This is a genomic window from Myroides phaeus, from assembly GCF_900099675.1.
Taxonomy (GTDB): Bacteria; Bacteroidota; Bacteroidia; order Flavobacteriales; family Flavobacteriaceae; genus Flavobacterium; species Flavobacterium phaeum.
The window spans coordinates 1-57,671 of record NZ_FNDQ01000014.1 but is presented as its reverse complement, the minus strand read 5'-3'; the positions used below and the strand labels follow the sequence as shown (position 1 = coordinate 57,671).

The 57,671-nt window shown below is 33.6% G+C and carries 53 protein-coding genes and 2 tRNA genes (1 of these 55 running past the window's edge); 30 read left to right on the top strand and 25 right to left on the bottom strand.

Annotated features, from left to right (window positions below; genetic code table 11):
* Both BLT46_RS08595 and BLT46_RS08590 read left to right on the top strand, forming a co-directional pair.
* Window positions 1–221 carry the end of a M64 family metallopeptidase gene (locus tag BLT46_RS08595; protein WP_090409213.1) on the top strand. 1,048 nt of this gene lie to the left of the window's left edge, so 221 of the gene's 1,269 nt are visible here — the last part of the coding sequence; the start codon falls outside the window, past its left edge; its stop codon occupies window positions 219–221.
* Between the two features lie 56 nt (window positions 222–277).
* Entirely contained in the window at window positions 278–787 is a 510-nt protein-coding gene (locus BLT46_RS08590) for a metallophosphoesterase family protein (RefSeq protein ID WP_090409210.1), read from the top strand.
* Window positions 788–829: 42 nt separating this feature from the next.
* Here BLT46_RS08590 and BLT46_RS08585 read toward each other — a convergent pair whose 3' ends face one another.
* Window positions 830–1,246, bottom strand: a complete 417-nt coding sequence (locus BLT46_RS08585; RefSeq protein WP_090409207.1) for a DUF4293 domain-containing protein — start codon at window positions 1,244–1,246, stop codon at window positions 830–832.
* Window positions 1,247–1,431: 185 nt separating this feature from the next.
* On the opposite strand from BLT46_RS08585, the gene rho reads away from it, so the two are divergent.
* The 9 genes from rho to secA all read left to right on the top strand — a co-directional run bounded on the left by rho (window position 1,432) and on the right by secA (window position 9,833).
* Window positions 1,432–3,273 carry a transcription termination factor Rho gene (rho, locus tag BLT46_RS08580; RefSeq protein ID WP_090409204.1) on the top strand — a complete coding sequence of 614 codons (1,842 nt, stop codon included), beginning with the start codon at window positions 1,432–1,434 and terminating at the stop codon, window positions 3,271–3,273.
* 214 nt (window positions 3,274–3,487) lie between these two features.
* On the top strand, window positions 3,488–3,817 hold the full coding sequence (locus tag BLT46_RS08575) for a hypothetical protein (protein ID WP_090409200.1): 330 nt from the start codon (window positions 3,488–3,490) through the stop codon (window positions 3,815–3,817).
* A 241-nt stretch (window positions 3,818–4,058) separates the two neighbouring features.
* A tRNA-Arg gene (locus BLT46_RS08570) sits at window positions 4,059–4,132 on the top strand.
* Window positions 4,133–4,165: 33 nt separating this feature from the next.
* A tRNA-Arg gene (locus tag BLT46_RS08565) sits at window positions 4,166–4,239 on the top strand.
* 72 nt (window positions 4,240–4,311) lie between these two features.
* A complete protein-coding gene (locus tag BLT46_RS08560; RefSeq protein WP_090409197.1) occupies window positions 4,312–4,821 on the top strand; it encodes a hypothetical protein in 510 nt (169 codons plus the stop codon).
* Window positions 4,822–4,944: 123 nt separating this feature from the next.
* On the top strand, window positions 4,945–5,634 hold the full coding sequence (locus BLT46_RS08555) for an ABC transporter ATP-binding protein (protein WP_090409260.1): 690 nt from the start codon (window positions 4,945–4,947) through the stop codon (window positions 5,632–5,634).
* 71 nt (window positions 5,635–5,705) lie between these two features.
* A complete protein-coding gene (locus BLT46_RS08550; protein ID WP_090409194.1) occupies window positions 5,706–6,281 on the top strand; it encodes a cob(I)yrinic acid a,c-diamide adenosyltransferase in 576 nt (191 codons plus the stop codon).
* 134 nt (window positions 6,282–6,415) lie between these two features.
* Window positions 6,416–6,637 carry a DUF2795 domain-containing protein gene (locus BLT46_RS08545; RefSeq protein WP_002986941.1) on the top strand — a complete coding sequence of 74 codons (222 nt, stop codon included), beginning with the start codon at window positions 6,416–6,418 and terminating at the stop codon, window positions 6,635–6,637.
* An 88-nt stretch (window positions 6,638–6,725) separates the two neighbouring features.
* Window positions 6,726–9,833: a preprotein translocase subunit SecA gene (gene secA / locus BLT46_RS08540; RefSeq protein WP_090409191.1), complete on the top strand. Its 3,108-nt coding sequence runs from the start codon at window positions 6,726–6,728 to the stop codon at window positions 9,831–9,833.
* A 174-nt stretch (window positions 9,834–10,007) separates the two neighbouring features.
* On the opposite strand, the gene BLT46_RS08535 is transcribed toward secA, so the two are convergent.
* From BLT46_RS08535 to BLT46_RS08515, 5 genes are all read right to left on the bottom strand, one after another.
* Window positions 10,008–10,277, bottom strand: coding sequence for a SemiSWEET family transporter (locus BLT46_RS08535; RefSeq protein WP_090409188.1), 270 nt, complete (start codon window positions 10,275–10,277; stop codon window positions 10,008–10,010).
* A 200-nt stretch (window positions 10,278–10,477) separates the two neighbouring features.
* Window positions 10,478–11,554, bottom strand: coding sequence for a peptidylprolyl isomerase (locus tag BLT46_RS08530; RefSeq protein WP_090409185.1), 1,077 nt, complete (start codon window positions 11,552–11,554; stop codon window positions 10,478–10,480).
* Between the two features lie 5 nt (window positions 11,555–11,559).
* Window positions 11,560–12,111, bottom strand: a complete 552-nt coding sequence (gldI, locus tag BLT46_RS08525; RefSeq protein WP_090409182.1) for a gliding motility-associated peptidyl-prolyl isomerase GldI — start codon at window positions 12,109–12,111, stop codon at window positions 11,560–11,562.
* Window positions 12,104–13,126: a DHH family phosphoesterase gene (locus BLT46_RS08520; protein WP_090409179.1), complete on the bottom strand. Its 1,023-nt coding sequence runs from the start codon at window positions 13,124–13,126 to the stop codon at window positions 12,104–12,106. The genes gldI and BLT46_RS08520 overlap by 8 nt, the downstream gene beginning before the upstream one ends.
* 86 nt (window positions 13,127–13,212) lie before the next feature.
* Window positions 13,213–13,896 carry a Crp/Fnr family transcriptional regulator gene (locus BLT46_RS08515; RefSeq protein WP_090409176.1) on the bottom strand — a complete coding sequence of 228 codons (684 nt, stop codon included), beginning with the start codon at window positions 13,894–13,896 and terminating at the stop codon, window positions 13,213–13,215.
* 115 nt (window positions 13,897–14,011) lie between these two features.
* Here BLT46_RS08515 and BLT46_RS08510 point away from each other — a divergent pair, with 115 nt between their 5' ends.
* The 8 genes from BLT46_RS08510 (at window position 14,012) to BLT46_RS08475 (ending at window position 22,773) form a co-directional block, all read left to right on the top strand.
* Entirely contained in the window at window positions 14,012–16,402 is a 2,391-nt protein-coding gene (locus BLT46_RS08510; RefSeq protein ID WP_090409172.1) for a heavy metal translocating P-type ATPase, read from the top strand.
* A 77-nt stretch (window positions 16,403–16,479) separates the two neighbouring features.
* The gene (ccoS, locus tag BLT46_RS08505) at window positions 16,480–16,689 is read left to right on the top strand and encodes a cbb3-type cytochrome oxidase assembly protein CcoS (protein ID WP_090409169.1); all 210 of its coding nucleotides are present in this window, start codon (window positions 16,480–16,482) and stop codon (window positions 16,687–16,689) included.
* 6 nt (window positions 16,690–16,695) lie between these two features.
* Complete coding sequence (gene ccoN / locus BLT46_RS08500; protein WP_090409166.1) at window positions 16,696–18,879, top strand: cytochrome-c oxidase, cbb3-type subunit I; 2,184 nt, start codon at window positions 16,696–16,698, stop codon at window positions 18,877–18,879.
* A gap of 19 nt (window positions 18,880–18,898) precedes the next feature.
* Complete coding sequence (locus BLT46_RS08495) at window positions 18,899–19,099, top strand: CcoQ/FixQ family Cbb3-type cytochrome c oxidase assembly chaperone (protein WP_090409163.1); 201 nt, start codon at window positions 18,899–18,901, stop codon at window positions 19,097–19,099.
* A gap of 2 nt (window positions 19,100–19,101) precedes the next feature.
* Window positions 19,102–20,076, top strand: a complete 975-nt coding sequence (locus BLT46_RS08490; RefSeq protein ID WP_090409160.1) for a cbb3-type cytochrome c oxidase N-terminal domain-containing protein — start codon at window positions 19,102–19,104, stop codon at window positions 20,074–20,076.
* A 105-nt stretch (window positions 20,077–20,181) separates the two neighbouring features.
* The gene (gene ccoG / locus BLT46_RS08485) at window positions 20,182–21,603 is read left to right on the top strand and encodes a cytochrome c oxidase accessory protein CcoG (protein WP_090409157.1); all 1,422 of its coding nucleotides are present in this window, start codon (window positions 20,182–20,184) and stop codon (window positions 21,601–21,603) included.
* Between the two features lie 17 nt (window positions 21,604–21,620).
* Complete coding sequence (locus BLT46_RS08480) at window positions 21,621–22,070, top strand: FixH family protein (protein WP_090409154.1); 450 nt, start codon at window positions 21,621–21,623, stop codon at window positions 22,068–22,070.
* A 7-nt stretch (window positions 22,071–22,077) separates the two neighbouring features.
* Window positions 22,078–22,773 carry a sulfite exporter TauE/SafE family protein gene (locus tag BLT46_RS08475; protein ID WP_090409151.1) on the top strand — a complete coding sequence of 232 codons (696 nt, stop codon included), beginning with the start codon at window positions 22,078–22,080 and terminating at the stop codon, window positions 22,771–22,773.
* Window positions 22,774–23,023: 250 nt separating this feature from the next.
* Here BLT46_RS08475 and BLT46_RS08470 read toward each other — a convergent pair whose 3' ends face one another.
* The 9 genes from BLT46_RS08470 to bshC form a co-directional block, all read right to left on the bottom strand.
* Window positions 23,024–23,650: a WbqC family protein gene (locus BLT46_RS08470; protein ID WP_090409148.1), complete on the bottom strand. Its 627-nt coding sequence runs from the start codon at window positions 23,648–23,650 to the stop codon at window positions 23,024–23,026.
* An 8-nt stretch (window positions 23,651–23,658) separates the two neighbouring features.
* Window positions 23,659–25,251 carry a signal peptidase I gene (gene lepB, locus BLT46_RS08465; protein ID WP_090409145.1) on the bottom strand — a complete coding sequence of 531 codons (1,593 nt, stop codon included), beginning with the start codon at window positions 25,249–25,251 and terminating at the stop codon, window positions 23,659–23,661.
* A 35-nt stretch (window positions 25,252–25,286) separates the two neighbouring features.
* Window positions 25,287–25,991 (bottom strand): 4-hydroxy-tetrahydrodipicolinate reductase, encoded by a 705-nt coding sequence (gene dapB / locus BLT46_RS08460; RefSeq protein WP_090409142.1) that lies wholly within the window; start codon window positions 25,989–25,991, stop codon window positions 25,287–25,289.
* A gap of 13 nt (window positions 25,992–26,004) precedes the next feature.
* Window positions 26,005–26,586 (bottom strand): DUF5683 domain-containing protein, encoded by a 582-nt coding sequence (locus BLT46_RS08455; RefSeq protein ID WP_090409138.1) that lies wholly within the window; start codon window positions 26,584–26,586, stop codon window positions 26,005–26,007.
* Entirely contained in the window at window positions 26,586–27,491 is a 906-nt protein-coding gene (locus tag BLT46_RS08450; protein ID WP_090409135.1) for a ParB/RepB/Spo0J family partition protein, read from the bottom strand. The genes BLT46_RS08455 and BLT46_RS08450 overlap by 1 nt, the downstream gene beginning before the upstream one ends.
* A gap of 27 nt (window positions 27,492–27,518) precedes the next feature.
* A complete protein-coding gene (locus tag BLT46_RS08445; RefSeq protein WP_090409132.1) occupies window positions 27,519–28,283 on the bottom strand; it encodes a ParA family protein in 765 nt (254 codons plus the stop codon).
* Window positions 28,284–28,455: 172 nt separating this feature from the next.
* Window positions 28,456–29,328 carry an SDR family oxidoreductase gene (locus BLT46_RS08440; RefSeq protein WP_176770742.1) on the bottom strand — a complete coding sequence of 291 codons (873 nt, stop codon included), beginning with the start codon at window positions 29,326–29,328 and terminating at the stop codon, window positions 28,456–28,458.
* A 91-nt stretch (window positions 29,329–29,419) separates the two neighbouring features.
* Window positions 29,420–30,076: a hypothetical protein gene (locus BLT46_RS08435; protein ID WP_090409252.1), complete on the bottom strand. Its 657-nt coding sequence runs from the start codon at window positions 30,074–30,076 to the stop codon at window positions 29,420–29,422.
* A gap of 97 nt (window positions 30,077–30,173) precedes the next feature.
* Window positions 30,174–31,763, bottom strand: coding sequence for a bacillithiol biosynthesis cysteine-adding enzyme BshC (gene bshC, locus BLT46_RS08430; RefSeq protein WP_090409129.1), 1,590 nt, complete (start codon window positions 31,761–31,763; stop codon window positions 30,174–30,176).
* A gap of 121 nt (window positions 31,764–31,884) precedes the next feature.
* Between bshC and BLT46_RS08425 the strand changes: the two genes are divergently transcribed.
* Window positions 31,885–34,083, top strand: a complete 2,199-nt coding sequence (locus tag BLT46_RS08425) for a B12-binding domain-containing radical SAM protein (protein ID WP_090409126.1) — start codon at window positions 31,885–31,887, stop codon at window positions 34,081–34,083.
* Between the two features lie 458 nt (window positions 34,084–34,541).
* Here BLT46_RS08425 and BLT46_RS08420 read toward each other — a convergent pair whose 3' ends face one another.
* The 8 genes from BLT46_RS08420 to htpG form a co-directional block, all read right to left on the bottom strand.
* Window positions 34,542–34,880, bottom strand: coding sequence for an SdpI family protein (locus BLT46_RS08420; RefSeq protein ID WP_090409123.1), 339 nt, complete (start codon window positions 34,878–34,880; stop codon window positions 34,542–34,544).
* Between the two features lie 6 nt (window positions 34,881–34,886).
* Window positions 34,887–35,312 carry a DUF3784 domain-containing protein gene (locus BLT46_RS08415; protein WP_090409120.1) on the bottom strand — a complete coding sequence of 142 codons (426 nt, stop codon included), beginning with the start codon at window positions 35,310–35,312 and terminating at the stop codon, window positions 34,887–34,889.
* A 4-nt stretch (window positions 35,313–35,316) separates the two neighbouring features.
* The gene (locus BLT46_RS08410; protein ID WP_090409117.1) at window positions 35,317–36,231 is read right to left on the bottom strand and encodes an alpha/beta hydrolase; all 915 of its coding nucleotides are present in this window, start codon (window positions 36,229–36,231) and stop codon (window positions 35,317–35,319) included.
* 1,229 nt (window positions 36,232–37,460) lie between these two features.
* Window positions 37,461–40,103 carry a toxin-antitoxin system YwqK family antitoxin gene (locus BLT46_RS08400; protein ID WP_143021881.1) on the bottom strand — a complete coding sequence of 881 codons (2,643 nt, stop codon included), beginning with the start codon at window positions 40,101–40,103 and terminating at the stop codon, window positions 37,461–37,463.
* Between the two features lie 293 nt (window positions 40,104–40,396).
* Window positions 40,397–40,909, bottom strand: coding sequence for an ankyrin repeat domain-containing protein (locus tag BLT46_RS08395; RefSeq protein WP_090409109.1), 513 nt, complete (start codon window positions 40,907–40,909; stop codon window positions 40,397–40,399).
* A 62-nt stretch (window positions 40,910–40,971) separates the two neighbouring features.
* On the bottom strand, window positions 40,972–42,492 hold the full coding sequence (locus BLT46_RS08390; RefSeq protein WP_090409106.1) for a catalase: 1,521 nt from the start codon (window positions 42,490–42,492) through the stop codon (window positions 40,972–40,974).
* 341 nt (window positions 42,493–42,833) lie between these two features.
* On the bottom strand, window positions 42,834–43,805 hold the full coding sequence (locus BLT46_RS08385; RefSeq protein ID WP_090409103.1) for an EamA family transporter: 972 nt from the start codon (window positions 43,803–43,805) through the stop codon (window positions 42,834–42,836).
* 120 nt (window positions 43,806–43,925) lie between these two features.
* Entirely contained in the window at window positions 43,926–45,782 is a 1,857-nt protein-coding gene (gene htpG, locus BLT46_RS08380; RefSeq protein WP_090409100.1) for a molecular chaperone HtpG, read from the bottom strand.
* A 175-nt stretch (window positions 45,783–45,957) separates the two neighbouring features.
* Here htpG and BLT46_RS08375 point away from each other — a divergent pair, with 175 nt between their 5' ends.
* Window positions 45,958–46,416 carry a lipocalin family protein gene (locus BLT46_RS08375; protein ID WP_090409097.1) on the top strand — a complete coding sequence of 153 codons (459 nt, stop codon included), beginning with the start codon at window positions 45,958–45,960 and terminating at the stop codon, window positions 46,414–46,416.
* A gap of 20 nt (window positions 46,417–46,436) precedes the next feature.
* On the top strand, window positions 46,437–47,138 hold the full coding sequence (locus BLT46_RS08370) for a YiaD family glycine zipper/OmpA-like lipoprotein (RefSeq protein ID WP_090409095.1): 702 nt from the start codon (window positions 46,437–46,439) through the stop codon (window positions 47,136–47,138).
* A gap of 130 nt (window positions 47,139–47,268) precedes the next feature.
* On the opposite strand, the gene BLT46_RS08365 is transcribed toward BLT46_RS08370, so the two are convergent.
* On the bottom strand, window positions 47,269–48,786 hold the full coding sequence (locus BLT46_RS08365) for a PspC domain-containing protein (protein WP_090409092.1): 1,518 nt from the start codon (window positions 48,784–48,786) through the stop codon (window positions 47,269–47,271).
* A 4-nt stretch (window positions 48,787–48,790) separates the two neighbouring features.
* Window positions 48,791–49,120: a PadR family transcriptional regulator gene (locus tag BLT46_RS08360; RefSeq protein ID WP_090409090.1), complete on the bottom strand. Its 330-nt coding sequence runs from the start codon at window positions 49,118–49,120 to the stop codon at window positions 48,791–48,793.
* Window positions 49,121–49,502: 382 nt separating this feature from the next.
* On the opposite strand from BLT46_RS08360, the gene BLT46_RS08355 reads away from it, so the two are divergent.
* From BLT46_RS08355 to BLT46_RS08320, 8 genes are all read left to right on the top strand, one after another.
* Entirely contained in the window at window positions 49,503–49,958 is a 456-nt protein-coding gene (locus BLT46_RS08355) for a DUF4442 domain-containing protein (RefSeq protein ID WP_090409087.1), read from the top strand.
* Between the two features lie 6 nt (window positions 49,959–49,964).
* Entirely contained in the window at window positions 49,965–50,870 is a 906-nt protein-coding gene (locus tag BLT46_RS08350) for a TIGR01777 family oxidoreductase (RefSeq protein WP_090409083.1), read from the top strand.
* A 185-nt stretch (window positions 50,871–51,055) separates the two neighbouring features.
* Window positions 51,056–51,607 carry a nucleotide exchange factor GrpE gene (locus BLT46_RS08345; RefSeq protein WP_090409080.1) on the top strand — a complete coding sequence of 184 codons (552 nt, stop codon included), beginning with the start codon at window positions 51,056–51,058 and terminating at the stop codon, window positions 51,605–51,607.
* A 36-nt stretch (window positions 51,608–51,643) separates the two neighbouring features.
* On the top strand, window positions 51,644–52,777 hold the full coding sequence (gene dnaJ / locus BLT46_RS08340) for a molecular chaperone DnaJ (RefSeq protein WP_090409076.1): 1,134 nt from the start codon (window positions 51,644–51,646) through the stop codon (window positions 52,775–52,777).
* 189 nt (window positions 52,778–52,966) lie between these two features.
* Complete coding sequence (locus BLT46_RS08335; protein WP_090409072.1) at window positions 52,967–53,887, top strand: ABC transporter ATP-binding protein; 921 nt, start codon at window positions 52,967–52,969, stop codon at window positions 53,885–53,887.
* A 1-nt stretch (window position 53,888) separates the two neighbouring features.
* On the top strand, window positions 53,889–55,199 hold the full coding sequence (locus BLT46_RS08330; protein WP_090409069.1) for an ABC transporter permease: 1,311 nt from the start codon (window positions 53,889–53,891) through the stop codon (window positions 55,197–55,199).
* A 36-nt stretch (window positions 55,200–55,235) separates the two neighbouring features.
* Window positions 55,236–56,399: a sigma-54-dependent transcriptional regulator gene (locus tag BLT46_RS08325; protein WP_090409066.1), complete on the top strand. Its 1,164-nt coding sequence runs from the start codon at window positions 55,236–55,238 to the stop codon at window positions 56,397–56,399.
* 3 nt (window positions 56,400–56,402) lie between these two features.
* Window positions 56,403–57,041, top strand: a complete 639-nt coding sequence (locus tag BLT46_RS08320; RefSeq protein ID WP_090409063.1) for a DEAD/DEAH box helicase — start codon at window positions 56,403–56,405, stop codon at window positions 57,039–57,041.
* Window positions 57,042–57,671: the final 630 nt, after the last annotated feature.

Genomic DNA, 57,671 nt, shown 5'->3' with positions numbered 1-57,671 from the left:
ATTTTAATAGTAAGTGGAAGAAAATGTTGAAAAAAGGTACGCCAATTCCAACTGACGCTAAAGATGTGAAAAAATATCCAATAGGTGTTTATGAAGGATTAGCAGGAAGAAAGATTTACAAAGGAACATTGGATTGTAGAATGAAAACAAATCAATATCCAGATTTCTGTCCCGTTTGTCAGAATGCGATAGAAGAGTTAATTTTGTTTTATACAGAGTAATCATATTAGAAAGCTTCTCAGTAGAGAAGCTTTCTTGTTTTAAATAGGTAATACAGGTGAAGAATATATTATTATTGTCTGATACGCATAGTTGCATAGACGAGCATATTATGAAGTATGTAGCGCAAGCAGATGAGGTTTGGCACGCTGGAGATATTGGTGACTTAACAGTAACTGATACGATTAAGAAGGTAAAGCCTTTGCGCGCTGTTTACGGAAATATAGACGGGGCAGAGGCAAGGTTAGAGTTTCCGGAAGAACAATTTTTTGAGTGTGAGGGAATGAAGGTGTATATGATACATATTGGAGGATATCCTGGAAAGTATAAAGCAAGTGTGAAACAAAGAATAATGACAGAGCATCCGGGGATTTATATTTGTGGACATTCACATATACTAAAGGTGCAATATGACCAGATGTTAGGTGTGTTACATATGAATCCAGGAGCAGCAGGAATTAGTGGTTTCCACCAAGTACGAACTATGCTGCGCTTTAAGATAGACCAGGGAAAGATTAGTGACTTAGAAATTATTGAATGGTCCAAAAACAAAAAAGCCGAACTTTAAAGTTCGGCTTTTTTAACGCACTAATAAACTAAGATATTAGGTTTATCTTAAACGATCTACTGATTTTACAAGATCTTCATCCTTCTTAATGGCTCTGTTTGCTAACACGATAAACAGGATAGAAATAAGAGGGAGGAACATCCCAATACCCTTCTCAGAAACAGTATCAACTGCTTCTCCAGATATGTTTAGTGATCTGTATATAAATAATCCTACTAGTATAAAATTTAATATTATATTCAAACGATTGATGACAAACTGTCTTTTTCGATTGTTATAACCTAAGATAGCAACTACTGTCATAGCAACTGATAATCCGAAAAGGATAGTAAACATAGGTATATGCATCGAATAGATTTCTGTACCTTCTCCATTAGTCCACAAAGGGAATATGAATGGTAAAACACCTACAAGTATAAAAACGATGATTAAGTAAACAGTTTGAATTCTTTGTAACATGATTTGTAAAAAATGAAATACAAAAATAACGTTTCTTTTTTTAAAAAACCTATTGTTTGTAAAAATTAATTCGTAATATTGCATCAGTACTGCCGTAAGTTCTTCATAATACGGCAATTCTATTTTAAATTCCCATCTTATTTAAAATATATAATTCAATATTTTTATAATCTATAAACATTTTTATGTTTGAAATTTCCGAATTAAAAAAAATGAAGGTTGCTGACCTTCAGGAGATTGCTAAAAAAGCCAAAATAGGTAAAATTGCTTCATTGAAGAAAGACGAGCTTATTACGCAAATTTTAGACAGTCAAAAAGCAGATTCTAATGTTGCAAAGCAGAGTGTGAAAGGACCGAATACTGTTAATCCTAAGAAAGCCGCAACGCCACAAGAAGTTGGAGAGTCTAACGAGAAATCAAAGCGTCCAAGACTAAGTAAACCCCAAGAAGAAGAGAGCAAATTAGGAGCGAAGTTAGAACAAGCTTCTCAAGTAATTGCAGAAAAACCTCATAGAAAACCTGCTGATAAACAAAACGAAAGAAAAGTTTCTACTGATACGACAAATACAGAAGAAAAAGCAGAAGGTGTAAGAGAGGCAAAGCCAGCTCATAATCGTGAAAATAAAAGGGAATTTAATAAAAAGAGAGGTGATGATTCTAATCGCCGAGATTCTCAAAAAAGAGATTTTAAAAATCAAAATAGAAATACAGCTGAGTCAACAGATGCAAAAGCAGTTCCAACTGTGGCTGATGTAGATACGGTTACTCCAGAGGTTAATGTTGTTGCTGAAACAAATCAAAATAATGATTCAGATCAAAACAAAAAGCCTCACAGCAATCAGCAAAATAAAAATAATAACAACCACAATAATAAACGCAATAATTACAGAGAACCAGATTATGAGTTTGACGGAATTATTGAAAGTGAAGGTGTTCTTGAAATGATGCCTGACGGTTATGGGTTCTTGCGTTCTGCAGATTATAACTATTTATCTTCTCCTGATGATATTTACTTATCGCAATCTCAAATTAGATTATTTGGTTTAAAAACTGGTGATACAGTTAAGGGAGTGGTAAGACCTCCAAAAGAAGGAGAGAAGTTTTTTCCACTTGTAAGAGTATTAAAAATTAACGGACACGATCCACAAGCTGTGCGTGACCGTGTATCATTTGAACATTTGACACCTTTATTCCCTCAAGAGAAGTTTAATCTTGACGGTAGAAGAAGTACAGTATCAACTCGTTTAATGGATATGTTTGCTCCAATTGGTAAAGGACAACGTGGTATGATCGTTGCGCAACCAAAGACGGGTAAAACGATGTTGTTGAAAGATGTGGCAAATGCTATTGCTGCAAATCACCCAGAAGCTTATTTAATCGTACTTTTGATTGACGAGCGTCCGGAAGAGGTTACAGATATGCAGAGAAGTGTGGATGCAGAGGTTATTGCTTCAACATTTGACGAACCTGCAGAAAGACACGTGAAAGTTGCTAATATCGTTTTAGAGAAAGCAAAGCGTTTAGTTGAATGTGGTCACGATGTTGTTATTTTATTAGACTCAATTACACGTTTAGCACGTGCTTATAATACAGTTCAACCTGCTTCAGGTAAGGTATTGAGTGGAGGGGTAGATGCTAATGCGCTACAAAAACCAAAACGTTTCTTTGGTGCTGCTCGTAATATTGAAAATGGAGGTTCTTTAAGTATTATTGCAACTGCTCTTGTAGATACTGGTTCAAAAATGGATGAGGTTATCTTTGAAGAGTTTAAAGGTACAGGTAATATGGAACTTCAATTAGATAGAAAACTTTCTAATAAACGTATTTTCCCTGCTATTGATATTACTTCATCAAGTACAAGACGCGATGACTTATTATTAGATAAAGATGCTTTACAGCGTCTTTGGGTTATGCGTAATGTTATGGATAATATGAATTCTGTAGAAGCGATGACATCTATTATTGATAATCTAAGAAGAACAGATAACAATGATGATTTCTTGAGAACTTTAAACGAGAAAGACTAATAGTAATGATGATTGCTTGATAGCTCTGTATGGGTTTTGAGAGTAATTATTTGAAAGATAGTAAGAGAGGATGTGTTAACATCCTCTCTTTTTTTTGAAAATGCTATAGATAGAAACTTCTCTCGATTTTATTAAATGTTTTTTATATAATTTTTGCAGAGTTTGATAAAATGATTATTTTCGAAGTGTTAAAGAATGGGAAATTAAATAGTAGATGAGTGTATTAGTTGTGTTTTTTGTGGTTGTATTAGTAGTATTCTTTATATTTCGGCAGTTTGTTTCGATAAAGCGTATTAAAAGCAAAGAGGAGTATTTAGAGTATAAGCAAAAGCAAAAAGAATTATTAGAACAAGAAGAAGAGGAGTGGGATGATGAATTAATGGATAAAAAAAGCTTTGATTTTCTATTCATAGGGGCAGTTGCTACAATCTTATTTCTGGTATTTGGATTATTTACAGGAAACTCATTTTACTTTATTTTAGTTTTATTTATAATAACAGCTGCTCTGTATATTTATTATTTACCACCAAAGGATAAATTTTAAGTGTAAAATGACGTAACTTTTATTAGATACAGGTGTTTCTGTTTTACTTGTATTTACTGGTGTTTGGGGTAAAAAGTAGTTTTGTTGTTTTTTGAGAAAAAAAATATAAAAATATTTTTCTTTACAAATGGCTTATTTATAGTTATTTAAAAGGATTGGTCAAAAAAGGATTGAAAAAAAACGCAGATAGAGTTTGTATTTACAGAATATCGTTCTATATTTGCACTCGCAATAACGAAATGGCCATGTGGCGCAACTGAATAGCGCATCTGATTACGGCTCAGAAGGTTGCAGGTTTGAATCCTGCCATGGTCACAAAAAGTCAAATAGACTATTTAACGTTATTTCGGCCGCGTGGCGCAACTGAATAGCGCATCTGATTACGGCTCAGAAGGTTGCAGGTTTGAATCCTGCCGCGGTCACAAAAAGCTCATCATTTTGATGGGCTTTTTTTATTTATAACCTATTTTTGTTTGCTTCAAACCTACAACAAGATGACTAAGGAAAAGAATTACTTTAAGTTTTGGTGGAAATCAAGTAATGAACACGGGGTGCATTCTCCCTTTGTTTTTAATTTGTTGACTAAAGGTCTTTATCCTAAAGATTCGAGATGGAAGAAATTGGCAAAAAAAGAGGCGTTTCCTGAAAGGATATTAGCCTATTATGCACCAAAGCATATTGCCACTATTGGAATGGAGCAAGAAATAGCGGGTACTTCTGCTGTAGTTACTTGTTTTAAGCCCTCTCAGGGTAAAAGTGATTTGATTTGGATCGGTAGTTCGATTAGTCAGCAATCTGAGCTTACAAGTGATATTTTGTATGCAGCTATGCACAATGATACGGTCTTGATGTTTGATAGGAGAAAAGGGAATTCTGTAATTGACCAATTATGGGAAGATGTAGTTAATGATGAGCGTTTCATTGTAACTTTAGACTTTTATTATTTCGGTTTAGCTTTTATTAGATCAGAACAATTGAAGCAACATTTTACACTTCGAATGTAATTTTATAGACTTTAATGGTGGTAGTATAGATTAGCTTTAGTATTTTTAATGCTTGAGTTTGTGATGGCAGTAGTCTTTAAAGCGCTATTGCTGCTAAACTTGGTTAAAAGTAATGCTATTGCTATGAGAGAAACTATCATCGATGTAAAGGATATTAAACGCAACTTTAAGTTGGGAACAGAAACTGTCAAAGTTTTAAAAGGGGTAAATCTTCAGATTGAAAAAGGAGATTACGTTGCTCTAATGGGGCCTTCAGGATCTGGTAAATCCACTTTGATGAATATATTAGGTTGTTTAGATACCCCTTCTTCAGGTGAATATATCTTAAATGGCAAGGATGTCAGTTCTTTAAATGACGATCAACTTGCAGAAATTCGCAATAAGAATATCGGTTTTGTTTTTCAGACATTTAATTTATTACCACGTACAACAGCATTAGACAATGTTGCTTTACCGATGGTGTATGCGGGTTATTCAAAAGCTGAGCGAAATGAACGAGCAACGGAGGTTTTGACGCAAGTAGGGTTGAGTGATCGTATGGATCATCATCCTAACCAACTTTCAGGAGGGCAAAGACAACGTGTAGCGGTTGCAAGGGCATTGGTAAATAGACCAGCTATTATTTTAGCAGATGAACCAACAGGAAATTTAGATACGAAGACTTCGATTGAAATTATGGGATTGTTTGATGAAATTCACGCAAATGGAAACACTGTGATATTAGTTACCCACGAAGAAGATATTGCAGAACACGCTCATCGAATAATTCGCCTTAGAGATGGAGTAATAGAAAGTGATGAGCGAATAAAATAAGAGAGTTATTAAGTTTAATAATTTGTTGTAATTTGGTGGAGTTAACAATTAGGCTATAGACGATAAAATAGATGAAAGTATATACAAAAACAGGAGATAAAGGAACTACGGCATTGTTCGGAGGAACGCGTGTTCCAAAGCATCATATACGCATAGAAAGTTATGGGACAGTAGATGAATTGAATTCTTATATAGGATTAATTCGAGATCAAGAAATAAATCAATTGTATAAAAATGTTTTGATAGAAATACAAGATCGGTTATTTACTGTTGGAGCTGTTTTAGCTACTGATCCGGAGAAAGCAATTCTGAAAAATGGAAAAGAACGCTTAAATATTCCAAAAATAAGCGAGGCAGATATGGCGTTATTAGAGAATGAAATTGATAGAATGGAAGAAGCCCTATCACCTATGACCCATTTTGTGTTACCAGGTGGGCATACGACAGTGTCATTCTGTCATATTGCCAGATGTGTTTGTCGCAGAGCAGAGCGTCTGTCAGTACAATTGAATGAGGTTGAGCCTATAGATGAGTCTGTTTTAATGTATTTAAACCGACTTTCTGACTATCTATTTGTGTTGGCACGAAAGTTGACTTTTGATTTGGGTGCTGAAGAAGTAAAGTGGATTCCTCGTAAGGAATCATAAAAAATAAGATTTTATCTAAAAGTTATTTACTTTTAGAACGCTACGTTCTTAGAATTACACGAAATAAATAAAAAAAAGCTTGGTAATTTCATAATAAAAATTATTTTTGCATTAAAAATTAAAAACGAATAGAGATGTATTGGACATTAGAATTAGCATCTTATCTAAGTGATGCTCCATGGCCTGCTACTAAGGATGAACTTATTGATTATGCTATTAGAACGGGCGCTCCACTTGAGGTAGTTGAAAACCTTCAATCTATCGAAGATGAAGGGGAGATATACGAATCAATGGAAGAGATATGGCCAGATTATCCTACTGACGAAGATTATCTTTGGAACGAGGATGAGTATTAAGATACAAATTAAAAAAAGCCTTTTATAGAGGCTTTTTTTTTATTTAAGTTTACCTTTAGAAGTTAATAGAATAAAATCATATAAAGTTATGAGCCTGATAAACACTATATTAAAGGTATTTGTTGGTGATAAATCGGAAAGAGATATCAAAGCAATAAAACCATTAATTGAAAAAATAAAATCTTACGATTCAAGCTTGGCAAGTTTGTCAAATGACGAATTGAGAGCAAAGACTATCTATTTTAAAGAAAAAATACAACAGTCAAGAGCTAATCAAGATGAGAAAATTGCTTCTTACAAAGAAGAAATTGAGAAAACTCAGGATATCGATAAGAGAGAAGCTATTTATGCTAACATTGATAGCTTAGAGAAAGAGGCGTATAACAATTCAGAGAAGTTGTTAATGGATATTTTACCAGAAGCATTTGCTGTGGTAAAAGAAACTGCACGTCGATTTAAAGAAAATGAAACAGTTATTGTTACTGCTACACCAAAAGATATTGAGTTTGCAGAAACAAAACCTTATGTGACTATCGTTGGAGATAAAGCACATTGGGCAAATACTTGGACTGCTGCAGGAAAACAAGTTACTTGGGATATGGTTCACTACGATGTTCAGATGATCGGGGGGATTGTATTGCACGAAGGTAAAATTGCAGAGATGCAAACAGGGGAAGGTAAGACATTAGTTGCTACATCTCCATTGTACCTAAATGCATTGACAGGTAATGGTGTTCACTTGGTAACGGTGAATGATTATTTAGCAAAAAGGGATAGTCAGTGGAAAGCTCCTTTATTCGAGTTCCACGGTATGACTGTTGATTGTATTGATAATCACCAACCAAACTCTCCAGGAAGACGTGCTGCTTATGCTGCAGATATTACGTATGGTACAAATAACGAGTTCGGTTTTGACTACTTAAGAGATAATATGGCGCATTCGCCAGAAGAATTAGTTCAGAGAAAACACAATTTTGCAATTGTGGATGAGGTGGATTCTGTATTAGTAGATGATGCAAGAACACCATTGATTATTTCTGGACCAGTTCCTCAAGGAGATAGACACGAATTTAACGAGTTAAAACCACAGGTTGCCAACTTAGTTGAAATGCAAAGAAAACTTGCGAATGGTTTCTTAGCGGAAGCTAAAAAATTAATTCGTGAAGGAAATACAAAAGAAGGAGGATTTTTATTGTTAAGAGCGTATAGAAGTTTACCTAAGAATAAAGCGTTGATTAAGTTTTTAAGTGAAGAAGGTGTAAAACAACTACTTCAAAAAACTGAAAATCACTATATGCAGGACAACAATAGAGAAATGCATAAAGTTGATGAGGCTTTATATTTTGTTATTGAAGAGAAAAATAACCAAGTTCAGTTGACTGATAATGGTATTAAAGCGTTATCTCAAGATACAGATGAAAACTTCTTCATATTACCAGATATTGGAACTGAAATCTCGAAAATTGAGGCATTAAAATTGCCTAAAGAGCAAGAGGCAGAAGCAAAAGAAGCTTTATTCCAAGATTTCGGAATTAAGAGTGAGCGTATTCATACTTTAAGTCAATTATTAAAAGCATATACTGTATTTGAAAAAGATACTGAGTATGTAGTAATGGACAATAAGATTATGATCGTTGATGAGCAAACAGGTCGTATTATGGATGGACGTCGTTATTCAGACGGATTACACCAAGCGATTGAGGCTAAAGAAAACGTGAAAATTGAAGCAGCTACTCAAACATTTGCTACGATTACATTACAAAACTACTTCCGTATGTACAACAAGCTTGCTGGTATGACTGGTACAGCTACTACAGAAGCGGGAGAGTTTTTAGAAATTTATAAATTAGACGTGGTAGAAATTCCAACTAACCGTGGAATTGCTCGTCATGATAAAGAAGATAAGATTTATAGATCAGTACGTGAGAAATTTAAAGCTGTAATTGAAGACGTAGTTGAATTATCTAATGCTGGACGTCCAGTATTGATTGGTACTACTTCAGTTGAGATTTCTGAGTTATTGAGTAGATCTTTGAAAATGCGTGGAATTAAGCACAATGTATTAAATGCTAAATTACACAAACAAGAGGCTCAAATTGTTGAAGAAGCAGGACAACCAGGTATCGTAACTATTGCTACGAATATGGCAGGTCGTGGTACGGATATTAAATTATCTCAAGAGGTAAAAGACAGAGGTGGTTTAGCAATTATTGGTACAGAAAGACACGATTCACGTCGTGTTGACCGTCAGTTAAGAGGTCGTGCAGGACGTCAAGGAGATCCGGGAAGTTCACAGTTCTATGTTTCTTTAGAAGATAATCTAATGCGTTTGTTTGGTTCAGAACGTGTAGCTAAGATTATGGACAGAATGGGACTTGAAGATGGAGAGGTTATCCAACACTCAATGATGACTAAGTCTATTGAAAGAGCACAGAAAAAAGTAGAAGAGAATAACTTTGGTATTCGTAAGCGTTTATTAGAATATGATGACGTTATGAATGCACAACGTGAGGTGATTTACAAACGTAGAAAACACGCATTGTTTGGTGAGCGTCTTAAAGTGGATATCGCTAATATGATGTATGATTTATGTGAGCGTATTATCGACACGAATAAAATGGCAAATGATTATAAAAACTATGAGTTTGATATCATTCGTACTTTTGCTGTAAATACAATTGTTAGTGAAAGTGAGTTTGCAAAAGATGACGTTGTAACACTTGCTAATAAACAATATGAAATTGTATATAAAGCATACCAAGATAAATGTGCTCGTAGTGCTGCTGAAGCATTTAAAGTTATTAAAAACGTTTACGAAAATAATGAAGGACAATTTGAACGTATTGTAGTTCCATTTACAGATGGGGTTAAATCGGTTAATATTGTTACTAATTTAGAGGAGGCTTATCAAACACAAGGGATGTCTTTAATTGATGATTTTGAGAAAAACATTACCTTAACAATCTTAGATGATGCTTGGAAAAAGCACCTAAGAAAAATGGATGAGCTTAAACAATCAGTTCAGTTAGCTGTTCACGAACAAAAAGATCCATTGTTGATTTATAAATTCGAAGCTTTCGAATTATTCAAGAAAACAGTTAGTGAAATTGATTCAGAAGTAATGACTTTCTTGACAAGAGCTGATTTACCACAGCAACAAAAAGTGGAGGAAACACCTTCTATTGAAGAAGCATAGTATTCCGACTACATACCTATAAAAAAGGCTACGTTAATTTAACGTAGCCTTTTTTAATTTATTTCAGAGTGCTTTTGATGTTTTTAAGTGAAATAAGCCTTTTTAAGGCTGTGTTTTACTCTCTTTGGAATGTTTGTTTTGAAACGAAAGAAAGTTGGTTAAAGCTTTTAATATTTAAAATAGTGCGGTGTAGCAAGCAAATAGCCCGAATAAAATTCCAGGTGCATTTGCAGCAGTTAAAGGCCAGTCTTTTCTCAGTGCGCCATAAGTTACCCAGAGACTGCAATTGATTGCAGCTACTAAGGGCTGGATGTAATCGCCTTTATTTCCCTCTAAATTGGCTATAATTTGTGGTATGTAAGACACATACATAGCTACTGACATTATAGTAGCGATAACCCCAAGTACCTTAATAAACTTTGTGTCTTTGCTCTCTGAACTCATATTTTTTAATTTTAGTTAATGAATTGGATAATAGTAATTTAATACTTGTAAATTATGTAAAAAAAAGTACTTTTTCTAATGTAATAACGAAAATTTCAAAAGTAGTTATATGTCTTATATAAGAAGATTTAAACTGTCTAAGAAAGGATATAAAAAAGGCTTGACAATCTGTCAAGCCTTTTTTTGTATCAAAATGTGAGTTATTTTACTGTCATTTCTAATTCAAAAACTAAATCAGTATTCGGTGGAATAGGACCTGCACCTCTTTCACCATAAGCTAAATGAGCAGGGATAAAAACAATAGCTTTATCACCTATTTTCATTTGCTCAATACCTTCAATAAAACCTGGTATTAAACCAGTTTTAGTTCCATATTTAAAAGGAATAGGAATGTATTGATTATAAGCAGCTCTTCTTGCATCAAAGGTTCCAAAAGTTTTAGAAAGCTCTTCGTTGCTTGAATCGAACATAATTCCATTTTCAAAGAAACCGGCATAATCGATCAATACTTCTTGACCGATATTTGGCTTAGCACCTTCACCTTCTTTTACAATTACGTAAGATAAGCCAGAAGCAGTTTTTGTAGCTTTAGCTTTCAATTCAGTGATTTTATCAGCTTGTTCTTTCTTTGCTTTATTCAATTTATCTTCACTTTCTTTTTTTGAAGCAGCCTCTTCCTCAAAGTATTTTTTAAACACCTTAGCAGCATTGAATTTTTTAGCATTTTTACCGATTCTAATAATTTTGATAGATTCGATTTTGTCTCCTTGTTCAATCGCATCTACTACATCTTGTCCTTTAATTGTATAACCAAAAACAGAGTGCATATTATCAAGATGCGGAGTTGCTTTATGTGTAATAAAGAATTGACTTCCATTAGTAAAAGGTCCGCTATTAGCCATAGAAAGAGTACCCGCTTTATCGTGTTTTAAAGTTTCGTCAAACTCATCTTTAAATACATAACCTGGACCACCAGACCCCGTACCAGTTGGATCTCCTCCTTGGATAACGAAGTTAGAAACTACACGGTGAAAAGTAATTCCATCATAATATTTTTTGTCTTTGAATTGTGCATCTACAAAAGGATTGTTCCCTTCTGCAAGAGAAACGAAGTTAGCTACAGTTACAGGAGCTTTTTCATATTCTAATTCTGCTACAATAGTTCCTTTAGATGTTTTAATGTCTGCGTAAAGTCCATCAGGTAAATCAGCTTTAGGCGATGCACAAGATGAAATTAAAGCGACAATACTTAATACTAAACTTGTCATTTTTTTCATATTAGTTAATAATTTTTTTCAATAGATTGTAATTCGATTGTAAAGATTAGAGGTTGGTTTTTATCAATTTTTTGTTTGTCTCCTAAATAACTATAAGCTAAAATAGAAGGTGTAACAACTTTGATAGATTCATTTGATTTCATCAATTTTAAAGAGTGACGAAGAACAGGTAAAATATCTTCTTTATCAACGAGATAATTTAGTGTGCCAATATCGTTCTTTGTGTATAAAACACTATCTTGTAATGTGCTAATGTTATACGTATAAACAACTGTATTACCCGCAACAGGCCTAATAGAGTCCTTTAATTCTCTTTTTAAATAAGTGTACCAAAAGCCGTTTTTAGAATTGATGTACGTATTTTCAGGATGAGAGTCAATGTAATTGGTAATTAAATCTTCCTCGCTTTTAATTAACTCCATATTCATTTTAGCAGAAGAGTGTATTACATTCTCTTTTGATTTAGAAATTGGTTTTCTTGCAGGTTCATTTTGTGCACAACTAACAAAAAGGCTTAATAAAATAGGAAAACCTAAAAACTTAATACATTTAAACATAAAATTCGTTTTTGTGTTTTGATATAATTTCTTTGAATCTTTCGATTGTTTCTTGCAGTGATAAATTAGACTTACCACCAGCCGCATTAACGTGTCCGCCTCCTTCAAAGTATTTTCGAGCAAGTAAATTAACATCAAAATTACCTTGAGAACGCAGAGAAATTTTAATAATTCCCTCGTCTTTGCGCTCAATAAAGAATGAAGTTAAGTCAATTCCTTTAATTGACAAACCATAATTAACAACGCCTTCTGTATCCCCTTTAACGTGTTTGAATTCGTTTAGATCCTCATCCGTAAGGTATATATACGAAGTGTTTAGTTCAGGAAGCAATACCATATTTTGTAAAGCTCTACCTAAAAGCTGTAGTCTATTATAGCTACTATTGTCGAAAAGATTGTTGTGAATTTGTGGGTTATCAATTCCTTTGTCAATTAACGCAGCAATCACACGGTGAGTATTAGCATTCGTTTTAGGAAATCTAAAAGAGCCAGAATCTGTTACAATACCTGTATAAATACAAGTAGCAGCATCTTTATCAATATATTTAGTGAAGTTGATCTTGTCTAAGATTGTGTATAAAAGTTCACAAGTAGAACCAAATTCAGGATTAGAGAATGTTAATTCTGCAAAATTACCCGGCATTTGGTGATGATCAATCATCACAAAAGGATTTGGTAATTTTTGCAACATTTTCTCCATATCATCCCCTGTTCTAAGAAGAACATTAAAGTCTAATGTGAATATATAATCAGAGTCAGCGATAAGTTTAGAAGTACTTTCTCTATTTTTATCATAGATTAATATATCTTCACTTGCTGGCATCCAAGCTAAAAAATGTGGGAAATCGTTAGGAGCTACAACGTGTACATCATGTCCTATTTTTTTTAGAACATGATAAAGACCTAATGTTGAACCAATAGCATCCCCATCTGGATTTCTATGGGGAATAATAGTAATCTTTTTTGGTGAGTTTAGAATGCGTTCTAATGACTCTAAATTTTTTTCATTCATCATAATGCGAAAGTACATTATTTTGTGCTCAAAATAATGTGTTTTTCTTTAAAATGATATAAAACAAATAAATGAGTAGTGGTATAATACTATTGCGCTAAAGCTTTTAGTTCAGCTTTGTTTTTTAAGATGATTTTTTTACCAGAAAGTTCGATAATACCCTCTTTCTTAAGATCAGACAATAGTCTAATACAACTTTCAGTAGCTGTACCAACCATATTAGCTAAATCTTCACGTGAAAGTTGGATATTTAAAGCATTAGTTTCTTGGTTTGTACCACCAACTTCTTCAAGTTTTAAAAGAATAATAGCTAAACGTTCTTTCACTGTCTTATGGGTATGATCAGCTAAGCCTTTATCAGCGTCTTTTAAGTGGTTACAAATATCTCTGGTAACTAATAAAGAGAATTTATTGTTGTCAGTGAAGTAATCCATCATCTCCTTTTTAGGAATAAAACAGATTTGCATATCTTCAATAGCCGTAGCTGTAAGATTTGAAGTTTCTTCATTGATAATAGAACGTTGGCCAAGTAAGTCCCCGTCTTTAGCAAGTTTTACAATAGTGTCTTTACCGTTAGAGTTTAGTTTTGTCAATTTACAAAAACCATCTTTGATACAATACACACCATTAAGGTTATCACCTTCTGTAAAAATTGTCTCACCTTTTTTGACAATGAAGTGAGTTTTTGTTTCAGATATTGTTAAGAGTTCTTCCCTTGTTAATGCTTTTAAAGAACTAAACTCTCTAATTATACATTGCTCACATCTACCCATAACTAATAATTTGTGTTAAAAACTTTTTGCAAATGTACGTTTTTTTTATGATAAATATCATATATTCTGCTTTATTAAACGTAGACCTTTGTTAAAGGTATTTTGAGCATTTATTATGGATAAGAAGACGTGTTTTCATTGTGGTAATGAAGTTAACACATTCAACCGCATTGAATTTGATGAAAAGGAGTTTTGTTGCAATGGTTGCAAAACAGTTTACGAGATTTTTAGCGAAAACGATTTAGGGTGTTATTATGATATGGAGCTTACTCCTGGAGCAACTCCAGAAGATGCTAATGGTAAATATGACTTTTTAGACAAGGGAGATATCATTAATAAACTACTTGAGTTTAACGAAGGTAGTACTAATATTGTATCACTTTACATTCCTCATATACATTGTAGTTCTTGTATTTGGATATTAGAGAACTTACACCGTTTGAACGAAGGTGTGTTGCGTGTGTTGGTTAATTTTCCAGAGAAAAAAGCAACGATTACATTTAACTCAGATAAAGTTTCTTTAAAAGAGATTGTCTTGTTGTTAAACAAGATAGGATATGAGCCGTATATTAGTTTAAAAAACTATGAAGAGAAACCTCAGGCTGTAGATAGAAGCTTGATGTATAAGATTGGTATTGCCTTTTTTAGTTTTGGTAATGTGATGATGCTCTCGTTTCCTGAGTACTTTAATATTGATGATATTTGGATGCGTCAGTATAAAGATTTCTTTAGATGGTTAATCCTAATTTTATCTATGCCAGTTTTTCTTTATTCGGCATCTCCCTATTACGTAGCAGCGTGGAAAGGCATTAAAACTAAAAACTATACAATTGATATTCCAATGGCTTTGGGAATTATTGTGATGTTTTTACGTAGTACAATTGATATTGTATTTGATTTAGGACCTGGTTTTTTTGACAGTATGACTATGCTGGTTTTCTTTATGCTGTTAGGAAAATTATTTCAACAACGTACCTATAACTTTTTGTCTTTTGAGCGTGACTATAAATCGTATTTTCCAATTGCCATTACAAAATTAGGTGAAGGAAATATAGAAGAACCAGTTCAAGTATATGATGTTGAAAAAGGAGATAGGTTGTTGATAAGAAATCAGGAGTTAATTCCTGTTGATTCGATTTTAATTTCTGGTAGTGCTTTTATCGATTATAGTTTCGTAACTGGGGAGGCAATTCCGGTTGAAAAGAAATCAGGAGATAAACTATTTGCAGGAGGAAAGCAAGTAGGTGATGTTGTGGAGATAGAAGCAATCAATACAGTTTCACAAAGTTATTTGACACAATTGTGGAGTAATGATGTATTTCAGAAGAAAGTAGATATGAAATACAAGACAATTACGGATACGATAAGTCATTATTTTACACCTGTTTTACTAACAATTTCCATTTTAGCTTTTATCGGTTGGTCTTTTGTAGACTTGAATGCAGCATTTAATGTTTTCACAGCGATTTTAATTGTTGCCTGTCCTTGTGCATTAGCATTAACAGCACCTTTTACATTAGGGAATGCCATTCGCATTTATGGACGAAAGAAATTTTACTTAAAGAACGTTACTGTAGTAGAGCAAATGGCAAAAGTAAATACGCTTGTATTTGATAAAACAGGAACAATCACAACCAATGCATCATCAGCAGTTAAATATGTAGGCGGAGATTTATCCATACAAGAACAAAGTGATATTAGGAATATAATTCGCGCATCGAATCACCCATTAAGTAGAAAGTTATATAATTTTTTGACAACTAAAGTAGTTGTGAAGCCTGAGTTCTTTGAAGAAATCGCAGGAAAAGGGTTGATTGGAATTGTAAATGGGCAGAAGTATTTAATCGGTTCACCAATGTTGTTAGGAGAACAGAAGGAAAAAGTGTTAAATGAAACAGCCGTTCACATAAAGATAAATGATGAATATAAAGGGAAGTTTATTTTCGCTAATCATTACCGCGACGGACTAAGTGAATTGTTCTCGGAATTAGACTTAAGTGGTTATAAATTAGCTATTTTGTCTGGTGATAACGATGGAGAAGCAGCAGTTTTAAAAGAAATGTTGCCTAAAGGAACACAATTAGTATTTAATCAAAAGCCAGAAGAGAAGTTGGAATTTGTTAAGAAATTGCAGGAGTCAGGAGGGAACGTAATGATGGTAGGAGATGGACTTAATGATGCTGGAGCATTGGCACAGAGTAATGTAGGGGTTTCAGTATCTGAGAATGTCAATGTTTTTACACCAGCAAGTGACGGAATATTAGATGCTAAAATGTTTGGAAGTTTGGCGTCATTCTTAAAATACTCAAAGAATTCTGTTAAAATTATCAAATTAAGTTATACCTTAGCATTAACATATAATGTGATAGGTATCTCAGTATCAATTATGAATAAGATGTCGCCATTGGTGGCTGCAATCTTAATGCCTATAAGTACAATATCTATAATAAGTTTCGTAACAATTCTTAGTAATTATATGGCTAAGAAAAATATACGAAAAGGATAATAGAAAGATTTAGAATATGATACTTATCATATTTTAGAGGAATGGGATATGTTAATTTTGTAATGTAAATAAAAGGTATGAGTGTTATTTATTTCTTAATCAGTATCAGCGTTGTTGTTGCTGGTATCTTTCTATACTTGTTCATCAAGTCCGTTAAGAGTGGACAGTTTGATGACTCGTATACTCCATCGGTACGTATGTTATTTGACGATGAAGTAAAAATCACCTCAAAAGATTTGAAAGAAAAAAAGACTAACAATAAAAATCAAAAAGAAAATCAAATATAAACAACTATGGAAGTGCAACAATTTTATTATGACAACAAAATTGTAAAGAAATTTCTTTACGCTTCGATATTTTTTGGAGCAGTAGGGATGCTAGTAGGGTTACTGTTAGCAGTGATGTTTATATTTCCTAACTTAACCGATGGAATATCGTTCTTAAGTTTCGGGAGATTACGTCCTCTACACACAAATGCGGTAATTTTCGCATTCGTTGGTAACGCTATTTTTGGCGGTATTTATTACTCTTTACAAAGGTTATGTAAAGCCAGAATGTACAGTGATTTTTTAAGTAATCTTCACTTTTACGGATGGCAATTAATCTTAATAGGTGCAGTAATTACTTTGCCATTAGGGTTCACAACATCAAAAGAGTATGCCGAGTTAGAATGGCCAATTGATATTGCAATTGCAATTATTTGGGTAACATTTGGTATAAACATGATTATGACAATCATTAAGAGAAGAGAACGTCATATTTATGTTGCTATTTGGTTCTACTTAGCTACATTCGTTACGGTAGCAGTACTTCACATCTTTAACTCATTAGAGTTGCCTGTGAGTGCTTTCAAATCTTACTCAGTTTATGCTGGGGTACAAGATGCATTAGTTCAATGGTGGTATGGACATAACGCAGTAGCGTTCTTCTTAACAACACCGTTCTTAGGGTTAATGTATTACTACTTGCCAAAAGCTGCTAATAGACCAGTTTATTCTTATAGACTTTCTATTATTCACTTCTGGTCATTAATTTTCTTATACATCTGGGCGGGACCTCACCACTTATTGTATTCAGCTTTACCTGAATGGGCACAAAACTTAGGAGTAGTATTCTCTGTTATGTTGATTGCTCCATCTTGGGGAGGTATGATTAATGGTTTGTTAACTCTTCGTGGAGTATGGGATAAAGTAAGAGTAGATCCTGTTTTAAAATTCTTCGTTGTAGGTATTACTGGATATGGTATGGCTACTTTTGAAGGACCAATGTTATCATTGAAAAACGTAAACGCTATTGCTCACTTTACTGACTGGATCGTAGCTCACGTACACGTTGGTGCATTAGCTTGGAATGGATTTATGACATTCGGTATGGTTTATTGGTTAATTCCAAGAATGGTAAAAACAGATTTATATTCTAAAGCATTAGCTAACTTCCACTTCTGGATTGGTACTTTAGGTATTATTTTATATGTGATTCCATTGTATGTTGCAGGTTTCTCTCAACACTTAATGTGGAAAGACTTTAATCCAGATGGAACATTAAAATATGGTAACTTCTTAGAAACTGTTACTGCTATTTTACCAATGTATGCGATGCGTGCAATTGGAGGTACATTATACTTAGCAGGGGTACTTGTATTAATTTACAATATCTATAAAACAGTTAAAGCTGGTCAGCCAGTAGAAGATGAATTAGCTGAAGCACCTGCATTAACAAGAATTTCTGCAGGAAGATTAAAAGGAGAAGGATGGCACGTATGGTTAGAAAGAAGACCAATTCAGTTTACTATTTTAACTACAATTGCTATTTTAATTGGAGGTATGGTTCAGATTATACCAACAATCTTCGTGAAGTCGAATATTCCAACTATTACAAGTGTTAAACCATATACACCATTAGAGTTAGAAGGTCGTGACTTATATATTAGAGAAGGTTGTGTTGGATGTCACTCTCAACAGATTCGTCCTTTCCGTTCAGAAGTTGAAAGATACGGTGAGTATTCAAAATCAGGAGAGTATGTTTACGATCACCCATTCTTATGGGGGTCTAAGAGAACAGGTCCAGATTTAATGCGTGTTGGAGGTAAATATTCTGATAGCTGGCATTATAATCACATGTTTGACCCGCAATCAACATCTCCAAACTCTATTATGCCAGGTTATAAATGGTTATTTGCTAACAAAGCAAAAGATTATTCTGACATTGAGAAAAAAATGAGCGTAATGAGAACATTAGGTGTTCCTTATACTGATGAAGATATTGCTAATGCAAGAGCTTCTATTAAAGCGCAAGCAGAAGGAATAGCACTTAATTTAGAAGGCGATCCAGATTATGTTAAATCATATGAGGATAGTAAAAAACGTGCTGAAGCAAAAGGAGAAGAGTTTGTTCCAATGAGCGAACGTGAAATTGTAGCAGTAATTGCTTACTTACAACGTTTAGGTACAGATATTAAAGAAAGAGTAGAAGAATAATATAAAAAAGTGAATCAATATGCTAAAGTTCATTAAACATAATATGGAAACGATTGGAGGGATTGAAATCTTCCCAATTATTTCGCTACTCATTTTCTTTACTTTCTTTGTTGGACTTTTTATATGGGTTGCTACCTATAAAAAAGATACAATAGAAGAATTAAGCAATATGCCATTCATGGATGATGAAGAGCAAAATGTTGATCCTAATTCAAATTAATTATGAAGAAGTTTTTTCCAGTATATGTTAGAGTACCTCTTTTATTCGCGATTTTCTTTTTCGCAATAGAATGGATAATAGGGGGAGAAAGTGGCAAGCCTGCATTTATGGAACATCCAGTTGTTCTAATCTTATTAGGTTTGTTCTTATTTGCTTTGATTGCTGTAGAAATTGTAGCATCGGCAACAAATAAGATTCTGGATCGTTTAATGACGCCAGAAGAAAGAGCTGCAAAAGCTAAAGAAGAGAGTCTTCCTTTTGCTGAGTCTCCATGGGTTAAGAGGTTAATGAAGAAATTAACTAAGACGAAAGAAATCCATGAAGAAAGTGATATCATGATGGATCATGATTATGATGGAATTAAAGAGTTAGATAATGATTTACCGCCTTGGTGGGTTGGGTTATTCTACGTAACGTTCATTTTTGCTGTAATTTACTTATTAAGATTCCACGTATTTGACGGAGATAGTCAAGTTGTTGAGTATGAAAAAGAGATGATTGCTGCTAAAGAACAAGTAGAAGAATATAAGAAAACAGCACCAGATATGTTAACTGCAGATCAAGCTGTATTCTCTGATGACCCTGCTGTATTGGCTGCTGGTAAACAGCTTTTCGATACAAACTGTGCAATGTGTCACAAAGCAGATGGTGGAGGAGCAATTGGGCCTAACTTAACAGACGATCATTGGATTTTAGGTGGAGGTATGAAAAATGTGTTCAACACTATTTCTGAAGGAGGTCGTCCAGGAAAAGGGATGGTGCCTTGGAAATCAAACTTCAAACCATCTGAAATTGAAAAAATTGCATCTTATGTAATTTCTCTAAATGGTACTACTCCAGCAGAAGCAAAAGCTCCAGAGGGAGATATCATCTGGTCAAAGGCTGAATTAGCAAATGAAGGAGGAGAAGCAGAAGCTGCTCCTGCTGAAGAAAATACAGAAGCTTCTAGCGACAATACAGAAGTTTCGGCTGAATAAGTCAGTAGATAATAAATGTTCTTTTTGAGCAGATTTAAACTACAATAAAATATAAAAGGCTGAGTAGAGGTAACTCGCTCAGCCTTTTTTTAAAAACACAATACTATGGCTACAGAAAAAGATGAGAGTTTCCGTGACTCCATAGGTACTATTGGTAAAGATGGGAAAAGAGTATTTCTTCACCCTAAAAAGCCTTCAGGACCTTTTTATAACAAACGTAAAATAGTTAGTTATTTATTAATTGCTTTTCTATTTGCGGCTCCATTTATTAAATTGAATGGAAATCAGTTTTTATTATTTAATGTAATAGATAGAAAGTTCAACATTTTTGGTTTTCCTTTTTGGCCACAAGATTTTTATTTAGTGGTAATTTCATTAATCATTGGTGTTGTTTTTGTTACTTTATTTACAGTTTCTTTTGGTCGTATTTTCTGCGGTTGGATATGCCCACAGACTATTTTTATGGAAATGGTTTTTAGACGTATCGAATATTGGATTGACGGAGATAGAGGAGCTCAGATGAGGTTAGAGAAACAACCTTGGAATGGTGAGAAAATTAGAAAGCGCTTGACTAAATGGTTTATTTTCTTCTTGATTTCATTTGCAATTGCAAATGTATTTTTAGCTTACATTATTGGATCAGATGATGTGATACAAATGATGAAAGAAGGACCTTCTAATCATATTGGAAGATTTATTGGATTATTGATATTTACGACAGTTTTCTACTTTGTATTTACTTGGTTTAGAGAACAAGTATGTGTGATTGCTTGTCCTTATGGTCGTTTACAAGGGGTTTTATTAGATAATAAATCTATTATTGTAGCTTACGATCACGTAAGAGGAGAAGGAGAGAATGGTCGAGCTAAGTTTAGAAAAGATGTTGATCGTCAAGCAGCAGGAATAGGTGATTGTATCGATTGTAAGCAATGTGTAAATGTTTGTCCTACAGGGATTGATATTCGTAATGGTACTCAATTAGAATGTACAAACTGTACTGCTTGTATTGACGAGTGTGATCATATGATGGAAAGTGTTGGGTTGCCAAAAGGTTTAATTCGCTACGCTTCAGAAGAAGAAATTACAGAGAATAAGAAGTTTGAGTTTACTCCAAGACAGAAAGGATATACAGCTGTTTTAGGAATTTTATCTTTCATTTTAATAGGATTATTATTTTTAAGAACAGATGTTGAAGCGACTGTTTTACGTGTTGCAGGACAAACTTACGAGCATAAAGGTGAGAACCTAAGTAATGTTTATACATTCAAAGTTGTTAATAAAACAATGCGTGATTTTGAAGACATTACTTTTAAACTAAAAGAGCCTGAGCAAGGAGAGATTATTTTAGTAGGGAAACCTATTATTAAAGTAGAAAAAGAAGGTTATGCTGAAGGAACAATGTTTATTGAAGTACCTCAATATTTATTAGAAAGCCACCGTACTAAAGTCAAAATCGAAGTGTATGATGGGGATAAATTGATACAAACAACTTCAACAAACTTCCTTGGGCCAAGAACATTAGATTAATTTAAAATTTGTTAGGTATGAAATTTAATTTTGGAACAGGAATTGTAATTGCTATGGGGTTATTCATGGTGTTTATATTACAATATGTTATAAGAGTTCAAGTTAATCCGAAGTTTGATAATGAGTTAGTTACAGAAAACTATTATCAACAAGAGATAGAAGTTGATGGAAGACATGATAGAGAAGTTGCGGCTTTGAAATTATCTCGTCCAGTTGGAATAGAAGTGTCATCAGAAGGTGTTGTTGTTTCATTTCCTAAAGAGTTTGATTATAAAAAAATTACCGGTAAAATATTCCTATATAGACCGTCTAACCAGAAATTAGACTTTGATATTCCTATATCTTTGTCTTCTTCCAATTTGCTCATACCTAACACAAATTTGGTAGACGGTCGTTGGGATATTGCTATCGAATGGAATTATGAGGGTTCTGATTATAGAAATATAGATAAGTTAACAGTTAAATAATTTAAACGTGATTACTGCACTTATTTTTGGGTTAGTCAGCAGTCTACATTGTATAGGTATGTGTGGACCAATTGCTATGATATTACCTGTTTCTAAGAACAATCAATCTAAAAAGGCTATGCAGATATTCACCTATCATATAGGTAGAATATCTGCATATTCTATTTTAGGACTTGTCTTTGGACTTTTTGGTAAAGGATTGTACATTGCTGGACTTCAACAGCAAATGTCAATTGTAGTTGGTATTTTAATGATTTTATTCGTCTTGATACCACAAAATAAGCTGGGGAGTTTAAATTTTTTAAAACCTATATATAAGCTTACAAGTAAATTAAAGAAAGCATTGGGTTCTCAGTTTAAAAAGCAAGATGTTAAGTCTTTATATATGATTGGATTTTTTAATGGCTTTTTACCTTGTGGAATGGTGTATGTTGCTCTTTTTGGAGCATTAGCTACGCAGAATATAGCTTTAGGGATGCTTTATATGGTGTTATTTGGTATAGGTACAATTCCTTTAATGAGTTCGGTAGTTTATGTTAGAGATTTATTCTCTACGAAGGTTAGAAATGCTATAATGAAGTACTATCCATTTATTATTGTTCTTTTTGGAATGCTATTTATATTAAGAGGATTAGGATTAGATATTCCATTTATATCTCCTGATAACTTAAATTTATTTGTTAGAGGTGAGGCAAATTGTTAGTTTGTTAATGACTTGTAATCAGTGTGTTGTGTTTTTGTGTCCATAAAAAATAAAAAAAGTTACTTTTTTAAGTGACTTTTCTACTATAAGGTTGTCTTAATAATAACAAACAGATAAAAGTGTTTTAAAATGCTATGAAAAGAAACTAAATACATTGTTCTGTTTGTCTTAGTACTTTGATAAAATGTATTAAGATTGCTATGAAAAGAGAATACAAAAAAAAGGTAACTTATATAAGTTACCTTTTTTTTTACTTTATAATTAGCTCTTGACGTTTTAAATAATCAACAGCATGTCTTCCTTCGTTGAACAATAAATCCAAAATACTCAAGTTATTTAGGAATCCGTGTTTCTCATCAAAAACCTGAATATAACTTTCAAAAGAATTAATGTCTTTTTTACCATTAACTAATGATCTAAAATCAGATATATCTTCAGTCAAGTCTTTTTCAAACTCAATTGTTTTTTCAAACGGAATAGAAATACCTAAACAAGAATTAACAACTTCATGTATTTGTAAATTTAAGTCTAACATAAAGTCATGTTTTCCTTCGAAAATAGCACGTATATCGTCTTCAAAGTACTCAAAGTAAGGAGAAGTTCTATACGCAGCTTCTAAGCTCTTAAAATGCTGTTTTTGCCATCCAAAAGCATGCTCAATTCTTGTGTCTTTAAATTTCCTGTGCTTATCATCGCTGTGCTTAACTGGTATATTCAACATTTGAATTCCATTAGCACTATAGATATACATTCTATTTCTGTTCGTTTGTTTCTGAAAATTATCTTCTACTTCAAACATTACACTGTCAGCCTGTAACATAGCTACATAATGGCTAACAGAAGCAAAGTAAGTAGGATGAATAAGAATGTTATTCATTTTATCAATTAAAATTTAGAATTCTTTTTTTCTTTTCTCTTTTTGTAAGTGTTGTAACCTACAAGACCAAATACAATAACTAAGAAGTAAGGGAAGTAAGAAACTTGTTTTCCATTACCATTAACTGTTGTAAACAATCTGTCCCATCTGATTTTATCGATGGCTTGTCCCCATGGAATAGCTTGATCTAAACTCATCCAAACGAATACAGGTTTACCTACAATGTGGTCTTCTGGTACATACCCCCAGTATCTACTATCCTCAGATCTATTTCTATTATCTCCCATCATGAAGTAATAGTTCTGTTGGAAAGTATATTTATCAGTAGCTACATCATTAATATAGATTTGATCATTTTTAACCTCTAATTTATTGTGTTCATATACTGAGATAGCACGTTGGTAGAATGGTAAATTCTCTTGTGTTAATGTTACAGTTTCTCCTTCAGCAGGAATATGAATAGGACCTAAGTTTTCTTCGTTCCAGCCAACTTGATTGTGAGGGAACAACATTTTAGACACAATAGGAGTGATTTGATCTTGGTAATCTTTTGGTAGTCCTTTTTGAACACTAACTACACCAGTTACAGATCTTAGAACTTCAGCTGCCTCATCAGTAACTGCCCCAAGTATAATAGTTGTCGGGTCGTTGTTGTAGTAACTCGCACCTTCACGTAAATCTAAACGTTTGATAAGTGAGTTAAAGTCAATTGCAGAACCATCTGTTTTTACCGTATAAGTAAACTGTAATTTAGCACGATCATTCAATTTCATTTTTTCTCCATTGATATAAACATCTCCATCTTTAATAGATAAGTTTTCACCAGGAAGACCTACTGCTCTTTTAACATAATTCGTCTTTTTATCGATAGGCTTATCAACGGCAGGACGGTGTAGTGGATCGTTAAATTGATATACGGTATCCGTAGGCCAGTTGAACACAACAATATCATTGTGTTGTACTTTTTGGAAACCAGGCAATCTAAAATATGGTAAATGAGGTTTCTTTAAGTATGAGTTAAGCTTAGTACCAGGAATAGTATCGTGTACCATTGGTAAAGCTACTGTTGTCATAGGTGTTCTTGCACCATAGTGAAACTTACTCACAAATAAGAAGTCACCTACCAATAACGTTTTTTCTAATGATGACGTTGGAATTGTATAAGGTTGTATTACATACGTATGGATAATCGTAGCAACAACAACAGCAAATAAGATAGAGCTTACAGTCTCTCCTGAGTTACTTTCTGCTTTTGTACTTCTGTTTTCAACGTATTTAGCATCCGTAGCATAGTTAATATAGAAGATATAAAGACCTAAAGTTACAACACCAAGCACAGTGTCAATAGCTTTGTTTTTACCAAAACTTCTCAATATTTCAACCCATACTACTGGGAACATAATCAAGTTTACAATCGGAATAAAAAGTAGGATAACCCACCATTTAGGTCTGTTAATGATACCCATTAATACAATTGCATTGTAAACAGGTACTATTGCTTCCCAACTTTTTCTACCTGCTTTCACATATAATTTCCAAGTTCCAAGAAAATGAATTACTTGAACAAGTAGGAAAAATAGAAACCATTGCGTCATTGTCATAGCGAATAATTATTTAATGTAAGATGTGAAGGTAATTATTTTTTCAAATTAAGAACGTCCTTCATCGAAAAAACTCCTTTTTTATTTTGAATCCACTCTGCAGCAATTACAGCTCCTAAAGCAAATCCTTCACGACTATGTGCCGTGTGTTTTATCTCTATTTGGTCAATTTCTGAGTCGTAAAAAACACTATGAGTTCCAGGAACAGCATCTTCTCTAATAGCATCAATATGAATTTCATTTGCTTTAGCGTCGTTTAAAGTCCACTTTTCATAGCTGGAGTTTTCAATGATTCCATTCGCTAAAGAAATAGCAGTACCACTCGGAGCATCCAACTTTTGAGTATGGTGAATTTCTTCCATTGATACATTGTATTCCTTTAGGTTACTCATCATTTTTGCTAAATAATTATTTAGTTCAAAAAAGACATTAACTCCAACGCTGAAGTTAGAACCATAAAGGAAAGCTCCTTCTTTTTGTTGACACAAATCAACCATTTCTTGGTAATGTTCTAACCAACCAGTAGTACCCGAAATAACTGGTACCTTCAGATTTAAACAAGTCGTAATATTTTCAACAGCTGCAGTCGGTACGCTAAAATCAATAGCAACATCAGCCTGTTCAAGTCCTGTGTAAGCATCATTACTATGTTTTTTTAATACAATAGTATGACCTCTTTCTATAGCGATACGTTCAATGATTTTACCCATTTTCCCGTAGCCTAATAATGCAATTTTCATAAATAGTTTTTTTTTAAAAACGATATTGAACGTTAATAGCGTATTGGAATTGATTAGGAGTCTCAATCTGATTGTATTCAAAAGCAGGTTTAATAGTCAAATTTTCATTAACATTAAACTGCATTAAATGCGCGTCAACATTGGCATCAATAATACTTAAAATATAAAAACCAGCAGTGATTACAACAGACAAATCACGATTACGTCTATAAAACTTTTGAGCCTCTAATAAACGATCGTTGTCTAAGCCTCCAAAAGTAGGATCGTCAACATTGTGAATACCTTGTAATCTGTTTTTATATTCGTTTCTATAGCGAGTATATTGTCTTTGGTTATCAATCCAAAAATATGTAGGTACACCAATTCCGGCATAAACCAGCGGTAATTTCCAATATTTACCATTGTTAATCTGTCCTAATCCAGGAACAACAGACGCAAAGAATGCAGCACGAGCTGGCGCTAATGGATCCATTGGTTTTTCTTCAATATTACTAATTGAAGGAACAGATTTATTTTTCTCTTTTTTATTCTGTGCAAATGTGGGGTTACAGAATACAGTGAAGAGAAACATCAAGATTAAAAGATTACTTCTCACTAATTTTCTAAAAGTTTGATAATACGATTTAGATCTTCTTCAGAGTGGAAAGGAATTGAAATTTTACCTTTACCATTAGCAGAAGCCTTTATGTCTACTTTAGTTCCAAAAAACTGACCAAAAGATCTTGTGTAGTTTTCTGGAATTTTAAATTCGTTTGTTGTTTTTGGCACTTCAGGAGTAAGCATACCTTTTAGTGACAATTGATAATTCTTAACAATAGCTTCCGTTTCTCTTACAGACAAATTCTCTGTAATAATTTTGTGGTAGATATCTGTTTGAGCGTCAAGATCCTCAATGTTTATAATTGCACGACCGTGTCCCATTGTGATGAAACCATCTCTAATTCCCGTTTGAATAATAGGATCAAGGCGTAATAATCTCAAGTAATTTGCAATAGTTGATCTTTTTTTACCAACGCGCTCACTCACTTGTTCTTGTGTAAGATCAATTTCGTCCATTAAGCGTTGATAAGAAAGTGCAATTTCGATAGGGTCTAAATCGTGACGTTGGATGTTTTCAACCAATGCCATAGTCAACGATTCATTATCGTTTGCAATTCGTATATATGCAGGAATAGTTTGCAGGCCAACTAATTTAGAAGCACGTAATCTGCGTTCTCCTGAAATTAATTGATATTTATTATAGTTAGTTTTTCTAACAGTAATAGGTTGAATTACCCCAAGCTCGTGAATACTTGTTGCTAATTCACTAAGAGACTCCTCATTGAAATTAGTTCTTGGTTGAAAAGGGTTAATTTCAATAGAATCAACATCTAATTCAATAATATTTCCAATAACCTTATCAGCATTAGTATCTTCTATCGACTTGATATCATTTTCAGGATCCTTTAAAAGAGCCGATAGACCTCGTCCTAAAGCTTGTTTTTTAATCGCCTTTGCCATAATACTCTAAAAATATCGTTTTGGGTATTAACTATTTTTACGAATAACCTCTTCTGCCAAGTTTATATAATTGGTAGCTCCTCTACTCGTAGCGTCATAGTTTATGATACTTTCTCCAAAACTTGGAGCTTCACTCAGTTTTACATTTCGTTGAATAATAGTGTCAAACACCATATCGTTGAAGTGTTTTTGTACTTCTTCTACAACTTGATTAGACAATCGCAAACGAGAATCGTACATAGTCAGTAACAATCCCTCGATGTCTAAATTAGCGTTGTGTATTTTTTGAACACTTTTAATAGTGTTTAATAGTTTACCTAAACCTTCCAATGCAAAATACTCACATTGAATTGGAATAATAACAGAATCCGCAGCTGTAAGTGCGTTTAAAGTTAATAGCCCTAAAGAAGGAGCACAATCAATTATAATATAATCATATTGTTCCTTTATAGATTGTAATGCTTGTTTAAGCATATACTCACGATTTGGTTTGTCAACCAATTCTATTTCAATCGCAACTAAATCAATGTGCGCTGGAATCAAGCTTACATTAGGTGCTGTACAGTCTACAATAGCCTCTTCTGGAGTATAGCTGTGCTCTAATATTTCATACGTTCCAATTTCAACCGCATCTACATCTACACCTAAGCCAGAAGTTGTATTAGCCTGAGGATCTGCGTCTATTAGTAAGACTTTTTTCTCAAGTGCTCCTAAAGAAGCTGCAAGATTGACAGATGTAGTTGTTTTTCCAACACCACCTTTTTGATTAGCAATAGCAATGATTTTACCCATTTTACCAAAAGAATATTTTTATAAGTGGTAAAAATACGATTTTTTGTGGGTATACGAAATCTTATTTATTAACATTTTGCTAAATTCATTATGATTCAGCACGTTATAAAAATAGATGCTATCTAAAAATTAAATAGCATCTACTTATCATTCAATATTTATAAAATTGAATTTATTTCTTTTTAGTCATTGCTTCAAGCATATCCCACATTTCAGAAGGAATTTTTTCAAGCATATTAAACTCTCCAGCGCCTTGTAACCATTCTCCTCCGTCAATCGTAATTACCTCACCATTAACGTAAGACGAGAAGTCAGACACTAAATAAGCTGCTAAGTTTGCCAATTCTTGGTGTTCTCCAACACGGCGCAATGGCACTTTTTTAGTAACGTCAAATTTATCTTTTAAATCACCAGGCAGTAATCTGTCCCAAGCTCCTTTTGTAGGGAATGGACCTGGAGCAATAGCGTTAGAACGGATACCGTATTTAGCCCATTCTACGGCTAAACTACGCGTCATTGCAAGTACCCCTGCTTTTGCAGTTGCCGATGGAACTACATAACCAGAACCTGTCCAAGCATAAGTAGTTGTAATGTTTAAAACCACCTTGTTTTTTTCGCCTTTTTCAATCCAATGTTTACCAAAAGCTAATGTACAGTTTTTCGTTCCTTTCAATACAATATCGATAATTGTATCAAAAGCGTTAGAAGACAAACGCTCAGTAGGAGAGATGAAGTTTCCAGCAGCATTGTTTAATAAAACATCTACTTTACCAAATTTATCCACTACCGTTTGTAACATATTTTCTACTTGGTCATAATGACGAACGTCACAAGCAATAGGTAAACAAGTACCTTTTGTTTCTTCTTCTAATTCCTTAGCAGTATTTTGTAGTTTCTCTAAATCTCTTGATGTGATGGCTACTTTTGCCCCCAATTCTAAGAAGTATTTAGTCATAGACTTTCCTAAGCCACTTCCTCCTCCTGTAACTACAATTACTTTATCGTTTAAAGCTCCATCTTGAAGCATCTTTCCTGTGAAACTCATAATTTATGTTTTTTGATATAAAGTTAAATATACAAAAAAAGATATATGCACGCATATATCTTTGTCTTTACCTCGGTTTAATTTTAACCGATTAGAAAGTGATAGGATAGCCTATATTTGAAATATCTGACTTTAGTTCCTCCCAATCTTCTAAATCGCTATTTAAACTTAATACCATTTCTTTTGTTAGAGGCACCCCTTTGTAAATGTTACAAACACTTTCAATAGCCTCACTCGATAAATTGTCTAATTCATCGTCAAAGTAATAAGACAATACCCAATCAATATAGGTCATCGGGTTTCCGTCAAAAATGTATAAATGGTCATTAGAACCATCGTCTTTGTACTTGATATTTCCAACGGTCCATTCTTCTTGCTCATTTGTCCACAAGCAATACGTAGTTCCAATTGAAGCAACGGGTTCTCCAAAAATAAACTCATTAAAGTGTACTGGTAAGTTTAAAGTAAGCTCACTTTTAGCTGGTAACTTAGCCTCATAATCGTATAATTCGTGGTCAAATCCATTAATTACAACTCCGCTTTTTGTAAAAAGAACTAACATTTCATTCCCTTCACCGTCTCTCATTTGAAAGAACTCTTGTCCTTCATTCCATTTGTTGTTATACGAGTAATATCTATATTCCCATTCTGGAGAAAAAATAGCTTCTAATACAGACAGTGCTTTACACAATGTTTGCAATTCTGCTGGTTTAGGTAAATTCATTCTATGAGTAGAAGATAATTCCATAATTGCGCTTTTAGTTTTTCTGTGAACTAAGATAGGGAAATATGGCCAATAGCTTTTACAAAAAAAAGGCATATAATTAAATATGCCTTTTCGTATTTTATAAAGTAATAATATCAAAATCTTGTTCCAACGGTTGTTGTTTGTCAAACAACGCTTTGATTAAATCATCACCGTATTCTTTGTAATAAACGGAGAAGTTTACAATTCTCTCTTGTAAACTGTTGTTTGGAAACAACTCATTTTGCAACATAGCGATGCGTTCCAATTGGTCTTTATGACTTCTTTTTTCAGCTTTCATCAATCGCTTTTCAAGGTTGTCCAAGCCTTTCAACTGCTTTTTAGATTGCGCTTGCACAGCACCAATAAATGATTTATCTGTTTTTGCAGCAATTTCTTCTAACGCTTTAAACTGGTCAATTAACACTTGACGTTGTTGGTCAAAGTTGAACTCAATCTCAGAAAATGCTTTCGTTTTGACCTCCATTAACGACTGTTGCTTCATAAACATATCGCTCCACGACAAGTTTAATTTATCCATTTTATCCACTTGCTTTTGCGTAGCCAATAATACCGAGTTTCTCAGTAATAACATTGGAAAAGTAATTTGGTGTAGTTCAAATACCTTTTTCAATTCTAACCAATAAGCCAATTCACCACCACCACCGATATAACAAAGGTTAGGCAGAATAATCTCTTGGTATAAAGGTCTAAGAATTACATTAGGACTAAAGCGTTCAGGATGTGCATAAAGTTCAGCCAACAACTCCTCTTTCGTAAATTGAATAGGAGTGTGGTTCACTTTATAGACATCATTTTCCAACACAATTCGCTCGCGCAAATCATCTAAAATATAAAACAAGTTAATCTCTCTCGGATTTACCTGTATCAAGTAATCATTTAAAATAGGAAAACTCTTTTCAACTTCTTTAATTGCACTTTGGTTTAGCAGTTCTTGCTCCACATAAGGAATAAAAAGTTTCTTTAACTCCACATCATCTCCGTCCACGATTACTAAACCATAAGCAGCAAAAAGTTCATTTGCCAAATAGCGAGTAGCATCTGTTAGATTGTTGTGTTTTAAATAAGCCGACTCAAACAAGTCTTTTATTTTTTGCGCATTAGCACCAACACCAACGTGAGCTTTAAACACTTCAAATACTTTATCTAATCCCTCTGTGCTCAAACGCCCAACAGGACCTTTGCTTTCTTTGTTCCAACAGATAACTTTTTCGTCAAAAATGAAGTGATTAATCTCTTCAAAATCGTGGTCTTCCGTTGCCATCCAATAGATAGGTACAAAGTTGTTTTGAGGGTATTCTTTTTTCAATTGTTCTGTCAAATTAATAACAGAGATAATTTTATATAAGAAGTATAGTGGCCCTGTAAATAAGTTTAGCTGATGTCCTGTCGTAATGGTAAACGTGTTTTCGTTTGCCAACGACTGAATATTAGCAATAGTTTTATCAGAAGCCGATACGTTAGTATATTGTTGTAATAGCGCCTTAGTAAGCACCTGTCTGTTTGTAACAGGAAAATTGTTTTGTTTCTCAGCTATTTGTTTTCCAAAATTCTCCAAAGTAGGAAAGTTGTTGTACAACGGTTTTAAAGTATCTACCTGATTTAGGTAGTCCACCATTAACTTTGAAAAATAGCCCGAGTTTTGAAACGTAATTTTATCTAAAGGCATAGTTATTATTTTTTGCTAATTTAAAAAAATAAAACGGGGTAGGGTATCCTTTAACGTTGGGTTAATATATTTTATTCCTATTTTGAATAGTAGTATCTTTGCGCCCAAATTTGGAAACACTGTGAATACAACAATTACTTTTATAACCCCTCCTTTTACACAACTTAACACTCCATATCCTGCAACAGCCTATATCAAAGGATTTTTGAATACCCTTGACATATCGGCTTATCAATCGGATTTAGGGATAGAAGTTATATTAACCTTATTTAGTACAGAAGGGTTAAAGCAGTTGTTTGACTATATTCACGAACACACAGAAGAGGTATCTGCTAATACCCATCGTATCTTAGCGTTAGAAGAGGATTACATTGCTACAATTGGTCCTGTTATTGCTTTCTTACAAGGGAAGAATCCTACTTTAGCTCACGCTATTGTTCAAGAGGACTATTTGCCTCGTGCTTCTCGTTTTGAGCAGTTGGAGGAGTTAGAATGGGCGTTTGGAACAATGGGAATTATTGATAAAGCCAAGCACTTAGCAACGCTTTATTTAGAAGATATTTCTGACTTAATTGTAGAAACTGTTGATAGTAATTTTGGTTTTAGTCGTTATGCTGAACGATTAGGTCGTTCTGCTCATTCTTTTGACGAACTATATAATGCGTTACAACAACCGTTGACGTATATCGACGAAATTACAGTTGCTCTATTGTCTAAAATAATCGACAAGTCTAATCCTAAGATTGTCGGGTTTTCAGTGCCTTTCCCTGGAAATTTATACAGTAGTTTTCGCTGTGCACAGTGGATTAAAAAACACCATCCTCACATCAAGATTACTATGGGCGGTGGTTTTCCAAATACAGAACTACGTTCGTTAAAAGACGTAAGGGTATTTGAGTTTTTTGATTTCATTACTTTAGACGATGGTGAGGCTCCTTTGGAGAACTTGATTTTATATGTAGAAGGGAAGATTTCACAAGAGGAATTAAAGCGTACGTTAGTTGCCAAAGACAATGAGGTGGTTTATATCAACAACCCATTGAAACGCGACTACAAACAATCGGAAGTGGGAACACCTGATTATTCAGATTTACCATTGACGGAGTATATATCAGTTATTGAAATTGTCAATCCGATGCACCGAATGTGGAGTGATGGGCGATGGAATAAACTAACAATGGCACACGGTTGTTATTGGGGTAAATGTACTTTCTGTGATATTAGTTTAGACTATATCAAGGTATATGAGCCAATTGCAGCCAAGCAGATTGTTGATAGAATGCAAACGTTGATTGAGCAAACAGGGGAAACAGGTTTTCACTTTGTAGACGAAGCAGCGCCACCAGCTTTAATGCGTGAAGTTGCTTTAGAAATCTTGCGTAGAAAGCTAACCGTAACGTGGTGGACAAATATTCGCTTTGAAAAGAGCTTTACGCGTGATTTGTGTTTATTGCTAAAAGCATCAGGTTGTATTGCTGTTTCAGGGGGATTAGAAGTTGCCTCAGACCGTTTGTTGAAATTAATTGACAAAGGAGTAACGGTAGAACAAGTAGCCCGTGTGAATAGAAACTTTACAGAAGCTGGTGTGTTAGTTCACGCGTATTTGATGTATGGTTTCCCAACGCAAACAGCTCAAGAAACGATAGACAGTTTAGAGATGGTACGTCAGCTATTTGAAGCTGGAGTAATGCAGTCTGGTTTCTGGCATCAATTTGCAATGACAGCCCACTCGCCAGTGGGAATGAATCCTGAAAAATACAAAGTAAACAGTCTTTTACAAGAAGAAGGAAGTTTTGCTAATAACGATGTACCACACGAAGAAATGAGTGGTGCTATACACGATAAGTTTTCATTTGGATTAAAGAAATCGCTGTTTAACTATATGCACGGTATGTGTTTTGACTGGCCATTAAACGAGTGGTTTGATTTCAAAGTACCCCGTACAAGTATTCAGCCAGATTATATATTTAGTTGTTTGAATAACGAGCCGTTGCCTGTGTTTAAACCAAATCAAAAAGTATGTTGGTTGGGAACTTTTCCTTTTGTTGAATATTTCGAGAAAAAGAAGAAGGGTAGAGTATTTGAAATGGCACAGTTGATTTTTTACACTAAGAAAGAAACAGTAACAGTAGATGTTGATAGAGTAGTAGGAGATTGGTTTGTACAGTTTGTTGAACAGCTAAAAGAAAAAGCATCACAAACGATGACATATCAAGAAATGAAGAAGAGTTTTGAGGAGTTTACCAATGAAGACTTTGAACCATTTTGGTATTCAAAACCAGCACAAGCCTTGAGAGATATGGCCTTATTGGTGTTATAAATAGAGATTGAATGATATAAAAAAGCCGCTATATAGCGGCTTTTTCTGTATATGTTTTTGAGGAATGTCTTTTTGGATAATGCTATTAAATAGTCGTTGTTTTCTTATTTTTTCTAAATACTAAAGAGTAGATTAGAATTAAATCAAAGAATAAAGAGATTAGAAAATAGACATAAAAATTGAGGTCTTTTAAATAGAATTTATAATCTAAAAGGCTGATCTCATTTTCTACGAAATATAGGTTGTAAAAGCTATATAGAATAACAAGACTCAGTATAGGGATTAATGATTTTTTGTTCATAATTAATAGTTATTGTTTTACTTTTTTGGAGTGTTAATAAATTATCTGATGTAAAAATATCTGATGTAAAAATATCTTTTATTGTTTTAAATTTATGTTAAATGTAATATTTTTTTAATACGATATTTTATAATAACGTTGGTGAAATAGATATCTATTAAAAGTCTTTATAATCATTACCTTCTTGTTCTATCTTTTTTAAAGCAGTTTCTGTTTTGTAAATAAGGAATGCCATATAAAGTGTGAGTACTACAAAATACAAACTCTCGCCAATATATAACATTGGAAATAGATAGGCTAAGACAGTATAAATAGCTGAGGTAGCACCAAAATAAAGCATTAGTTTACCACTATATTTTTGTGCAAACTCCCAATTGCGTTGGTTTTTCATAGCACGATAAGTTTTATAACCTATAAAACCATTTATCGTTTTAATTTGTGGACAAATAAGTCCTAACAGAATAAAGATAACAGATGTTATTATTAAAATAATCATACGTATTTAATTAGCTGTTGTCAATGATTCTAAGGTTACTTCACTCCATTGAATAGTGACAGTTAGATAAATCATTAAAGCAATAATTGCTGTATATAAGATTTTTTCATACAGACGAATCGGGTCAGTCGTATGTTGGAATCTACTGTAAATTCCACCTCCAATAAGAATTAGCACAGGAAGGTATATAATCGAAATTATCCCTATAATTCCGCTATCAAAAAAATTAGCAAGTGCTCCTCCCAGTAAAATAAAGCCAGCCGAAATTCTTAGTAAGTTATTTGTAAACGGAACAATTTTATGAATGTCATACTTTGCTTTTCGCTCATCTGATAACGTATTATAACCAGATAATAATCCGTCGGCATTATCAACAGTTAAAATGAAGCTAAGTGCAAATAATATTGCTGCGGTAACTATAAACGGAATCATTTATTTACTGTTTAATAAAGTTAGCAATAAGTGGTACAATCTCTTTGTGTAACGGTAGCAATGGTTTGCTATAAGTAGCTAAGTTTTCTTCGTCCTTCTCTACTGTTTTCAATACGTGATTCATCCCTTTTATGGTTGTTAAAGTAGCTGTTGGTAACGCTTTTTTAAGGAGTTCTCCTTGTTCAGTAACCACTTGCAAATCTTTATCTCCTTGAACAATAAGTACGGGTACTTTTACTTTTTTAATTTCTTCTGTCGGATTGTATTTCATCCACGAAATTAAATACGCTTGATTGCCTGGATTATACAATCCTTGTAGCATTGGCGGAATATCAGTAGCAGGTTTACCACTTTTCAGTTGTGCGTGAATCGCTTTAATCTGTGTTTCGAAAAAAGGCATTTGTTTTATCAATTGCCAATCCATTATTTGGTCTATCGACTCTCCCGCACCTTGTAGAGAAACAAAATGTGTTACTTCTTTATTTTGAATAGTAGCCAGATTTGCCACCAACGCACCTTCACTATGTCCGATTAAAGTGATAGAAGGGTATTGATTTTTAAAATGAGCAATGATGAGGTTTACGTCTTTTACATTTTCGTCAAAGTCGGGTGTATAGTCTTTAATGGTATTATTCTTCAATTTAGCGATAATGCGTTTGTCAAAAGTAAAGACATTAATACCCTCTTGTTGTAACCCCTCAGCTAATAGTTTGTAGGAATTAGCATTCAAAGAAGGAAGGCTATTTCCATTTCTATCAGTAGGTCCAGAACCTGCAATGATAATAGCTAACTGCTTGCTTTCTGATTTTGCTTTGTATAAATCGCCTTGTAATTCTGCATCAATATCGATGGTTTGTGTTTGGGCAAAAGCAGGTGCAATTGCTAAACACAAGATAAGTGTGTGTAGTAGTTTTTTCATAGTTGGTTAGGTTAGTTGCTACCAATAGATTAGCTATTAGTAGTTTTTAAAAATAAACAATAATAAACTAACTGGCAATAAGAAAACAAAAAGCCCATAATGAAGATTACAGGCTTTTCTCGTTTGTAAATAAAAAGTAGGTTACTTTATCGCAACAAGCATACTTGGGTTGTATGCTTTAGAGTTGAGTAACAATTTTACACCTTTGGCATCAGTATCATAAAATCGTATTTCAACAATTAAAAAAGTTAATACATTATTCATAGGACAAATGTTGTGCCACAGGTGTTCTTCTACAAGGTTATTTTCAGAATTAAAATCAATAATTTCTTCATATTGAATGGGGGGTATAGAAAAGGCATTCGGCAATAAAAACCAAGTGCTAATATGTAACGAAGCTTGCTTGTAATCTTTCGGAATAAAAAACAAAAGCAGATGATAAGAAGATTATCTTATCACTATCTCATACGGCATTAAGTCGGAATTACCTCGGAATTAAGTCGTAATTCGTTCGCGAAAAAGGCCTTTAGGTGAGGTAATTACGACTTATTTACGGCTTATTTACGACTAAATGTCATTTAAAACCCTTTCAATCCCTTTGTTCATAAGGGTTTGGAGAAAATTATGTACAAAAGTGGGACGGAGTTTATAGTGCAGATGATGTCATTTGATAGCAGATGATAGCAAATGATGTCAGAATAACCGCTTTGTCAATTTCTATGTTTGAGCTATTCCTACTTTTGCATTAGATATAACAGACATTTGTTCTGCTTATCAACCCAATACAAGCTGGCTAAATTCTTTGATATTTTTGTAAAACAGTAGCATTCGTTTATTATTACGCAACTATGGTTTTAATCATAGTCGTACCATGTTCGACACTGACACCACACAAATTCGAGAGATGTTCGGAAAACACCCCCTGTTTCCGAGCGAATGTGGGCGTTGTGTCGAACTTGTGTCGAACATGGTATAAACAAAACTCGTGTAAGCCTCGTGTTTACTATGATACAGAAAATAGCCTTTGTACACTAAAAAACTATCTTTAAGTGGAAAATAACAAGTAGTTTGTTGTTATAAAGGCGAGAGCACAAAAAACAAAATAGGTTTATACCTTACATCTCGTTGGCATTATTGCCAGTTGAAACAATCAGATATAGGCATAAAAAAACACAGCTATCCTAAGATAGCTGTGTTGTATAAATTCAATTGAATTATTCGTTTATTTACTACCAATAAGTAGCAGTTGAAAATAATTCATTTGCTGGATATAAATTAGTAGGGTCTATTTTTTTAGATAAGATAGGATCTACACTGATGTCGGCTTTTTTAATCTTAACCTCCATATCGTAGATTTTCTCATTAGACTCTTGCTTATAAATAGTCACTTTCAGTTTGTTCTTTTTCAGATCAAGAACCGTAAAGTTATCTTTTGCTTCTTCAGCATAAGTGTAACTGTCAGTAGCATAATTCAAATCTTGTACCGCTACAGTTCCTTCTTGTAAGATTCCCTCTTTAAAAGTGGCTTTGTATTTTACTTTACCCTTTTCAAAGTATTGGCATAAACCATCAAGGTTGTTTTCTTTTAGCGTGTATTTGTAAACAGTATTTCCTTCCGCATCAACAATAGTACGATTAAGCGTTTCTGCATTAACATACGTATCAGTTGCTAAAACTACACCTGTGGTTAGGTCATTGTAGATAATCTCTTTTAATTCTCCATTGCTATACGTACTTGTTGTAACCGCATTCCACGTTTGCTCAGTTAAGACTCCTTGGTAAGGCATACCTTCACTATATTGCACACGTGAAACTTCATTACCTTCCTCGTCATAAGAGTAGTACATTCCGTGTAATACATCATCTTTGTATTCTCCTGAAGATTGAAGTTCTCCTTGAAGAAACTCTTCAATTTTCACTTTCTCTCCGTTTTCGTAATATGTTTTACTTGCAATAGTGTTTCCTTCATTTTCAGAATCGTAGCTATAATAGTAAACGCTTTCTACACCAACTTTTTGTCCGTTTTTATAAACAGTTTCAGTCATTGTGTATTCGTCAATTACATAAGTAGTTCCGTTATAAGGAGCATTATTTTTGTAAGTAACAGTAGAAACTAATTTTCCTTTAACATCATAAAACTTACCTTGTTTAGTGTAATCAATCTCACTTTGTAAGTAGTATTTAGGATTTGTTTCAAACATATCTCTTGTTACAGGAGCATATTTTTTGCTGTAAACAGGAGTTCCAGCGTTGAATTTAGCAATTTGAGTAATCACTCCTTTATCGCTAAACTCGTAATAAGTACCTGTTTTTGTATCAAAGTTGTAAGCACCAATTTCTTTACCAGCTTTGTCATAGTACGTTTCTGTAGCAGGCTCAATAGAAAAAGCTTGCGTATTGTAGTTAGAAACTTTGTATTTTCCACCAGTAGGGTAGTAAGAAACAATTTTAGAAATGCTTCCAAAAGCATAGAAAGTTTCAGACAACATTACTGATTTTCCGTTTTCAACATCAAAAGTTGCAGAATACGTCATTTCACCTTTTTTGTATGAAGTAATTTGTGAAATTTCGTCATCAAATAAGGTATATACAGAACCATCTATATACGTTTCTAATTCGTAATACGGGTCAATTCCTTGTGTAACACGTCCTAATTCTTTTCCTTTTTTGTCGTAAAAAACAGTAGTATCTCCTTTGCGTTTTTCAAACACTTTTCCATTTTCGTAGAAAGATGTTCTCTCTACAATTTTACCTTCTTTATAAAGTGTCGTTGCATTGTCTTCTACATACAATCCTTCATACGGATTATAACCATATTCATCATATGTCAACTGACCTTTTACAGTTCCGTTTTCGTTATAATAAACCGTTTTCTCTATAGAACCGTCTTCTTTGTAGTTAGTAACCGCTTTAAGAGAGTTGTTTTTAGTATTTACGTAATACTCATCAACTTTGCGAATAGTATTATTTTCAAAGTGATAAGCAGAAGCAATATCATCTTCGTTTCCGTTGTAGTTAAAGTAGTAAATAATTCCTTCTTGTTCACCTACATACTCTGCATCACTATAACGAAGTTTATATTCCCCAAGTTTTTGTCCATTTTTAGCAAAGAAGTTCTCTACACGTAGGTCGCTATTAATTACCGCTTCAGACTTTGTCTGACCAGTTGAGTAGAAAGATTTATTACCAACTAAGTTTCCATCTTCGTAAATATTGATCTCTTTAACACCGAATTTCTCGTAGTTAATAGCAGATGCAGTACCGTTATAAGGGCTACCATTTTCGTAAGAAGCACTATGCGTTAATGCACCATTTACATCATAGAATTGCTCTTCAGTAATTACGTTTTCTTCGTCAAATATAAATGCTTGGCGATTTTTAGCGTTTGCAGGATTGATGATTTCATATTCTCTGAAAAGACCATCTACAGCTTTCATTTTGATGAATACATTAGACCATCTTTGGAATACTTCACCATTGTATAATGAACCATCTTGGAAAGTACCTTCGTATTTTTCTCCTGTAAATTGGTTGATAGAGTTTATTTTGATCAATTGACCGTTGTTGTCATATACATAAGTAGATTCTAACTTTCCTTGAGGAGAGAAGTTTTCTACATTACCACTATAAAGTATGCTTGAATCATCTTGAACAATACCTTTTCCTTTCGTTTGAATTTTTTTAGTTTTCGCGTCAAATGTTTCAATGATGCTTAACTCTTGACCTTTGATTGGCTTGATAAGTTTAAACGCTTTCGCTTCTTTTTTAGCTACTTTGTAGTCGAAAGAATCTACCCAAAGTGTGTCTTTTGCAACTTGGCCAAACATTGACGAAGTAAAAAGTAATGCCAATGGAAATATTTTTTTCAGCATAGGTTGTTTATTAAATTGATTTTGTGTGTTTTTCTCAAGGGTAAATGTAAAAAAGTCATTTATAATATTTGAATATTTTGGCTTTTATTTACCTAATATTCGTGAATTGCGACATTTTATAGCATTCAGAAATAAACAATAATAGCGTAAACAAGGTCTATTTTAGAGGTTTTATTTATGCTAAAAATAAAAATGCCCTTACAGAAATGTAAGGGCATTGAGGTTGAAATCAGTAGTTTACAAACAGCAAACTATAACTTCTAACAAAAAAGAAAATATTTGACACTGAACTTTTATTGCAAAAGAGCGATTACCTCTTTATTTTCTTGAATTAAAGCATAATCTAAGGCTGTTTTACCTCTATTATCCTTTATCTCTTTATCCGCACCAGCTTGTAGGAGTAGGTTTGTTACTTCGGCTTTACCGAAAGTAGCAGCAAAAATCAAAGCAGTTGCTCCGTTGTAATTCGATTGATTAACTGATGCTTTTTGCTCAAGTAATAAGGCAACAATTGTGTTGTATCCTTTAAAAATAGCTCCCATTAGAGCACTATTTCCTGACGAATCTTGTGCGTTTGGATTAGCTCCGTTTTGCAATAGTAAAAGTGCAACGTCGTAATTATTGTAATAACAAGCCAGTGTTAAAGGAGTATTTCCTCTTTCGTCAGCCTGATTTATATCTATTTTTTGTGTGATATAACTTTCTATTTCAGCCACGTTATTTGTGCGAGCAGCAGAAAATAGGTCTTGCGCTTGTGCAGCAAAACACAATAGTGAAAATAGAAGTGTAGTAATGAGTTTTTTCATAGCAATTTAGTTGATGTAAAAAACAAGGGAGTGTGGGGATGCTCCCTTGTTAGTAAATAATTTTATTTGATGTATTCTTGAATATCCGCAAGTTTTAAATTAGTTGCTTTCAATAAAGAGTTACCGTAGTTTTTATCTGCTTGGTAGAAAAATGCAATCATTTTCTTAACAATCACTTTGTTGTGAACACTATTTAATGCTCCACTTAAGTTTTTGATTAAGTTTTCTTTATCTTGTTTAGAGAAAGAATTGTATAATTCACCCGCTTGTTTAAAGTTGTTTTCCTTGTCAATTACGTGTTGTGTTGTACTTGTATTAGCAGTGAAAACAGATTTAGAGTATTTGAATTTCGCATTATCAACAACCTCTGGTTTGTTTGTAGATGGTTGGTAATTCACATCTCCTGATTGTGGACGTAATGACATATACCCGTTTTGGTTATACGTAGTTACTTGATTTTTAGGTTGGTTTACAGGAATTTGTTGGAAGTTACCTGTAAGACGGTGACGTTGTGTATCTGCATAAGAGAATAATCTACCTTGTAATAATTTATCTTCAGATGCTTCAATACCAGGAACAAGGTTAGAAGGAGCAAAAGCCGCTTGTTCTACTTGTTGGAAATAGTTAGTTGGAGTTTGATTTAACGTCATTGTACCTACTTTAATCAGTTTTGCAACAGACTCAGGCCAGATTTTAGTAACGTCAGTTGGGTTGAAATCTAAAGCATCAAAGTCTTCTCTTTTCAACATTTGAACGTATAAATCCCATTTAGGGAAGTTACCAGCTTGGATGTTGTTGTATAAATCCAATGTAGCGTGTTCTACACTTTTAGATTGAATTTTATCAGCCTCTTCTTGTGTTAGGTTTTTTCTTTCTTGTTGAGGTACCCATTTGTATTTTACATACGTTACTTCACCTTCTGCATTCACCCATTTGTATGCGTGTACACCATTACCTTCCATTTGACGGAAGTTAGCAGGAATACCGTAGTCAGAGAATAACCAAGTTAGCATATGTGTAGACTCAGGTAAGTTTGAAAAGAAGTCAAACACACGGTTAGGGTCAGACACACCATTTGTTAAAGGAGATGGTTTAAAAGCGTGAACCATATCAGGGAATTTGATAGCATCACGAATAAAGAACACAGGTAAATTGTTTCCAACTAAGTCGCAGTTTCCTTGTTCTGTATAGAACTTAACAGCAAAACCACGTGGGTCTCTATACGTTTCAGGTGAACCTTGTTGGTGAGTTACCGTTGAGAAACGAGCAACTAATTGTGTTGTTTTACCAGCTTGACTTAAGAAGTCGGCCATTGTAACATCAGAAAAATCTGCTGCAGCTACGAATTCTCCAAATGCTCCAGCACCTCTTGCGTGTACAACTCTTTCAGGAATACGCTCTCTGTCAAAAGCAGCCAATTTGTCAATTAAGTGAATATCTTCTAACAACACTTGTCCGTTGTTTCCGATTGTTTTTGAGTTTTGGTTATCTCCTACTGGAGCACCAGAGTTTGTTGTTAGTGTTTGTCCATAAGAACAAGTTGCCATTGCAAATAATCCTAATGCTATAGTTTGTTTTATCATTGTGTAATATATTTAGTAGTACAAGTAATTTTGTACACTGCAAATGTATCTCGCTAAGCAGGGGATAAGTAGTATTTGTCAATGATTGTCCTTATTTAAGTATAAGATAATTTGATAGTAATATTTTTAATGATAGATAAAATCTTTTGTAACAGTGTTTTATATTCGCCAATTGTACTTAAAAAAGGCGGGGTAAATCTTAGAAAAGAAATAAAATAAAAGGGGGATAGGGAGGTAAAAGATTAAAAATAGTAAGAAGTAAGTGTGAAAAATAGGGGTGAAATAACAAAAGCCTCCTGAATAGGGAGGCTTTTGCTATTTGATATGTTTTGAGCTTTTGGTTAAGCTTCTACTTTTTTACTTTTAAAGATAAGTGAACTATTCATTAAGAAGATAGCACTTAAGATTAAGATAATTCCAACCCATTGGATTAAGATTACTTGCTCTCCTAATACTAAAAAGGCAACACTCACCGAAACCGGAAGCTCTAAAGAAGAGATAATACTTCCAAGTCCTACTCCAGTATGAGGGAATCCCATATTTAAGAAGATAGGAGGTAAGATTGTACCAAACAAGGCTAACAATAATCCCCACGTATAGAAAATATTCCAATTGAAATCTCTAATACCAGTAGTATTGTCAGAGAATTGCTTAAACAATCCCATCATTGCGTCAGAGTTATTTGGACCTACTTGTGTAAGGATTACGAAAATCGCCACAATGATAAATGCACCACATAACATAAATAAACTACGCTTAGGAGCAGGAAGGTGGTTTGCCACTACGTTAGACGCAAACATTGTAGTTGCGAATGAACAAGAAGCTAAGAAACCAAAGATTACCCCTCTAATGTCTAAGTTAATTTCGTTTGCTAATACATTAGTCGCTAAGACTGTTCCGAATAAAATTAAACAAACAGCAACGATTTTTAATAAACTTGGGAAGGTCTTTGTAATAACACTTTCGATTACAACACCAATCCAAACAGATTGCATTAATAGTACTACCGCAATTGAAGCGTCGATATAACTTACTGCCATATAGTATAACACAGAAGTGAACCCCATTGATGTACCAGCAAGCATTAACTGTTTGATATCTTTTTTGGTAGGTTTAAGATCAGTAGGTTGTTTTTTGCGAATCATATTAATGATTAACATTCCCACTAAACCTAATACAACTTGCGATAAGGTAACTTCAGCAGTTGTGTATCCGTGTTGATAAGCTAATTTTACAAACGAGGCCAGCATTCCAAAACTTGAAGCCCCAATAGCTACTAAGAAAACTCCTTTTACTATATTCTGTTCTTTCATCTTTTATTATTTTGCTGTGCAAAGGTACTTAATATTTTTTGAGCGAATTAGGACAATTGTCTAACAAAAAAAGCCTATAGAAATGAATCTATAGGCTTTTGATTTGAAGTGCGTTAACTCTTATTTCAATTTGTTGAAATTTCTTTTTACGAATTCAGTAAGTTCTTCTCCTTTTAATAAACCTTGAGAAAGTTTAGCTAAATCCATTGCTTGTTTAATGTTTGTTGTTCTTTCTTCCTCATTAGTATTGTTGATAATGTTACTTGCCAACTCAGAGTTTGTATTTACAACTACATTGTACATTTCAGGCAAGTTACCCATACCGAACATACCGCCACCACCTGATTGGCTCATTTCTTTCATTCTTCTCATGAACTCAGGTTGTGTGATGATAAATGGTTCAGCTGTGCTATCCATAGCTTGTAACTTCACTGTATATTTATCTTTAGGAACGATGTTTTCTACGATTTCTTGTAATGATTTTTGTTCATCTTCAGAAAGTTTAGAAATCTCTGTTTCTTCTTTTTTGATTAAGTTGCTGATGTGGTCAGCATCTACACGAGCAAAAGTCATTTTCTCATTATCGCTTTCTAACTTTTGGATTAAGTGAGAAACGATAGGAGAGTCAAGTAACACTACTTCGTATCCTTTATCTTTTGCAGCAGCAATATAGCTGTGTTGTGCATCTTTATTAGAAGCATAAAGAATTACTAAGTTGCCATCCTTGTCAGTTTGGTTGGCTTTAGTAGCTTCTTTTAATTCTTCTAAAGTATAGTATTTGTTATCTACCGTTGGGTAAAGAGCAAAAGCACCAGCTTTTTCATAGAATTTATCTTCAGATAACATTCCGTACTCTAAAACGATTTTAATGTCGTTCCATTTTGCTTCAAAGTCAGCTCTGTTTTCGTTGAATAAAGATTTCAACTTATCAGCTACTTTACGTGTGATGTAGTTAGAAATCTTTTTCACGTTTCCGTCTGCTTGTAAGTAAGATCTTGATACGTTCAATGGAATATCTGGAGAGTCAATTACTCCTTTTAACATTGTCAAGAATTCAGGAACAATACCTTCTACGTTATCCGTTACAAACACTTGGTTTTGGTATAACTGGATTTTGTCTTTTTGCATTTGAAGATCAGCACTCAACTTAGGGAAGTAAAGAATACCCGTTAAGTTAAATGGGAAGTCAACATTCAAGTGAATGTGGAACAATGGCTCTTCAAATTGCATTGGATATAACTCACGGTAGAAGTTTTTGTAATCCTCATCCGTTAATTCAGATGGTTGTTTTGTCCAAGCTGGGTTAGGGTTGTTGATAATTGTATCTACTACAACTTTATCATCACCTTCACCTTCTTCGTGTGTACCAAATTTAATTGGCACAGGCATAAATTTGTTGTACTTCGTTAAAAGTCCGCTGATTTTAGACTCTTCTAAGAAGTCTAAAGAATCCTCAGCAATGTGTAAAATAATTTCAGTACCTCTTGACGTTTTATCACAATCCTCTAAAGTGTACTCAGGGCTACCATCACAAGTCCAATGTGCAGCAGGCTCATCTTTGAAAGATTTAGTTAAAATTTCAACTTTATCAGCTACCATAAAAGCAGAGTAGAAACCTAAACCAAAGTGTCCGATAATTCCTGTGTCTTTAGCAGAATCTTTGTATTTTTCAAGGAATTCTTCAGCACCTGAGAAAGCAACTTGATTGATATATTTTTCAACTTCCTCTTTCGTCATACCAATACCTTGGTCGATAATGTGAAGTTTCTTGTTTTCTTTGTCGATTTTTACCTCAATAATAGGGTTTCCATACTCAACGCTTGCTTCTCCAATGCTTGTTAAATGCTTTAATTTTAAAGTAGCATCAGTAGCATTAGATATTAACTCTCTTAAAAAAATTTCATGGTCACTGTACAAGAACTTTTTAATAAGTGGGAATATATTCTCCACTGTAACGTTAATTTTTCCAGATGTCATAATTGTATGTTTATTTAGTATTTGAATTTTTAATATTTTTGTGATGTACTTAGGACAAAAAAGATACCAAAGGATTTAGAGTGTCATTTTGTCAGATTTAAGTCAGAGTGTTTAAATATTCACTATTTTTGGGTATACATTTTGTAACTATGTATTTAATGTAAAAAAAAGAGATATGAAAAAAGTATTATTATTTGGAGCTGTAGCGTTAGCAATGGCGTCTTGTAAACCAACAATGGATACAAAATCACAAGTTGGAATTAAGGGGAATTGGACATTGACAAATATCAAACATATTGGTGGTGAATTTGTGAAAGTAAACTCTTTCAATATTGCAGACTCTCAATGTTTTATTGGTAGTCAGTGGAAGTTTGTTTCAAACAATAATTCAGGAAACGTAGCTTTAACTCAAGGAGGAAATTGTCCAAGCTTTGAAAGCTCGTTCAAATGGACAGTAACACCAAACGGAAGTTTCGAATTTAAGTTTGTAGATGAGGGTGTAAAAGCGAAACACGTTACTACAGGATACTCGATGCAAGTGAGAAATCAAACCGCAAATTCGTTTGAACTTGTGGATAAATTCTACGCAGGAGGACAAACTTATGATGTGACATATCATTTCGAAAAAAACTAAAAAAATAAAAAATAAGTAAGATGAAAAAAGTAACCACGTTTGTATTAGCAGGTACATTGCTTGCAACTTCTTTTACTTTCACTGGATGTGAAGCTGTACAGAATTCAAACAAGACACAAAGAGGTGCTGCAATTGGGGCAGCTGGTGGAGCTATTATTGGTGGTATTTTAGGAAATAACATTGGTAAAGGTGGAAACGGAGCTCTTGGTGCTGTTTTAGGTGGAGTTATCGGTGGATCTGCAGGAGGAGTAATCGGAAACAAAATGGATAAACAAGCTCGTCAAATTGAGCAAACTGTTCCAGGTGCACAAGTTGAAAGAGTTGGAGAGGGTATCAAATTAGTATTGGGTGAAAACTCTGTAAACTTTGATATTAACTCTGCTACATTGACTACAAAAGCAAAAGCAAATCTTGATAAATTAGTTAAAGTATTTAAAGAAAACCCAGATACATATATTGATATCTACGGATATACTGATATTACAGGGAGAGAAGAGTACAACTTAAGTTTATCTAAAAAGAGAGCTGCTTCTGTAAAACAATACTTAATTCAACAAGGTATTGCTGCTAATCGTATGGTTGCAGATGGTTTTGGTATTGCTGATCCAATTGCTTCTAACGAGACTAAAGCAGGACAAGCTCTTAATAGACGTGTAGAGTTTGGTATTCGTGCTAACGAAAAAATGATTCAAGATGCTCAAAACGAATCTGGTGTTCGTTAATTGAGTTTTCTCATAAAGTAAAAAGGGAAAGAAGTACTGTACTTCTTTCCCTTTTTTTGTGGTTTATAGTTTGTAAAAACTACGGGTAATAATTGAAAAATATTTTATCATAACACGTGTTGGTTTCCTTTTAAAGGGAGCAATCAACACAAGTTAAGGTTTGGTCTTCTTGCATTTTATACCAATGATTAGCTTCATTTACTTGTTGTTGGTCAATCAAAGCTGCTTTCACTACCTCATTGATATAAACACTTTTTCCTTGTGGGATGTAAATAGAGTATTTTAGTTTAGCCTCTGATGTTTTGTTATTATTGAAACTACTTGCTATTAATAGTACATTGTCTTTTTGTTCAAACTGAATAGCTTGTATTTCATTAGAATAGACTAATTCAGACTGTCTTCCTTTCTTTGTATATCTTGCCTCAGCAAAGTTAGTACCCGATACTTTTCCGTAGATTTCATCTTGAAAAGAAGGTAGTAATTCTATTTCAATTGGCAATGTGTTTGCTGTGTCTATTACTTCAAAGCCATCAGTAGTAGTGCGATTTGAATTAAAGTAAGCAGCGTCAACAAATTTGATGTTTAAACTATCTGTATCGTAAAAGGTAAAGTTAGTTTGTCTCTCCACGCGTTGTCTGTCCATTTGATTGCCTAAATCTTCCCAGTTCTTAGCATTGGCAAACGGAATAGCAAATAGTCCTAATGTAATAAACCAGATAATAATTAACGAGATAATTGTAGCCGCTACATATTTGATATTGGTGTAGATTAAACGCAATCCAATAATTAATAATCCAATAAATGGCAAGGTAACTAACATAAATGCTAATGCTATTGTTCTACCATAGTTTGCTTCAGAGAATAAAAAGAATGGAACCCCTTCAGCAGCTGTTTCAGCTAAGATATAATCTTTGTTTACCCACACTCCAATGGCAGCAATTATAATCGTTAATAAATTAATTGCACTAAAAGCGATGAACCCAATACCAAATATATATCTAATCCACTTACCACTTTTTTCCCCTGCTACTTGAGTTTGCCTTTTGATGTTATCATAATCAATATCGTTGATTTTATTAGTAACATAAGAAACATTCTCTTTAACTTTTCTTTCAATAGTCTCAATATTGATAGGTTCTCTCTCCATTTCTAAACGTTGAGAAGTAGTCCTTGCAGCAGGAATTATAATCCATAAGATTAAGTATAGTAATACACCTGTTCCGTAGAATACCAATAAAAAAGCGAATAAAATTCTAATCCAAACAACATCAATTTTGAAGTAATGTCCTAAACCAGCTAATACACCTCCGATAACACCTCTATCTGTATCTCTGTATAGCTTTTTTTGTCCAGTGTAGATGTATTCTGTTTTTATAGTTTCTTCATCGTCAAGGATATAATCTTCAGGTTTTCCCATAATATTGATAACTTCCTCTACGTTGCTCTCTGTAATTACTTGATTAGTATCTGTAATTTTCTCATTGAATAATTCAGCTATTCTTATTTCGATATCGTGAATAATTTCATCTTGTTCTTCCTGAGCGAAGGTACGTCTGATCGCTTGTAAGTAGCGGTCTAATTTGTGGTAAGCATTCTCGTCAATGTGGAATACTAATCCACCTATATTTACAGTTAATGTTTTGTTCATCGTGTTAGTTTTTTGAGGTTATAGCTTCTACTGCATTTGCAAGTTCAGACCAGGTTTTAGCAAGTTCGTTTAAAAACTCTTCTCCCTTTTCTGTTAGTTTGTAATACTTGCGAGGAGGACCAGAGACAGATTCTTCCCATCGATAAGACAAGTAATCGTCGTTTTTAAGTCGTGTTAGTAAAGGATAAACAGTTCCTTCAACAACAACCAGCTTTACGCTTTTTAGTTCATCCAGTATTTCAGAGGTATAGCAATCTTTCTGTTTTAAAATAGAAAGAATACAAAACTCTAAAATTCCCTTGCGCATTTGTGCTTTAGTGTTTTCTATATTCATAATTACTTCTTGGTCTTTGTTTCTTATGCAAAGATATATCTAAAAGCAGGTACTTTGTATTACATAGTACTGTAAATTAACAAGTATTTAACAGTTGTAAAAAAAGGAATATACTTCTGTAAGGAGTGTTTTTAGGTTATAACTTGTTGGTTATTAATATTTTGTTTTTGTATTGTCTTTTGTTTTAGGCAGTTTTAATTATTTCAGGATTAAGAAGATTATTTTGTGTCAAGTAGAATATTAGATATATATATTTTGGTTTGAAAGTAATTTACCCCCTTTTAAAAGAAGATATATAAGTCTAAAAAAGTGTATTTACAGGAAAAAATGAAGAAAGTAAATCATTCAACTTTTTTTGTATATTTAGTAAAAATCTAAAAGAATGGAGTTTACAGTTTCAAACATAAATAAGTTTTTATTTTTCAAATTGCCTTCTGCTTATTGGACAGGAGTGCGTATGAAAGAGATTAGTAACACTACTGCTGTTACTACAGTTAAGCATAAATGGGTAAATCAAAATCCGTTTAGATCAATGTATTTTGCAGTACAAGCTATGGCGGCAGAATTATCAACTGGAGCTTTAGTAATGAGAAAAATACAAGAGAGCGGACAGAAGATATCGATGTTAGTTGCTAACAACAATAGTTCGTTTACCAAAAAAGCAACCGGTCGTATTTACTTTGAATGCGTTGATGGAGCGTTATTAGACGAAGCGATTGCTAAGGCGATTGCTACTGGGGAAGGTGTTACAGTATGGATGAAATCTATTGGTAAAAATGAGAAAGGAGAGCAAGTTTCTGTTATGAACTTTGAGTGGACATTGAAGGTTAAAAAATAAGAGACTATGCGTATTTTAGTTACAGGTGCGACTGGATTGATAGGAAAGCAATTGGTGCATAAACTATTAGAAGAGGGATATGAAGTCAATTACCTAACAACTAATAAAGAGAAGAAAGAAGGTGTGTTTATTGGAGCAAAAGGCTTTTATTGGAATCCTTACAAAGGAGAGATAGAAGAAAAGGCTTTTGATGAGGTATATACCATCATACATTTAGCGGGGTCAAATATTTCGGAATCGTGGTCAAAAACGGGAAAAGCGAAGATAGTAGAAAGCCGTATTGTTCCCAGTAATTTTATTTACGAGCAGTTGGCTAAAAAAACACATTCTGTTAAACAGATTGTTTGTTCATCTGCTGTTGGCCTTTATGCAAATAGTAGTAAGTGGCAAAGTGAAGAACAGTATTTTGAAGCAGATAATTTCTTGGGAAGTGTTGTTTCTCAATGGGAGGCTGCTAATTTGAAATTTCAAGAAATAGGAGTTAAAGTGAGCTTAGTACGCATAGGTTTGGTTCTTGCTAAAGAAGGAGGAGCTTTACCTCAAATTGCCAAGATGACTAATTGGTATATGGGAAGTGTATTAGGAGATGGAAAGCAGTTTTATTCGTGGATACATATTAAAGACTTAGTAGGTATATTTTTGTTTTTGACAAAACACGAAAAAGAAGGTGTTTACAATGCCGTTGCTCCAAAACCAGAAACAAATAAATCATTTACCATTCGCTTGTCAAAGGTTTTGAATAAAAAGATTTTGTTACCAGCAGTACCTAAATGGGTTTTAAAAATGGTAATTGGAGAAAAAGCAGTACTTGTTGTAGAAGGACAACGCGTAAGTAGTGCAAAAATTGAAAAAGCAGGATATGTGTTTAACTATTGCGAATTAAAGACTGCTTTGCAAGACATATATAAATAGAGAAATGTGCTTAGGCACATTTTTTTGTTTCATAGGTAGTTGTTTTTAGGAAGAAAGAAGAGTAAATAGCAGTAGGATAGAATTTTACTAACTGACTAAAAAATGTCATTATGACAGAGAAAGCAAGTTGGCAAAGGATTTGCTATTTAGTGAGTGTAAATTATAAAATTTAATTTGTCTAAACTATGAATACTGAGAACAAAGATATAAACAAAGAGCAAGAGGAAATTCAACAAGATGTAGATCAAACGACTGAAGGAGCAGCTGCAGAAGGTACAACTGAGCAATTAAGCGCTGAAGAAGAAATGACTATAAAATTGGCTGAAGAAAAAGATAAATTTATTCGCTTATTTGCTGAATTTGAGAATTATAAGAGACGAACTGCTAAAGAGCGTATTGAGTTGTTTAAAACAGCAGGAGAAGAAGTTATGTCAGCTTTATTACCTGTAATGGATGACTTTGATCGTGCAGTAACTGAGTTAGAAAAACACGGAGAAAGTGATCATTTAACAGGAATTAAATTAATCTCAAACAAGTTCAAAGATACATTGTCAAGCAAAGGATTAGAAGAAGTAGCTTTGAAAGCAGGAGATAACTTTGATGCAGATGTGGCAGAAGCAGTGACACAAATTCCGGCAGGAGATGATATGAAAGGGAAAATTGTTGATGTAATTGAAAGAGGATATAAATTAGGAGAGAAGATTATTCGTTTCCCTAAAGTTGTAATTGGACAATAATCTTTCAAAAGCAAAATATATAAAGAGTTTACAACGATGAAAAAAGATTATTACGAAATACTTGGTGTAGATAAAAGTGCAGATGCGGCAGCAATTAAAAAGGCTTACCGCAAAAAAGCGATTGAATTTCACCCAGACAAAAATCCAGGTGATAAAGAAGCTGAGGAGAAATTTAAAGAAGCTGCAGAAGCTTATGAAGTATTAAGTGATGCTGATAAGAAAGCTAAATACGACCAATATGGTCACGCTGCATTTGATGGCGGATTTGGCGGTGGCGGAGGCTTCGGCGGAGGCCATATGAATATGGATGACATCTTTAGCCAATTCGGTGATATTTTTGGAGGTGCTTTCGGAGGCGGAGGTGGCTTTGGAGGTTTCGGCGGAGGCGGAGGTCAACGTAGAGTGAAAGGAGCTAACCTTAGAATTAAGGTGAAGTTAACTATAGAAGACATCGCTAATGGTGTTGAAAAGAAAATAAAAGTTAAACGCAAAGTTCAAGCACAAGGAGTAACTTATAAAACTTGTCCAACTTGTAATGGTTCTGGTCAGGTAACTAAGATTGCGAATACTGTATTTGGACGTATGCAAACTGCATCTCCTTGTGGTGCTTGTCACGGAAGTGGTCAGATTATGGATCACAAACCAGCAGGTGCTGATGCAGATGGTTTAATTCTTAATGAAGAAACAGTATCAATCAAAATTCCAGCAGGGGTATCTGAAGGAATGCAATTGAAAGTTTCAGGAAAAGGTAATGAAGCACCAGGTAAAAATAATGTACCAGGTGATTTACTTGTTGTGATTGAAGAATTAGAACACGAAACATTAAAAAGAGAAGGTGAAAATCTTCATTATGACTTATATATTAGCTTTGCTGAAGCTGCATTAGGAGGATCAAAAGAGATTGATGCTGTTAATGGAAGAGTGCGCATTAAGTTAGAAGAAGGAATTCAATCTGGTAAAATATTGCGTTTGAAAGGTAAGGGACTACCAAGCTTGAATAGCTATGGTAACGGAGACTTGTTAGTACACGTGAATGTATGGACTCCTAAAAAACTTACAAAAGAACAACGTGCATTTTTCGAGAGTATGAAGGAAGATGAGAACTTCCAACCAGCTCCTTCGAAGAGTGAAAAATCTTTTTTTGAAAAAGTAAAGGAAATGTTTTCTTAGTCTGAGAAATATTTATACATTTGCAGGACACTTATTAAACAGTGGATTTTCTTTTTCATAGCAATTTTTCCCAACCTTATTTTTCCAAATAAGGTTGGGTTTTTTTATATAATATCGAAATTGCTTTTCTTCCCTCTGATAGTTATAAAATAAATAACTATTTTTACACAAATTAATAGACTTGACCGAATGCAACCTATATTAGAAGTTAAGGATGTAGTAAAAAAATACTCCGATAAAATAGCATTAAATAACGTGTCGCTAACTGTACCAAAAGGTACTATATATGGACTTTTAGGTCCAAATGGTGCAGGTAAGACATCGTTAATCCGTATTATAAATCAAATTACTTATCCTGACGCAGGACAAATCTTGTTAGATGGTCAGGTTTTGAATCCAAGCCATATTAAAGATATCGGTTATATGCCTGAAGAAAGAGGGTTGTATAAAACGATGAAGGTTGGTGAACAGGCAATGTATTTAGCACAATTAAAAGGATTGTCTAAAGCAGAAGCAAAAAAACAATTAGACTACTGGTTTGATAAATTAGATATCAAAGGATGGTGGGACAAGAAAATTCAAGAGTTGTCTAAAGGGATGGCACAGAAGATTCAGTTTGTTGTTACTGTACTTCACGAACCTAAGTTGTTAATCTTAGACGAACCTTTTTCTGGTTTTGACCCAGTCAATGCGAATATTATTAAAGATGAGATTATTGAGTTAAAGGAAAAGGGGAGTACAATTATTTTTTCTACACACAGAATGGAGAGTGTAGAAGAAATGTGTGATTACATCGCTTTGATTAATAAATCAAATAAATTAATTGAAGGTAAGTTAGTTGATGTTAAGCGTCAATATAGAACACATTTGTATCAAGTTGGAATTCTTACAGATAATAAACAACGCTTACACGATGAGTTGAAAAATAAGTTCAGTTTTCAATCAACAGCTTTTAAGTCTTTAAATGATGAGGTACAGTTAGAGATTAATTTAGGAGAAAGAATGCCAAACGAACTGTTGTATATTTTATCTCAAAATGGTCAGGTAACACATTTCGTAGAGAAGTTGCCAACTGTAAACGATATTTTTATTCAAACTGTAAGTAAGTAAAATGAGCATATTATCCTTAATTATAAAAAGAGAGTTTATTGCAAAAGTTCGCAATAAATCATTTATCGTAATGACTTTTGCAAGTCCACTTTTCTTTGTAGCCTTAACTTTATTTGTAGGGTACTTAAGTACATTGAAAGGAGACACAAAAAAAGTAGCTATTCACGATGAGAGCGGTTTATTTGTTAATCAATTCGTCAGCAACGAGGAGTTTGAGTATCAAGATTTATCTGCCGTTGATGTATCTATCTTGAAAGATAGTGTAAACGAAGAAAAATACGAAGGGATTATCTATATTCCAAAAGCAGAAAGTATAGGTGATTACCAAAAAAATATAACTTATATATCTAATGATAGTCCGAGTTTAAGCTTTGTGAGTAAAGTAGAACTACTATTAGAGGATAAGTTAACACACATTAACCTGAAAGATAGTGGTATTGACTTAAAAGTAATTGATGAGGCTAAAGCGAATGTGAATTTAAACCTTACGAAAGCATCAGGAGAAGCTACTGTTAAAGGGTTAAATGAAATAAAAATTGTTATTGGCGGTTTGTTTGGTTACTTTATTATGATGTTCATTATTATTTATGGAAATATGGTAATGCGTTCTGTAATTGAAGAGAAAACAAATAGAATTATAGAGATCATTGTTTCATCAGTGAAACCATTCCAATTAATGATGGGTAAAATCATCGGTACTTCAATGGCTGGTTTATTGCAGTTTTTAATTTGGGGAGTAATTGGTGCTGTATTATTGACGATAGCGAGTGTTGTTTTAGGAATAAATGCTACACCAGGAGTAGCATCAGCAGAAGCTTTACAAGCTACTTCTATGATGTCTCCAGAGTTAATGGTTGATGTACAAAACTATGTAGGTGAGATTTTGACTTTACCTTTAGTTTCTTTGTTTGTTTATTTCTTAGTATTCTTTATAGGAGGGTACTTTTTATATAGTTCTTTGTATGCAGCAATTGGAGCTGCAGTTGATAATGAAACAGATACACAACAGTTTTTATTTCCAATTTTATTGCCTTTAATGCTTGGAGTGTATATTGGATTCTTTACTGTAATAAAAGACCCCCACGGTTCGATTGCTACAATATTTTCAATGATTCCATTTACATCGCCGATTGTAATGCTTATGCGTATTCCTTTTGGTGTACCAATGTGGGAAGTTTTATTGTCTATTGCTTTATTATTTGGTACATTTATTCTTGTTGTTTGGATAGCAGCGAAGATTTACCGTATTGGAATATTAATGTATGGTAAGCGACCTTCGTGGAAAGAGCTATATAAATGGCTTAAATATTAATTGAAGTTTAGAAATTTGTAGTGCATTATGGGGAAAATGTCAAAGATTTTAATAGTTGAAGATGAAGCGTCAATTCGCAGAGTCTTAGTTAAAATATTAGAAGAAGAGTCGTCTGATTATGTTGTTGATTCAGCAGAAAACGGAGAAGAGGCTTTGAAGAAAATCGTAAGTGAAGATTATGATTTAGTTATTTCAGATATAAAAATGCCAAAGATGGACGGTGAGGAACTGTTAGTTGAGGCAAAGAAAATAAAACCAGAAGTGGTTTTTGTAATGATATCCGGTCACGGGGACTTAGAGACAGCAGTTAATACAATGCGTCTTGGAGCCTTTGATTATATATCAAAACCACCAGATTTGAATAGATTATTAACAACTGTTAGAAATGCTTTAGATACGAGTAAATTGGTTGTTGAAAACACAATCTTGAAAAAGAAAGTGAGTAAGAAATATGAGATGATAGGGAATAGTGAGCCTATCAACCTTATAAAAGATATGATTGAGAAGGTAGCTCCAACTGAAGCGAGAGTATTGATTACTGGTCCTAATGGAACAGGAAAAGAGTTAGTAGCTCATCAATTACACTTACAAAGTACAAGATCACAAAACCCTTTGATTGAAGTAAACTGTGCTGCTATTCCTTCTGAATTAATAGAAAGTGAATTATTTGGTCACGTCAAAGGAGCATTTACTTCTGCTGTGAAAGATAGACCAGGTAAATTTGAACTTGCTAATAAAGGAACTATTTTCTTAGACGAAATTGGAGATATGAGTTTGTCTGCTCAGGCAAAAGTGTTAAGAGCATTACAAGAGAATATGATTACAAGAGTAGGGGCAGAAAAGGATTTAAAAGTAGATGTACGCGTAATTGCTGCAACAAATAAAGACTTGCGAAAAGAAATTGCAGAAGGTAGATTTAGAGAAGATTTATATCACCGATTAGCAGTTATCTTAATTGAGGTTCCAGGGCTAAATGATAGACGTGATGATATTCCCTTATTGGTAAATCACTTCGTAAGTCAGATAGCAAAAGAACAAGGTACAAGTCCGAAAACATTCTCAGCAGAAGCTATTAGTCTTTTGCAAGAGTACGATTGGACAGGTAATATTCGTGAGTTAAGAAACGTAATAGAAAGATTAATTATTTTAGGAGGCAAAGAGGTTTCAAAACAAGATGTTGAGATGTTTGCAAACAAATAGCATATGAAGTTAAAAAAGATAAATGAGATTTTACAAGGGAACTTGGTAGCTAATGGATTAGTGGAGCCAACGACTCTTCAAAAGAAAACTTTTGGTCAGATTAAAAGTGGGATTGATGTTGTAATCGCAGGTCCTAAAGAGGAGGGGAAAACAACCGCTATGGTTATTGCTGCACTTCAGAAATTACAAAGACCAATTGAAGGAGAAATTGCAACAAGAGTTTTGATTGTTGTAAAGGATAAGTTTGAAGTAGAGCGCTTAATGGAAGTGTTTGAGCTTTATGGAAAAGGGATGGATCTTGAAGTTTATGGGGTTCACGACTTTACAGACTTGGATGAGGATAAAAATCAGATGTCTTTAGGAAATGATATTTTAATTGGTACTTGTAACCGTTTAAACGAGATGTTTAGTAGTGCTGGTTTTGATGTAAATCAACTTCAAATGTACATCATTGATGATGTAGATGTTCAATTGAGAAATCGCTTAGAACCACGTTTGTTCAGATTGTCTGATAGTATTGGTAAAACACAACGTGTTTACTTTATGAAAGATTACGTAGAGCAGATTGATATGTTTGTTGACAAAACAATGACAGAAGATGTTGAGTGGTTTGATTTCTACGAAGAAGATGAAGAAGAATAAGCTTTTTAAAAGCATTAAATAATGATTTAGGGGATTGTGTAAGCAATCCCCTTTTTTTATTCATAAGAGAAACTAATTAGCGCAAATATGATAATGTATGTTATGATAATGATGAATAAGGCACCACTGCGTTTAAGAATAGCATTTTTAAAGGATTGCCTATGTTTCAACATATCTCTTAACAAACGAATTAGTACCACTGAAAGCGCTATTAAAAATGATATGTGTAATACCAATTTTAAAGGGGCTAAATCTACTTCTTGTTGCACGTTTAAAATAGCGTGGTAAAAAAGAAGAGGACTGTATACATTTGAAAGTAAATAAAACATATTAATCACTTTTAAGGTTAATTAATTATATGCATTAATTATGCCTTAGTAAAGGCGAATTTCTTAAAGTTACTTGTTTTTTTAAATAACCCGAAAGTTTAGGAGATGGTTTTCGCGTTTAAATATGTTGATTAACAGTAAAGTAATATTTGTTTTGGATCAAGCACAAAAGTTGGGGAGGAAGTTGTAAAATAATATATTTGCACCATGATGGATAGCAAAGAAATACTAAAACTAATCCTACCTGAGTACTTGGTAGAGCATTTCAATATTACAAAAGTTGAAGAATTAAATAGTCGTT

Excerpts from the sequence above, each read along its gene's own strand:
- BLT46_RS08585 (WP_090409207.1), bottom strand. The coding sequence starts at position 1,246 with ATGTTACAAAGAATTCAAACTGTTTACTTAATCATCGTTTTTATACTT.
- rho (WP_090409204.1), top strand. The coding sequence starts at position 1,432 with ATGTTTGAAATTTCCGAATTAAAAAAAATGAAGGTTGCTGACCTTCAG.
- BLT46_RS08575 (WP_090409200.1), top strand. The coding sequence starts at position 3,488 with ATGAGTGTATTAGTTGTGTTTTTTGTGGTTGTATTAGTAGTATTCTTT.
- BLT46_RS08560 (WP_090409197.1), top strand. The coding sequence starts at position 4,312 with ATGACTAAGGAAAAGAATTACTTTAAGTTTTGGTGGAAATCAAGTAAT.
- BLT46_RS08555 (WP_090409260.1), top strand. The coding sequence starts at position 4,945 with ATGAGAGAAACTATCATCGATGTAAAGGATATTAAACGCAACTTTAAG.
- BLT46_RS08550 (WP_090409194.1), top strand. The coding sequence starts at position 5,706 with ATGAAAGTATATACAAAAACAGGAGATAAAGGAACTACGGCATTGTTC.
- BLT46_RS08545 (WP_002986941.1), top strand. The coding sequence starts at position 6,416 with ATGTATTGGACATTAGAATTAGCATCTTATCTAAGTGATGCTCCATGG.
- secA (WP_090409191.1), top strand. The coding sequence starts at position 6,726 with ATGAGCCTGATAAACACTATATTAAAGGTATTTGTTGGTGATAAATCG.
- BLT46_RS08535 (WP_090409188.1), bottom strand. The coding sequence starts at position 10,277 with ATGAGTTCAGAGAGCAAAGACACAAAGTTTATTAAGGTACTTGGGGTT.
- BLT46_RS08530 (WP_090409185.1), bottom strand. The coding sequence starts at position 11,554 with ATGAAAAAAATGACAAGTTTAGTATTAAGTATTGTCGCTTTAATTTCA.
- gldI (WP_090409182.1), bottom strand. The coding sequence starts at position 12,111 with ATGTTTAAATGTATTAAGTTTTTAGGTTTTCCTATTTTATTAAGCCTT.
- BLT46_RS08520 (WP_090409179.1), bottom strand. The coding sequence starts at position 13,126 with ATGATGAATGAAAAAAATTTAGAGTCATTAGAACGCATTCTAAACTCA.
- BLT46_RS08515 (WP_090409176.1), bottom strand. The coding sequence starts at position 13,896 with ATGGGTAGATGTGAGCAATGTATAATTAGAGAGTTTAGTTCTTTAAAA.
- BLT46_RS08510 (WP_090409172.1), top strand. The coding sequence starts at position 14,012 with ATGGATAAGAAGACGTGTTTTCATTGTGGTAATGAAGTTAACACATTC.
- ccoS (WP_090409169.1), top strand. The coding sequence starts at position 16,480 with ATGAGTGTTATTTATTTCTTAATCAGTATCAGCGTTGTTGTTGCTGGT.
- ccoN (WP_090409166.1), top strand. The coding sequence starts at position 16,696 with ATGGAAGTGCAACAATTTTATTATGACAACAAAATTGTAAAGAAATTT.
- BLT46_RS08495 (WP_090409163.1), top strand. The coding sequence starts at position 18,899 with ATGCTAAAGTTCATTAAACATAATATGGAAACGATTGGAGGGATTGAA.
- BLT46_RS08490 (WP_090409160.1), top strand. The coding sequence starts at position 19,102 with ATGAAGAAGTTTTTTCCAGTATATGTTAGAGTACCTCTTTTATTCGCG.
- ccoG (WP_090409157.1), top strand. The coding sequence starts at position 20,182 with ATGGCTACAGAAAAAGATGAGAGTTTCCGTGACTCCATAGGTACTATT.
- BLT46_RS08480 (WP_090409154.1), top strand. The coding sequence starts at position 21,621 with ATGAAATTTAATTTTGGAACAGGAATTGTAATTGCTATGGGGTTATTC.
- BLT46_RS08470 (WP_090409148.1), bottom strand. The coding sequence starts at position 23,650 with ATGAATAACATTCTTATTCATCCTACTTACTTTGCTTCTGTTAGCCAT.
- lepB (WP_090409145.1), bottom strand. The coding sequence starts at position 25,251 with ATGACAATGACGCAATGGTTTCTATTTTTCCTACTTGTTCAAGTAATT.
- dapB (WP_090409142.1), bottom strand. The coding sequence starts at position 25,991 with ATGAAAATTGCATTATTAGGCTACGGGAAAATGGGTAAAATCATTGAA.
- BLT46_RS08450 (WP_090409135.1), bottom strand. The coding sequence starts at position 27,491 with ATGGCAAAGGCGATTAAAAAACAAGCTTTAGGACGAGGTCTATCGGCT.
- BLT46_RS08445 (WP_090409132.1), bottom strand. The coding sequence starts at position 28,283 with ATGGGTAAAATCATTGCTATTGCTAATCAAAAAGGTGGTGTTGGAAAA.
- BLT46_RS08440 (WP_176770742.1), bottom strand. The coding sequence starts at position 29,328 with ATGAGTTTCACAGGAAAGATGCTTCAAGATGGAGCTTTAAACGATAAA.
- BLT46_RS08435 (WP_090409252.1), bottom strand. The coding sequence starts at position 30,076 with ATGGAATTATCTTCTACTCATAGAATGAATTTACCTAAACCAGCAGAA.
- bshC (WP_090409129.1), bottom strand. The coding sequence starts at position 31,763 with ATGCCTTTAGATAAAATTACGTTTCAAAACTCGGGCTATTTTTCAAAG.
- BLT46_RS08420 (WP_090409123.1), bottom strand. The coding sequence starts at position 34,880 with ATGATTATTTTAATAATAACATCTGTTATCTTTATTCTGTTAGGACTT.
- BLT46_RS08415 (WP_090409120.1), bottom strand. The coding sequence starts at position 35,312 with ATGATTCCGTTTATAGTTACCGCAGCAATATTATTTGCACTTAGCTTC.
- BLT46_RS08410 (WP_090409117.1), bottom strand. The coding sequence starts at position 36,231 with ATGAAAAAACTACTACACACACTTATCTTGTGTTTAGCAATTGCACCT.
- BLT46_RS08400 (WP_143021881.1), bottom strand. The coding sequence starts at position 40,103 with ATGCTGAAAAAAATATTTCCATTGGCATTACTTTTTACTTCGTCAATG.
- BLT46_RS08395 (WP_090409109.1), bottom strand. The coding sequence starts at position 40,909 with ATGAAAAAACTCATTACTACACTTCTATTTTCACTATTGTGTTTTGCT.
- BLT46_RS08390 (WP_090409106.1), bottom strand. The coding sequence starts at position 42,492 with ATGATAAAACAAACTATAGCATTAGGATTATTTGCAATGGCAACTTGT.
- BLT46_RS08385 (WP_090409103.1), bottom strand. The coding sequence starts at position 43,805 with ATGAAAGAACAGAATATAGTAAAAGGAGTTTTCTTAGTAGCTATTGGG.
- htpG (WP_090409100.1), bottom strand. The coding sequence starts at position 45,782 with ATGACATCTGGAAAAATTAACGTTACAGTGGAGAATATATTCCCACTT.
- BLT46_RS08375 (WP_090409097.1), top strand. The coding sequence starts at position 45,958 with ATGAAAAAAGTATTATTATTTGGAGCTGTAGCGTTAGCAATGGCGTCT.
- BLT46_RS08370 (WP_090409095.1), top strand. The coding sequence starts at position 46,437 with ATGAAAAAAGTAACCACGTTTGTATTAGCAGGTACATTGCTTGCAACT.
- BLT46_RS08365 (WP_090409092.1), bottom strand. The coding sequence starts at position 48,786 with ATGAACAAAACATTAACTGTAAATATAGGTGGATTAGTATTCCACATT.
- BLT46_RS08360 (WP_090409090.1), bottom strand. The coding sequence starts at position 49,120 with ATGAATATAGAAAACACTAAAGCACAAATGCGCAAGGGAATTTTAGAG.
- BLT46_RS08355 (WP_090409087.1), top strand. The coding sequence starts at position 49,503 with ATGGAGTTTACAGTTTCAAACATAAATAAGTTTTTATTTTTCAAATTG.
- BLT46_RS08350 (WP_090409083.1), top strand. The coding sequence starts at position 49,965 with ATGCGTATTTTAGTTACAGGTGCGACTGGATTGATAGGAAAGCAATTG.
- BLT46_RS08345 (WP_090409080.1), top strand. The coding sequence starts at position 51,056 with ATGAATACTGAGAACAAAGATATAAACAAAGAGCAAGAGGAAATTCAA.
- dnaJ (WP_090409076.1), top strand. The coding sequence starts at position 51,644 with ATGAAAAAAGATTATTACGAAATACTTGGTGTAGATAAAAGTGCAGAT.
- BLT46_RS08335 (WP_090409072.1), top strand. The coding sequence starts at position 52,967 with ATGCAACCTATATTAGAAGTTAAGGATGTAGTAAAAAAATACTCCGAT.
- BLT46_RS08330 (WP_090409069.1), top strand. The coding sequence starts at position 53,889 with ATGAGCATATTATCCTTAATTATAAAAAGAGAGTTTATTGCAAAAGTT.
- BLT46_RS08325 (WP_090409066.1), top strand. The coding sequence starts at position 55,236 with ATGTCAAAGATTTTAATAGTTGAAGATGAAGCGTCAATTCGCAGAGTC.
- BLT46_RS08320 (WP_090409063.1), top strand. The coding sequence starts at position 56,403 with ATGAAGTTAAAAAAGATAAATGAGATTTTACAAGGGAACTTGGTAGCT.